The following is a 57,671-nucleotide window of genomic DNA, read 5'->3' as shown; positions in this document are numbered from 1 at the left end:
TTGTTAAAAGGCGATGTCAAATATCGTTTTGTAATTGATATGGAGTCTTTGAAATAGGTTCAAAGTGACAAAGTTACAAAGGTTCAGAGGCTTTTCTTTAAGAAATTTTTGAGCTTTTGTCAAACTAATAAAAAAGAATTTAAAACTAGGTTTAATGTGACAGGGATTTAAACTTGCAGAGGTTTTTACTAAGAAACCTTTGCATCTCTGTCCCTTTGAACCTTTGTACCTAAAAAAGAAAAAAATGCAAACACGTAAACTAGGAAATAGCGGCTTAGAAGTCTCTGCATTGGGACTTGGCTGTATGGGAATGAGTTTTGGTTACGGACCTGCTCATGACAAAAACGAAATGATTAATCTGCTTCGTTCGGCTTATGAAAAAGGAATTACTTTTTTTGATACTGCTGAATGTTACGGACCATTTTTGAACGAAGAACTTTTAGGAGAAGCTTTAGCTCCGTTTCGTGATAAAGTTGTCATTGCGACGAAATTCGGTTTTTTGGAAGGCGATTCTAAAAAAGGATTAGACAGCCGTCCAGAATGGATTCGTAAAAGTATTGAAGGTTCATTAAAAAGACTAAATACAGATGTAATCGATTTGTATTATCAGCATCGTGTGGATCCGAATGTGCCAATGGAAGACGTTGCAGGAACTATCAAAGATTTGATTCAGGAAGGAAAGGTTAAACATTTTGGGCTTTCAGAAGCGGGTGTAGAAAGTATTCGCCGAGCGCATGCGGTACAGCCTGTTACTGCATTGCAAAGCGAATATTCACTTTGGTGGAGAACTCCTGAAGAAGATATTTTTCTTGTTTTAGAAGAACTAGGAATTGGTTTTGTACCTTTTAGTCCGTTGGGGAGAGGTTTTCTAACTGCTAAAATTGATGAAAATACACAGTTTGACAGCACCGATTTTAGAAATAGTTTGCCTCGTTTCACACCAGAAGCCAGAAAAGTAAATCAAGCATTGGTCGATTTACTTTCAAAAATCGCGGCTGAAAAAGGCGCAACAAACGCACAAATAGCTCTTGCATGGATTTTGGCTCAAAAACCTTGGATTGTGCCAATTCCGGGAACAACCAAATTGCACCGTTTAGAAGAAAATCTGGTTGCAATAGATTTAAAACTTTCTGCAGAAGACCTAAGAGAAATTGAAATTGCAGCTTCAAAAATAAAAATTGAAGGATCAAGATATCCAGAGCATCTGCAGAAGATAGCTGGGAAGTAAGGTTTTTCTAAGATTCTAAGCTTCTAAGTTACTCAGCATCTTAGAATCTTTGCGCTTTGAAAAAAAACTTAGTACCTTAGCTAAAAATCAATTTCTTTGAATAAAGATTCGATTCCTGTTTTATCTGTTGGCAATATACTTGGAGAAGAAACTTTAGGTATCACTTTATTTCGTCATAGTGTTAAGGGACGAAATACATTTGAACAGCCTCATAAACATGATTTTTTTCTGGTTTTCTTTGTTGAAAAAGGTTCTGGAATTCATAATATTGATTTTACACAATATGAAGTTCGCGATAATCAAGTTTATTTTGTAAGACCTGGGCAAGTACATAATTGGATGCTTAACGAAGATACAACAGGTTTTCAGCTTATGCTTTCGCCTGAAATTATTCATGTATTTTCAGGTTTAACTGCTTTTTTATATTTTGAACAAAGTGTTCCTTCTTGTTTAACTCTAACCGAAAATAGATTTCAGGAATTCAAAAAGCATCTTCATGAAATTGAACTGATTATATCAGATAAAGAACAGCTTGCCAAAGAAATCACATTACTTCATTTGCATTTGCTATTAAAATTATTGCAGAGAGAGTATTTGATTCAGTTTCCAGAACATGATTCTTCAACTAAATCAGAAAAAATCATTAAAAACTTTAATGCTCTCATAGATCGTCATTTTAATGAAGAAGCTTCAGTACATTTTTATGCAGAGAAATTAAACATTACGCCTAATTATCTCAATATTCTTTCGCAGCGCTATTTAAAAACTCCTGCAAGCGATGTTATAAAAGAAAGAACCATACTCGAAGCAAAACGACTTCTTACCAGTACCGATTTATCTATAAAGGAAATAGCTTATCAGCTGGGCTTTAATGACAATACCTATTTCAATAAAGTGTTTAAAAAGTACGTCGGAAAAACTCCTGGAGATTTTAAGGAAAGTTATAAATTTTACCATCCTTATCCGTAATATTACCATTCTGTTTTCAGATTGTAAACGATTTTTGTATCACAATAACTTCAGGATTAATTTGAAGCAAAATTGAAATGTAAAATTACGATATGGAAGAAAATCTAATAAGCAGAAAGAAATTTTTAGGATTAGGAGTTGCCGCAACAGGCGCTGCATTGTTTTCTGGAATTGGAGCAAATGCAGCTTCGCAAGTTTTGCCTACTGTTGAAGAAGACAAAATTTTAGGCGATTACATTTTAAGTAATGTACGATTGGAAGACGGTTTTGAACACAACGAAAAAAATGAAGTTATCGCAACAAAAACATCTTTGTATAGTTTGCATATTTCTAACGGAAAAATTAAAAATATTATTTCTGGAAAATCAGATTTAAAACTAAAAACAATAGATGCGAAAGGACTTTTGATGCTTCCGGGTTTACGGGATATGCACATTCATATCGATAAAACGTATTATGGTGGTACTTGGAACGCTGCACCAAGAAAAGGATATACAGTAAAAGATATGATTACGCTGGAACAAAAACTCATTCCGCAGTTGTTGCCCAATTCACAACGTAAAGCCGAAGAAGCTATCAAGCTCATGCAGAGTAAAGGAAGTTATTTTGCCAGATGCCAATGTAATATCGATCCAGTTAGCGGATTAAAAAGTTTGGAGCATCTATTGACCGCTTTAGAAAACAATAAAGATAGTTTTGGATGGGAAATCGTTGCTTTTCCACAACACGGAATCTTATATTCTCAATCAGAACCTTTGTTGCGTGAAGCCGCTAAAATGGGAGTTGATTTTATTGGAGGTCTAGATCCTACGAATGTAGATGGTAATTTGGAAAAGTCACTCGATACAATGTTTCAGATTGCACTCGATAATAAAAAAGGTATTGATATTCACTTGCACGAATCGCCTCCATCTGGTAAAGCCGCAATCGAGTATATCATAAAACGAACCGAAGAAAATAAAGAGCTTCAAGGAAAAACCTATATCAGTCATGGTTTTGCTTTGGCAAGAATGGATGCAAAAGACATGGAAAAGATTGCCGAACAAATGGGAAATTTAGGAATTGGCGTAATTTCAACTATTCCGTTTGGGAAAACTATAATGCCCATTCCGGCTTTGAAAAAATACGGCGTAAAACTGATGACTGGAACAGACAGTATTGTTGATCATTGGCAACCTTTTGGAACCTGCGATATGCTTGAAAAAGCAAAAATATGTGCACAGCTTTATGGTTGGACAGATGAATTTAGTTTAAGTCGTGCTTTACATATTGCAACTAAAGATGAGGTTTTGCCGCTAAACGATTCAGGAACCCGCGTGTGGCCTGTATCTGGAGACGATGCCGATTTTATTTTGGTAAAAGCAAGCTGTTCTCCCGAAGCTGTTGCCCGCCTTCCAAAAAGAGAAGGGGTATTCTTTAAAGGAAAAATGATTTACAAAACTTCTGAATTTTTAAATAGTTAGAATTTCTGGTATATTAGTAAAAAACAAAACCCCTTAAGCAATTCAACTCTTAAGGGGTTTCTTAAAATAAATAATAACCAATTAAATTTATTTTACTTTTTGTCAAGATTTTGTTTCAGCAGTTTTGCATGTTCCAAATGTGCAGTTAATCCTGCGATATTGGTTGATGCCCAAAGCTTAACATCGTCGTCAGTTGCATTTTTTGCAGCATCTTCAAGCTTTTTAATTGCTTTTTCGTGACCGTCAATCATCATGTCAGCAAATTTTTTATCAAAATCTAAACCTGTTTTTTCATTTAATTTTTTATACTCTTCCTGACCATCTTCGGTTAAAGAAGTCGGCAATGTAAAGTTTTTCGCTTTCGCTAAGGCACTTACCTCAGAAGCAGATTTTGTATGTTCGTCAACCAGCATTTTTCCGAATTTTTTAACTTCGGGATTGGTACTTTTGCTTTGTGCCAGTTTTCCTATTTCGATTTCAGCTAAGTTGATTTCAGCCTGATCCACCAAAAATTCAGAATCATCTTCTTTATTGTCAATACTGTCAAATTTTGCTTCATTTGCATCTTCAGCGACCTCTTTTGGATCTTCTTGTTTAGTTTCATTTTTACAAGATTGAAGAAATAAAATTATAAGTCCCGCTCCTAAAATGGCTTTTCCGGCTAATAATAACTTTTTCATGATATAATGGTTTAAATGTTATGATGTAAAATTATCTACTTTCTAGAAGGATTGTCTTATAGGATTCTAAAAGATTGTTATATGATTTTGATGCTGTTTTTTAATTGATGTCCTAAATGTGCCAGAAATAATTCTATATTAGCAGTAGGAAATTACATTCTTTACTCAAATCAGATCAAATCATAAAATGACTTCAAACCAATATTTTCTGCGAATTTTTATTCTTTTTTTATTTTCTACGATTGTTTCAAATGCACAAATAGGCGAAGGGCATCGATTTTGCGATGAACTCAAAACAGGAAGCTATTTTCCGCTTTCTTATGAATTCAAGAAAAAAATTCTATGGAGCAAAACCTATTATTGGGAAACCAAAATAGGTACAAAACAAATTGAAGGAAAAGAGTATGCCGAGATAAAACAAGAGTGGGAAGATAAAAATACCAGCATTTTATACATGAGGGAAGAGGATGGAGTTGTTTATCAATATGATCAGTACATTAAAAAAGAAATAATCAGATTCGATCAAAAACAAAAAAAAGGAGATGCCTGGACAACGGCAAACAAGGCTAAATATAAAATTATCAGTTATGAAGGCGAATTGCAGACTCCTTATTGCAAATACACCAATTTATTAGTCATTGAGGCAGAGGTAAGTTACGGAAAATTTAATTTTTATTATCTAAAAGGGCAAGGATATATTGGTGCAACTACTAAAGGAATGCTCATTTCCTGTCTTACTCCTGAGTGGAATTAATTTTGATATTCAAGCCATGAAAGTAATAAAAAAGATTATCGGGATTACCTTAATACTATTTGCTTCTCTATGTTTTATAGGTCATTTAAGGATGATTAATAGCCTATTTTTTGAATATGGAAAAAGCTTTGATTTTAATAGAATTACCAATTGGGGTGAAATTGTAATTAAAGCTGGTTTATTTTATGCCACAATTTACCTTGCTTTTAGATTAGGTATAAGATTGGTTAAACAAAAGAAAATACAAGAAGACGCGATAGAGGATATTGGATTATGAAATTAATTTTGCAAAAAGGACTATAAAAAGGTTAATTGTGATTGGTTTTTGCAATTCATTAAAACAAAATTTAGTTAAATAATAAAGAAGAATGTCATTAAAAAAGGAAAGTCAAATATCATTAATGGTAATTGGAACTATAGGATTATTCTCTGGTTTGTTTTTATATAACAAATTCAATGCATTTGAAACACAGGGAGAAGAATTAGACATATCTCTTCCGTTTTTTTTAACCCTTATTTACGATTTTTTCGGAAAATCGGCAGCTTCTGGAATTATTTCTTTGACAGGTTTAATTATGATTGTCAGCGGTATTTTGAGCATTAACAATCAAAAAAAATGGAAAGCGCTTCAAATTGAAAACAGTAAGCCAAAATTTATTTCACTTTCTGAAGATTTAGAATTTCAGATTACCAGAAAATTGTCGAACGATTTGGTTGATTATTTTGAAAGGTTGAATTTCGAAATCAAAGAAGGTCAGATTTATAAACATTATTGGACAGATAGTTTGGTTTTTGAAAAGGAAAATGACGAAAATTTTTTGAATATGGCGGTCTATTTCTGGAAATCAGATTTGCCTTTTTCGGAGACATTATTACCCGAAACTTTTGAAAATTTTCAAAAGTTAGAGTTCCGGTTTTTGACTTCTTCGGATACTATTAAATCAGAAAAAATAAAGAATGATGTCGATAAATATTATTATGAAGAAGGAAATAAGAAAAAAACAATCAGCAGTTTGGCAGAGGCAAATAGCATAGAATACTGCCAAATCCAGACTTTAGATCATGAAGATAGCGACGATTTAAGACATTACGAAGACGAACTTTACTTCGTACTAACAAATCCAATACTCAAATGCCGTAACAATGAGCTTTATATAGGAGAAAATGCAGTCTCAATTGAAATTGCATATGCAATAGGCGCCATCGATTTAGTGCGGAAAAAAAGAAATACATAGTATTTATCATCTAAATTGATATAAATCCCAATTCCAAAAGAGTTGGGATTTTTTTGTTCCTAAATTTTCATGTTTGCAATCTAGCAATCTCACAACTATGAAATTTCAAACAAAAATTGTATAACAGAAAATTCTTAATTATTGATGAATTTTGACATAACAGATTACGACATATAAATGTCAAAGTGTTGAATTTAAATTTAAAGTCATGCCAAATCCAAGAATTAAGAATGAGGAGCAATATGAGGCATTGGTAAAAAAAGGATACAGCAAAGAAAAATCTGCACGTATCGCAAACACACCAGATGCAGGAATAAAAGGAGGAAAGGCCAAACCATATGAAAAATGGACAAAAGAAGAGCTTTTGAAGCAAGCTAGTAAAGTTGGCATAAAAGGACGCTCTTATATGAACAAAAAAGGTCTTATCGAATCTTTGAGAAATAATTAATATCAGAAAGAAATTAGACAGTAGCCATGAATGCCAGAACCGAAAAATTAATGAGCCAATTGATCAAATCACCGCATTTGGTGCTAGAAAAATTGGATTTAGTTTACGTAAGCAATCAGAATCTTCCGATTGAAAGATGTGAAAGCAAAGACGGTTTTGTCTACAAAAAAAATGGACGCTGTATTAAGCAGAAAACAGAATTAAAGCGTTTCAGCAGTCTGGTTTTACCGCCAGCTTGGGTAAATGTCAAAATTTCTGATTTGACAAACGGGCATTTACAGGCCGTTGGTCTTGATGTTAAAAACAGAAAACAATATCGTTATCATCCAAAATGGAACAGTATTCGGAATCAGACTAAGTTTTACAAAATAGCAGAATTCGGATTAAAACTTCCCGCTATTCGAAAACAAGTCGATAAAGATTTAGAACAGAAAGAATGGTCAAAAGACAAAGTTACGGCGTTGGTTATTCGTTTGATGGAAGAGACCCATATCAGGATTGGAAACGAAAAGTATGCAAAGGATAATAAATCGTACGGTCTTTCGACTTTGAGAAAACGTCATCTCAACATCAATAAAAATACGCTTCGGTTCGAATTTGTCGGTAAAAAAGGAAAACAACATACCATAACAACACGAAACAAGCAATTGATAAAGCTGGTAAGCAGATGCGAAGAAATTCCGGGCTGGGAAGTTTTTAAATATTATGATAAAAATGGCGAAAGAAAGGTTTTAGACAGCCATATGGTAAATGAATACCTGCATTGTATTTCTGGCGAATATTTTAGCGCAAAAGATTTCAGAACATGGGCGGCTTCTATAATATTCTTTGAAAATTTAATGGAATTAGGAGTTACAACCGATGAAAAAGAAAACAAGAAAAACATTGTAACAGCTTACGATGCAACAGCAGGAGCCTTGGGAAATACGAGAAATGTCTGCAAAAATTATTACGTTCATCCTTTGCTGGTTTCGACTTACGAAGACGGTTCTATTCAAAAATATTTTGATAAAGCCAAGAAAAGCCGAAGCACAAAAAAATATTTTACAAAATCTGAAGATGCTTTTTTAGAACTGATAGAGAATTACCAGGTCAGTCTAATTTAAGTATTTATAAAATAAAAGAGTTGGGCGTTGCTCTTTAATAAACGCCACATACAAATCATTATTAACTAAAAAAATCATTATTATGTTACGTTGGACAGTCACATTTATAATTCTAGCCATAGTGGCAGGAATTTTCGGTTTTGGCGGAATTGCCGCTGGAGCAGCCAGTATAGCTAAAGTTTTATTCTTCATATTTTTAGTATTATTTATTATATCGCTAATTACAGGAAGAACGAGAGTTTAGTTTTAAATTCAGTAAATATAAAAACAATATAACGGCGCATTTACTTTGAGTATTTGTGCCGTTTATTTATTGTTTGAATATTTATTATAACGATACAATTATTTTATAATTCGTTGGGTAAAATGGGATAAAATAGCTTCATTCAAGAATTAAAATCTAATTTGATCTGCAGAAATCATTTAATAATCTGTGTGAAATACTTCTATGTATTAATTTTTCACGCAGATTCAGATAGATTTATATCTAAGCTAATGTTATAGAATTGAAAAAAATTCCCAATAGATTATTTCTAATAAAAAAAAATACCGTTGCGTATGATTTGCAACGGTATTTTTTGAATGTTCTGTTTTAGAATTTCCTTGGATCATTGTCCGGATAATCTTCTTCGTCATCGTTTTCCTGAACGTCGTCTTCAATATATTGATTATCTTCGTCATCGTAGTCGTCTTCATCGTCATCTTGATCAATGTCTTCCAAATCATCTTCAGTTTCGTTAAAATCATTTTCGAAGGTGTCAGCAGGATTGTCAAATTCATCATTTTCAACTTCTTCGTCAATATCTTCGTCAATATCTTCGTCAATATCTTCTTCGATATAGTCGTCCTCAGTTTCAAGTTCGACCTCGTAAATATCGTTGTTGTCTTCAAGATCTCGGTCGCTATGAAAATCATCATCCAGGTCATCTAAATCGTCGTCAGACAAATGGTCTTCCTGATTCGGATTTACTCCATTCGGGTTATAACCGTTTCTTACCGTATAGCCGCGTTCTGCAATTTCTCTGTTATCGTTGTCAGATTCTTTTACGTTTGCGATATCTTCAAAATGGTCATTAATACGACCAGAATTTTGATTTTTATTATTTGAAATATTCATGATGCGTAGTTTTAAAATTTGTATGTAACAAAGCTAGAAACGATATGTGGCTTTTGTTTTATAGAATTGTGTGGTGTAATTGTATAATTAACAGATGATTAGAATGAAATGTTGATTCGTAATCATATAACCCAGAAGGTCTTTGGAGGCGTAATTTTACAAAACTATTAATCACAAAAGATAATCCCATGAAAACCACGGATAATAAGAAGGAGTCGACTCCAAAAAAGACAGCAGCAGGAATGACCAAACCAAAATCGGATGCGGCAGCTGCATTAAATGAATTATTTGAAGATAGCTTAAAAGACATTTACTGGGCCGAAAAAGCTTTGATAAAGGCTTTGCCATTGATGGTAAAAAATGCTTCTTCGGTTGAGCTGAAAGATGCACTTGATCATCATTTAACAGAAACTGAAGGTCAGATAGAACGTCTTGAAAAAGTATTCAAAATTATTGGACAAAAAGCTACAGCCAAAAAATGCGACGCGATGGAAGGCCTTATCGAAGAAGCAAAAGGAATTTTGGAAGAAACAGAAGCAGGCGTTGTGCGTGATGCTGGAATTATTGCTGCAAGCCAGAAAATCGAACATTATGAAATTGCAACTTATGGGACCTTGCGCCAGTTTGCCGAAACTTTAGGGCTTCCCGAAGCCGCAACTTTGTTAGAGCTGACATTGGACGAAGAAAAAGGTGCCGATAAAAAACTGACGGATGTCGCTGTGAATGCGGTAAATCTTGAAGCAGCAGAAATCGAATAAAAAATTAATTCTTACCTAAAAAAGTGCAGTTTTACAGACTGCACTTTTTGCTTAAAATAATATATTATGCCTGAAGGTCCGTCTATAGTAATTTTAAAAGAGGAGGTGATGCAGTTTGAAGGACAGAAAATTACAGCTGTATCAGGAACCAGCAGTGAAGCGATTGAACGGCTGAAAGATAAAACAATCCTGAGTTTTAAGACTTGGGGAAAACATTTTCTAATATGTTTTGAAGATTTCAGCATTAAGATTCATCTGTTGATGTTTGGTACGTATCGTATAAACGAACGAAAAGAAGCAAAACCAAGATTGAGTTTGGTTATGCCAAAAGGAGAATTGAATTTCTATACCTGCCAAATCAAAATTTTAGAAGGAAACGTCAATGATTACTACGACTGGAGTATTGATGTAATGAATGAAAACTGGAATCCGTCGAAAGCAAAAATACAATTGGAAAAAACTCCTGAAAAAATGATTTGTGATGTTTTACTCGATCAAAATATATTCTCAGGTGTGGGAAACATTATTAAAAATGAAGTCTTGTACCGTTGTTACATTCATCCGGAATCTATTGTTGGAAAAATTCCGCAAGACGATATCGACCAATTAATCAGTGAATGTTCGGTCTATAGTTTCGAATTTTTATACTGGAAGAAAAAGTTTGAACTCAAAAAACATTGGCTGGCTTATACTAAAAAGACCTGTCTACGTTGTAATGTTCCAATTCATAAAAAACAAACCGGAAACGGAAAAAGACGAAGTTTCTTTTGTACAAATTGCCAGCAACTTTATTTATGAAAACAAATACGCTCATTGGTTGTTCAAGTTTTAATAATCGTTTTTGGAAAGGTGTTTTTTATCCTGAAAATCTGCCTTCAAAAAAATGGTTTGAATTTTATTGTCAGCATTTTGACACATACGAATTCAACGGAAGTTTTTACAAATTCCCAACTGTTAGAATTTTTCAGAATTGGTATGAGAAAGCGCCTGAAAATTTTATTTTTTCTGTAAAAGCGCCAAAAGAAATTACCCACATCAGAAAATTCGAGGATTGTACAGTTCTGCTGAAAGATTTTTATGAAATATCCAGATTGGGTTTTAGAGAAAAATTAGGCTGTATTTTGTTTCAGTTTCCGCCGAGTTACGTTTTCAGTATTGAAAAATTGGAAAATATAGTAAGGAATTTGAACTATGAATTTGAAAATGTAGTAGAATTTCGTCATCAAAGCTGGTGGAATCAAGAAGTTTGGGATGTTTTTAAGCATTACAAAATTACGTTTTGCTGTGTGAGTCATCCGAATCTTCCGGAAACTATTTTAAAGGATTTTCCACTAATTTATATTAGACTTCATGGAGTTCCTAAAATGTTCTATTCGAGTTATGATTCAGATAAACTACTTCATATTAAGAACGAAACAGATTCGCAGACCTCTTTTGTTTATTTTAATAATACTGCTAGCGAAGCAGGGATTCTAAATGCGCTTCAATTAAAAGAATTGTCAATTTGAATCAAAAAAAAGACCGCAATGATCTACGTCGCCTTTGCATTTAAACTCTGCTCATTTCGCGTAAATCCCTGCGGACTCTCAAGTTAAATAAAACTATAATTTTCTATAATTTTAGATTTCCTTCAATGCCATCATCCATTGTGTGGCCAGTAACAAAAGCGGCGGCCATTTTAGCGATAGCAACCATTTTTCCATTTTTGTTGTTCCAGTAATAGCCGTCTTCCGGAATTACTTTTATAACACTTAGATTAGGATCGTCTATACCGCCTGGCATCCAGATTTTTACCACCGGATTCCATAATTTTTCGATTGTTTTTCTGTCATAAGAAATACTGGCACTTCCGTGAAGGGTAAGAAATTTGTCATGTGGTTCCGAAAAAAACAATTCTACCGTCGGATTTAAAGTGATTTCGGCATTTTGGCCGCTGTTTCTGTCAGACAAAAACCAAAGCTGTCCTTCTTCATCGATTTCCTGAACCGACATCGGGCGAGATTGTAGTCTGTTGTCTTCTCTATACGTACAAAACATGCAGGTTTTGATGTTCTCTGCAAGGTCTTTTATTTTTGCTGCTGCAAATTCGTCTGTAAGGTCTTTATGATCTCCCATGATAATTTTATTTTAAGTTTCAACTTTTATTCATTTTTTAGCTCTATAAGCAAAATGTAAAGTTGAGTCTTTTAATTTTCAATTGGTTATATAATTGTTTTATAAAATTATGAGATTTCAATTTTAATTATTTTGTAAGAATTTAACTCGGTAACGAATATTTTGAGAAATTATTTTATCTTTGGTTTAATTAAAATTTCACTCGAAAAATACCATGACGAACTTTACTATTTTTTACACAGATGACGATGAGGATGATTTGAGTATTTTTACTGATGCTGTAGAATCAGTTCCTCAAAAAATCAACCTGCAGACGTACTCGGGAGGACAGAAATTATTAAATGCGATTTTTAATCCTCCGCCCACGCCTTATGTGGTTTTCTTAGATTTGAATATGCCCGGAAAAAATGGTTTTGATGTCTTAGAAGAGATTAGAAGTTCGCAAGATCAGAAGAATATTCCGGTGATTATTTATTCTACTTCAAATGAACCTGGCATTATTGAAAAATGCCGCACTCTTGGGGCGAATTGTTTTGTAACAAAACCAGTCTTAATGAGTGATATTGTAAAATCTATTGAATACGCTTTAGAAGTTGACTGGGACAAGTTTACTCCCAATCATTCCAATTTTGTTTACAAGTACTGATTTAAGATAAATCGGGAAAGTAAAAGTTAAAGACAGAACCTTGGTCTTTCTCGCTGAAAACCATAATGATTCCCTTATGGTTTTCAACGATTTTTTTGACAATCGCCAACCCAATTCCCGTCCCAGAATATTCGCTTTCGGTATTTAATCGCTGAAAAACTTCAAAAATTCGTTCCTTATAAATAGAATCAAAACCAATTCCGTTATCCGAAATTTTTAAATGAAGATAGATTTTCTCAGGAAAATCGATAGTGCTATTTATCTCGCTTCCTTTAATTTTTTCAGTTTCAATCTTAATAACCGGAGAAACTCCTTTTTTAGTAAATTTTAATGCATTTCCGATAATATTATGAAACAACTGCCTGAATTGGAACTGGATTAAAGTTGCTTCGCCTAAATTTTTATATTCAATTCGAGCACCTTTTTCCTCAATACGGTCAGAGAAATCGCTTATGACTTCTTCGGCAATTTCGTCAAGTTTTACTTTGGTAAATATACGTTCGGCCGAATTTGTGCGCGAGTACGTAAGCAAATCCTGAATAAGATTCTGCATTTTTTTTGCCGAAACTTCAATTCTGGCAAGATACGTTTTGGCTATAGCCGAAATATTGCCTTCGTCTAAATCTGCAAGACGGCTGGCGAAAGTCTGAATTTTTCGAAGCGGTTCCTGTAAGTCATGACTCGAGATATAGGCAAACGACTGCAGCTCGATATTCATATTAACCAGATCGCGGTTTTTGATTTCTAGCTGTGTGGTACGCTCCATAATTTGTTCTTCAAGCTGAGTAGAAAAATTTTTCTGATCTTCGATATCGGTACTGGTTCCAACCCACATCTGAATATTTCCAAATTCGTCTTTTTGAGCAATTGCACGGCTTAACTGCCATCTAAAATCGCCATTGTGATATCTAAAGCGATGAATGAGCAGAAAGTCTTTTCCTGTTTTGACAGATTCCATCCAAATGTTTACATTTTCTTCACGGTCTTCGGGATGAACAATCTGAAGCCAGCCGTTTGCATCAATTTCTTCTTTTGATAAACCAGTGTAGGTATAAAATGTATTGTTGAAATAATTTAAATTGCCCAGCGTATCGCTTGTCCAAATCATTTGAGGCATAGAATCGGCGAGGAGCCTGAACTTTCTTTCGCTGGAAAGCAGTACTTGCTGAATTTCTTTTTCTATTGTAAAATCCATTACGGTACCAATCATTTTGGCTGGTTCGTCGAATTCGTCAAAGAATATTTTTCCGTGAACTTTAATCCATGCAATCGAATTATCTGGTTTAATAATTCGGGCTTCGTATTTATAAATACTCGTTTCAAGAGCTTCTTCAAAAGCATTCTGTAGAATTGCTTCGTCTTCTGGATGTATTCTTCCACGTATTTCCTGATGGATGATTTTAGTGTTTTTTTCGAATCCGAAAATGTCTAGAATATTTTCGGTATAAATCAGTTTGCGAGTCTGCAGGTTTAGGTCCCAAGTTGCAATTTCTGCAATTTCTGCCGCAAGCCGAATTCTTTCTTCTGCATTTTCAAGCTTTCTTCTGGCTTTTACTTTTGGAGTCACATCGTTTACCGTAACCATAACGCCCGAAACAGTTCCGTCTTTTTCATAAAGCGGTGTGTATTCGTAATCCAGATAGAATTTTTTCAGTTTTCCTCTAATATCCACATAAGCAATTGATTCGTTTTCACGAATTGTCTTGCCATTTTCAATAACATCATTTAGCAGTTCGGGATATTTTTGATTCATGAGTTCGGGAAAGATTTCCAGAAGCGGTTTTCCGATAGTATCCTTTTCTTCTTTCTGCCAAATGGTTTTCATCATTGTGGTATTGGCCAATTCGATAATATGGTTTTTACCTCTGAAAATGGCCATCGCAATCGGAGATTCGGTTACGATTTTCCGAAACGCATTTTCGCTTTCTGTCAGTAAATGTTTAGCTTTTATTTCATCTGTAACTTCATAAGAAACAATAATTATTCCCGAAACGTTGTTGTTTTCTCCTCTGATAGGGTGAAAAACCAAATTAAAATAGCATTCTTCTTCTTTCCCGTGGCGGTTTAAGATAACTTTCAGTTCATCAGAATGATAGGGTATTCCTTTATTAAAAACTTCATTAAGGAGCGGATAAAGAGTTTCTCTTGTTTCTGGGACTACATCAAACACAGGTTTTCCTAAAATATCTTTTTCCTGTTTGTCGATAATCTGAAGATAGGTCGGATTCGCCATTTCAATAATCAAATCCGGACCTTTTAGTATGCCAATTCCAAGAGGCAGCTGTTTAATAGTTTCCCTGAACCTCTTTTCGCTTTCTTCAACTGCTTTACGCATTAAAACCTGTAGCGTAACATCGGCAGCAATAGCGGTTATGCCGTAAATTTCGCCATTTGATTCCCGAAGTGCCTCATAGGTGACATTTATAAAAGTATTTTCTATCTGTCCTTTACGGCTGAGTTTTACAGGAAGTTCATAAGCAGTAAATTTTTCACCTGAAGAATAAACATGATAGAGAATATCTTCCAATCCTTGCCCGCGGGATTCAGGAAGCGCTTCAAAAATAGGTCTGTTAATAACCTGTTGTTCTGTTCTTTCCCAAATTTCTAACATTAAGGTATTAACGATTTCGACTACATAATTTGGGCCTCTAAATACGCACATTGCATTTGGAGCCTGCAAAATACTGTTGCGATAACGCTCTGTTGTGTCTTGTAGCTTTCTGTGAAGATTTACTTTTTCGGTAGTTTCATTACAGATAACCAGAACTCCAACTGTATTTCCTTCCTCATCATTTATAGGGCTGTTGCTGAATGTCCAATAGACTTCTTCGACTTTTCCGTTTCTAAAAATCGGAAGCAATTTATCTTCATGCCAAGTTGATTCGTTTTTATATAATACTTGGTCGAGTTGTGGTTTAACGAAATCCCATATTTCTGGCCAGGCTGTTTCGCCTTTTTCTCCTAGAATATACGAATGTTTACCGTCCTTTCCTAAGCTTGGGCGGTAAGCATCATTATAAAAGCAAATATGTTGCGGTCCCCAAAATAAAAACATGGGGAATTTTGAATTTAAAAGAATCCCCAGACTGGTTCGTAAACTTTGAGGCCAGGTTTCAATTTCGCCCAAAGAAGTTTTACTCCAGTCCTTGGCACGTATCAACGAACCCATTTCGCCTCCTTTGACAAGGAAATCGTGATGTTTGCTGCTCATTAAATTTTGTTTTTGTTCTTTTTAAAACAATAAAAAATTATGTAATAAATATACTATTTTCTCTACATATATAGAGTTCAGCATTAAAATTAATATAAAAAAAACACACTATTTGGTTGATTTTTAAATGAGATAAGAATTAAATCTATTGAGTTAATTTTATTTGCATTCAATCATGAAATTTGAAAAAGCAAAGTTTTAGTAACAATGTTAATTCATCCAAATCATGAAAAAAGAGCAGAAACACGAAACCGACTATATAGAAAAATATCAGAGCGAAGGATATACCTCTAATTTCTTATTTGAAAATGGTACCCTTATAGATGCTGAAACCAAATATGCTTATCAACCAGATGAAATATTTATTGTAGCCCATCATCGTTATGAAGGAATGAGCGACCCCGATGATATGTCAATCTTATATGTACTTGAAACTAAGAATCAAATTAAGGGAACACATTTAATAGGCTACGGACCGACAGCAGATTTGGAAGAAGCAGAATTTTTTAAAGATATTCCGAAAGCGAATTATGCTAAAAATGCAGACATTAATGAACTCACATAGATAAAATAGATTAGTATTTTATTTTGCTGATGAGCAGTTGTTTCAGTTTTATTCTGAGGCAGCTGCTTTTTTTATTCATTAAAAATGAAAGAAACGGACTGCAACTATAAATTATGAAATATTGGTCTGAAATTGTATAAGGGTTTGATTAACAAGTTGAAATAAATTTGGTATATACAAATTAGGGCAAGAAACAAGATTGATTTTTGTACGTAATAAGTACCAACCATTTTATTAAACCGAAACAAATGAAAAAACTTTACATAAATACAGGAAGCTTTGATGCCGTTTTTGATAATCTTACAGATAGTTTTGAAGGCACGTTAGTAAGTACTGAAAACGAATACAAAGTAAACATAAAATCGAAATGGGCAAAAGGAACTATAACTGGTGTTCGTTTTGATGAAATGATTTATTTGAATTTTGATTTAATGCTTCAATCAGATTTGAATTTGAGTATAGAATCTAACCGATGTGCTCCAGTGTTTTTTGCTTATTGTGAAAAAGGTGTTTTAAGACACAGTTTCGGTGCAGGAGGTGAGATTAAAAATCTTAAGAAACAACAATCGGGAATTGTTAGCAATACAACTGCAATAAATAGTGTTTTGTATTTTGAAAGCCACAAACAGATTCAGTTTTCTATAATAGGAATTCCGACCGCTTCAAAACAAGACGGCGAACTGGTGGCAAAAATTAGAAAACACTTTATCAGTGATTCTGGAAATTACATCTATACAGGAAACAGAAATGTAATGATAGAAGAGAAGATTACAGAGCTTAAATCGATTCCGAAAAGAGGAACTGTTCGATATCTGGTAATGAAAAACATCTTGAACGAAATAATGGAGCTTGAGATAGCCCAGCACAGTTACAACTATTTAAGCACATTTAAACCAGTTGTGAATATGGCAATGAAACAGCTTGGAGAAATCAAGAAGCTGTCTCATAATATCCCAGAACTGATTCAGAATGCAGGAATGGCGGGTCTGAATTATCTTCCTCGAATATTCAAAGAAAAACATTTGGCAGTTAAAACTTACGACCAAAAATTAGCTAGCTAGTAAGCACATATATATTCTTCATTTTTTCCACAAAAAACAGCTTTCAAAGCTGTTTTTTTTATCTCAAGTTCATTCTTTTTCATAATAAATAATAAAATAAACCATAATCAGGTTTAAGCAGAGCGAAATACTGTTGGTAACGATAATCGGCAGGTCATTTTTTAGGATTCCGTATACAACCCAAATCGCAATTCCGAAGGTCAGAATGCTGAACATTTTCAATGAAATCTCCTTGACTTTTTTGGTTTTCCAGACTTTTAAAATCTGTGGAATCGTAGAAATTGTCACGCAAGTTCCGGCAAATAATCCTATAACGTCTAAGTAATTCATGGGTTTTTATATTTATTGTTTTTTGTTTCAAGTTTCAGGTTTTACATTATCGTTTATTGACCATTTTAGCTTCCAACCAGTTCGCCTCCGTTAATGTGAATGAATTGTCCTGTTATGTAACTGCTGTCTTCGCAGGCCAGAAAAACGTATGCTGGTGCTACTTCAGAGGGTTGTCCGGCTCTTTCCATCGGATTGTCTTTTCCAAAATCGGATAACTTATCAAAAGTTGCCACAATCAGAGGTGTCCAGATTGGGCCTGGCGCGACGCCGTTTACGCGTATCTGTTTTTTTGCCAGCATTGAAGACAATGATCGGGTAAAGGTTACAATTGCACCTTTAGTACTTGAATAATCCAACAAATGTTCACTGCCTCTATAAGCGGTAACCGAGCTGGTATTGATAATTGCATCGCCTGATTTTAAAAACGGAAGCGCCGCTTTTGTGATATAAAAATAAGGATAGATATTGGTTTCAAAGGTTTTATGCAACTGTTCTGTAGTGACTTTTTCCAATTCTTTTTTCGGAAACTGAACCGCGGCATTATTGACCACAATGTTTAATTTCTTAAAATGGGTATGACATTTTTTTATTGCTTCTTTGCAAAATTTCTCATCCTTTAGATCGCCACTGATCAACAGACATTCTTGTCCCTCTTTTTCAATCATTTCTTTGGTTTTGAGGGCGTCTTTGTCTTCTTTTAAATAAACGATTGCAATATTGGCTCCTTCGCGGGCAAAATGTACGGCAACACTTCTGCCGATGCCACTGTCACCTCCCGTTATAAAGGCCGTTTTTCCTTGCAGTTTTCCGCTTCCAGTATAATTTTCTCTAATGATTTCGGGTTGTGGTTTCATTAAATGCTCATTTCCAGGGAGGTTCTGTTTTTGTTCGGGGAAAGTCTTTGTCTTTTTCATTATAATACTATTTATGCTTATATGCTTAAAATTAAGCACATTATAAAGCTGAAATTAACCGGAAAGAATAATTGTTTAGCTCAATTAAGAGGCAAGTCTAAGAACAGAAAAAACACTTAGGAGAGGAAAAAGATAAATGTTTCATAATTACCATCTAAAAGATGGGAATTTTGTAAAGATTTCTAATTTAAATAAAAAAGCTGCACGGTATTTTTTTTATATTTTTGAGAATTTAGATGAAGTTTTGCTAGGGAACTTTTGATTTTTATAAAAAAAACATGACAATTTTTAAATAATTTTAAAGAGTAAAGTTTTGATTCACAACCGATTTAGTCCCCCATTCTCATGGTATTAATTGTAGACGATATTAGGGCAAATATCATTGCCTTAAAGAAAACTTTAGAGCTGCATAATATCGATGTAGATACTGCCGAATCGGGAGAAGAGGCGTTAAAGAAAATTCTAAAGACAGATTATTGCCTGATTATAATGGATGTTCAGATGCCCGGACTTGACGGTTTTGAAGTAGTTAAGATATTATCCGGAAACAAACGAACCAAAGACATTCCTGTAATTTTTCTTTCGGCTCTCAATACCGAGAAAAAATATATTTTTAAAGGATATGAATCCGGCGCAGTAGAATACATCACTAAGCCTGTAGATTCTGATTTGCTGATTCTCAAGGTTAAAACTTTTCTTAAGATTTATGAACAGCAGAACGAACTTAAAGCTATAAAAGATCTTCTTTCGAAAGAAATTAAAATCAGGAAAGAAGCACAGGACAATCTCGAAATCAAAATTGCCGAGAGAACCAAAGAACTGGTTCAGAAAAACGAAGAACTCGAGCTTAGAAATCATGAATTACAGCAATTTGCCTGGGTTGTTTCTCACGATTTGAATGAACCTATTCGAAAAATTCAAATTTTCATTAAAATTATAAAAGATCTTTATCTAAAATCAGATGAAAAAGCGGTCGATTATGTAAACAGAACGATAAAATCGGCAGAACGAATGCAGACGCTTATTACCGATCTTCTTGCGTATTCGAGACTTTCGGCTCAGGTAAAACCCGAAACGACAGATTTAAATGTTGTGCTTCAAGAAGTACTTTCTGATTTCGATTACCTTATTGAACGTAAAAATGCTGTCATAAAAACCAATGAATTGCCGACCATTGACAGTATTCCGAGTCAGATGCGTCAGGTTTTTCAGAATCTTATCGGGAATGCATTGAAATTTTCGGGTGGCGACGAACCGCCTTTCATCGAAATCATTTCAGAACTAATTGCCGATAAATCGTTTGACAGTCCAACAGCACCCGAAGGGAAATATTGCAGAATCACAGTAAAAGACAACGGAATTGGTTTTGATGAAAAATACCTAGACAGGATATTTATCATTTTCCAAAGTCTAAATGACCGACAAACCTATGAAGGAACCGGAATTGGTTTAGCGATTGCCAAAAAAATCATCGAGAAACACAACGGATTAATAACCGCAAAAAGCGAAGTAGGCAATGGCGCAAGCTTTATAATTGTCCTTCCTTTAAAATACGAATAAATACAATTGAAAAACATGAATGGTAACTTTAAAAGAAATCTGCTTATAAGTTCGTTGGTTTCATTATTGGTTTTGACAATCAGTTCTGTCGCTTCTTTTATCAGCATACAAAGTTTATTAAGCAGTAATTTCTGGGTCAACCATACCCAAGAGGTAATCTATAATTTAAACGAAGGCTCATCTATAATAGTAGAAGCACAGACCAGTATGCGCGGTTATCTGCTCACCGGAGACGAACAGTTTGTTGACCGTTTTAACGATTCTGAAGCCAGATCAAACAGCTACTTTGATAAACTAGACGAGCTCACGGTAGATAATCCTTCACAACAAAACCTTCTAAGCGATTTAAGAAATAAACGTCTTGGGTTTTTTAAGTATCTGAACAATCAAATTGTAAAAAAACGTCTAAATAAAGAAGCCTTAATTTTCGATTTGAATGAAGGAAGATTAATGATGAACGAAATGCGTGTCATCATTAAAAAAGTTGAAAGCACCGAACAACATCTTTTAGAAGAACGTATTGCCAATTCTGAGCGTTATGGAACTTATAGTTTGATTCTGATTGTCGTTGCGTTTTTTATTGCTTTTCTTATTTCGATTGTATTTTTAATCAGAATATTGAAAGATTATAACGAACGCTCTTTGTTACAAGGTGAATTGGAGAAGAAAGACAAAGAAACGGCTCAGAGAATTGAAGCAATCAGTACGATTGCAACCAATATTTCAAAAGGAAATTATGATATTAGGGTCGATGATACAAAGGCTGATGCGTTAGGAAGCGTTGGGGAGTCACTTAATACAATGGGAGTTTCGCTAAAAAGTTCCTTTGATCTTTTATCTCAAAAAGAATGGTTGCAAACTGGTGTTGCAGAATTGAATAATGTAATGCTTGGCGAAAAAACGCTTCAAAAACTGTCAAAAGATATTATTGAGTTTTTATGCCATTATACGAGCAGCAGTGCGGGAGTTTTGTATGTTGTTGAAGAAAATGAACTGGTATCTGCCGGAGGATACAGCTATATACCAAACAAGAACCGTGAACGAATTCAGAACGGAGATGGTCTTATTGGACAGGCAATTTCTTCAGGAAAAATACTAGAGCTAAAATCTTTATCTCCAGATGATATTCAGATAAATTATGCTTTGGGACAGGTAAAACCTTCTCATGTTGTGGCAGTTCCTTTAATCGATAATAAAATTGAAGGCGCTGTTGAACTTGCTAGTATTTATGGTTTTTCTGAATTGCATTTAGAATTTCTGAAAACGGTTTCTAACAATATCGGAATTGCGATAAAAGCAACTCAGAACAGAAAACGTGTCTTAGAATTGCTGGAAGAAACCAAATCTCAGGCTGAAGAATTGCAAGTGCAACATAGTGAATTGGAAGCAATTAATGCCGAATTGGAAGCACAGACCGAAAAACTGCAAGCTTCTGAGGAAGAACTTCGTGTACAACAAGAAGAATTGGAACAAACCAATGAAGAATTGTCGGAAAGAAGTGTTTTATTAGAAGAAAAAAATACCGAAATTCAGAAAAAATCTGAAGCTTTAGAGCTTACGACGCGCTACAAATCGGAATTTTTGGCTAATATGTCACATGAATTGAGAACGCCTCTAAATTCAATTTTATTGTTAAGCCGTTTGTTGTCCGAAAATAACAATCAAACAATGAATAATGAAGAAATTGAGTTCGCAAAAGTAATTCAGAGTTCAGGAAACAGTTTATTGGGATTGATTGACGAGATTTTGGATTTATCTAAGATTGAAGCCGGAAAAATGGATCTTGAGTTTATAGATGTTTCAACAAGAGAAATTACTGATAACCTTTGGAATCTTTTCAATATTGTTGCTAAAGAAAAAAATATCAAATTTGAAATAATTGCCAAAGACGCACCAATTGTTATTAAAACAGATAAAATGCGTTTAGAGCAGATTCTTAAAAACTTGATTTCTAATGCCATTAAATTTACGGACAAAGGTTCTGTAAGCCTAGAAATCAAAGTTGATTCTGATGACGATAAAATTATCTGCTTTATTGTAAAAGATACGGGAATCGGAATTCCGGTAGAAAAACAGCCTTTGATTTTCGAAGCTTTCCAGCAAGCAGATGGATCTACAAAACGTAAATATGGAGGAACAGGTCTAGGATTGTCAATTAGCCGTGAATTAGCCAAATTGTTAAGAGGTGAAATAATTTTGCATAGTAAAGTCAACGAAGGAAGTACTTTTACGTTATGTCTTCCGGTTTTAGGATTTGCAATTAATAAAATTTCGACAAATAAAATTCCGCATGCAGAACCGATAGAAGATGAGGAAATAGAATCTGAAGAAGAAAGAATAAGATACATCAGCCCGGTCATTCCTAATGAAATTGAAGATGACAGAAACTCGATTCAGGAAGGCGATAAAGTAATTCTGATTGTAGAAGACGACATTAGTTTTGCGAAATCGCTGCTTGTCTTTACACAGAAAAAAGGCTATAAAGGAGTCGTAGCGGTACGAGGAGATTATGCGCTTAATTTTGCCTTGATTTATAAACCAGTCGGAATTTTACTGGATATTGAACTTCCGATAAAAAGCGGTTGGGAAGTTCTAGAAGAATTAAAAAATAATTCGCATACCAAACATATTTCGGTTCATATCATGTCTTCGCACAAACTTAAGCAAGAAAGTTTGCTCAAAGGAGCTGTAGATTTCTTAGATAAACCAGTGGCTTTTGATAAAATTCCAGAAGTTTTTATGCGTATTGAACACATTATCAACAAGGAATCACAGAAGGTTTTAATTATCGAAGACAATCCGAAACATGCCAAAGCACTTGCTTATTTCTTAGAAACGTACAATATTAATTCTGAAATCAAAAGCGAAGTTTCGGAGGGATTAACGGCTTTAAACAGGGAAGAAGTAGATTGTGTGATCTTGGATATGGGAATTCCAGACAAACAAGCGTATGAAATTTTGGACGGCGTAAAGAAAAATCCGGGATTAGAAAATCTTCCTGTAATTGTTTTTACAGGGAAAAGTTTGTCTATTAAAGAAGAATTAAAAATTAGAAAATATGCCGATTCGATTATCGTAAAAACAGCTCATTCGTATCAAAGAATGCTCGATGAGGTTTCGCTTTTCCTTCACTTGGTGGAAGAAAAGAAAGAAGGAAAGAAAAAAGAAAGTCCGAAAAAGCTTAATTCGCTAAATAATATTTTGTTTGAGAAAAAAGTTTTGATTGTAGATGATGACGTTCGTAATATTTATTCGCTTTCTAAAGCTTTAGAGGCATTTAAAATGAATGTTATTACTGCTTTTGACGGAAAAGAAGCGATTAAGATATTAGATGAAAATCCAGATACGGATGTAGTTTTGCTCGATATGATGATGCCAAACATGGATGGTTATGAAACTGCCGAAAAGATAAGAAGTAATCCTAAATTCCTTAACTTAGCCGTAATTGCCGTAACAGCAAAAGCCATGACAGGAGACAGGGAAAAATGTATCAAAGCGGGAGCTTCAGACTACATTACCAAACCGGTCGATGTTGACCAGTTGTTATCGCTGTTGCGAGTTTGGTTATATGATAAAATCTAATTTTTTAAAGTACAGATGAAGAAAAAACGACTGTTGATTGTTGATGATGATTCAAGGAATATTTTTGCCTTGGTTAATACTTTAAAAGCAAGATCTTACGACTGTTTATCGTGCTTAAGTGCAGAAGAAGCATTAAGAATTTTGGCTGAAGATGCAACTATAGATGCCGTTTTGATTGATATGATGATGCCAGAAATGGATGGTTATGAGGCAATTCCGCTTATTAAAGAAATTCCGTTGCAGGAAAATGTGTTTATAATTGCGGTAACGGCTCAGGCTATGAATGGCGACAAAGAAAAATGTTTAGAGGCTGGGGCAGATGCTTACATCTCAAAGCCTGTAGATGTAGACAAACTCCTGCAGCTTTTGAGTGAAATTTGATGAATTATGATTGAGGATATTGAATTAGAAACGCTCATCAATGATGTTTATGAATATTATGGATTTGATTTTGGAAGTTATTCCAGAGCTTCGCTAAAGCGTCGTGTTTACAGAGTTTATCAGCTCGACGGTTTTAAGCATTTTCATGATTTTCTTTCCCGTGTCCGAACAGATGCGGAATATTGCAGAAGAATGATTGACGAAATTACGGTAAACGTAACAGAAATGTTTCGCGACCCGTCATTTTATATGACTTTAAGAAAAGAAATTTTGCCCTTATTAGGAACCAAGCCTTTTATACGCATCTGGCATGCCGGATGCTCAACAGGCGAAGAAGTCTATTCTATGGCAATACTGCTTCATGAAGCAGGTTTGTTGCACAAATCGCTGTTGTATGCTACAGATGTAAATGCATCTGTTTTAGAAACTGCAAAAAGCGGGATTTTTCCACTTCGTATGATAAAAGATTATGCTGATAATTACAGGGATTCAGGCGGACAAGAAGACTTTTCAAACTATTATATTGCCAATTACGGTTACGCAAAATTTAACCAAAATTTGGCAGAGAAAATGGTGTATTCACAACATAATCTTGTTTCTGACACTTCTTTTAATGAGTTTGATTTGATTTTGTGTCGCAATGTCTTAATTTATTTCGATAATAATCTACAGAAAAGAGTGGTTAAGTTATTTGATGACAGTCTTTCTGTACTTGGTTTTTTAGCATTAGGAACAAAAGAAACTATAAAATATTCTATATCTCAAAGCAAATACAAACAATTTGATAAAGAGAAAATATGGAGGAAGATAAAATAAAATTAAATTATAAAGTGGTCATTATAGGAGGCTCGGCAGGAAGTCTTCAGGCTTTACTTCAGATACTACCTTTTATGCGGCGGCCTATTTCGTATGCAGTCGTAATTGTGGTACATCGCAAAAGTTCAGACGAGCAGACCTTAGAAGATCTAATTACATTAAAATCAAAAGTTGAGGTAAAAGAGGTTGAGGACAAAGTGCGTCTTTTGCCTGGCTTTATTTATATAGCGCCGTCAAATTATCATTTATTATTTGAAAAAGATGAAACACTTTCGCTGGATACTTCCGAAAAAATCAATTACAGCAGGCCTAGTATAGATGTTTCCTTCGAATCGGCTGCTGAAATTTATGGCAGCAATCTTGTCGGAATCCTATTATCGGGTTCTAATTCTGATGGCACTGCGGGATTGCAGGCAATTCAGAAAGCGGGAGGCACAATTATTGTTCAGAATCCGCTTTCTGCAGATATGTCTTTTATGCCTAATAATGCCATTCAGCATACAAATCCCGATTATATTTTGACTACAGAGGAAATTCTGGAATTTATTACTTCAATAAATAAAGAAACTGCTTAATTTGTTTTTAAACATATAGAAACATAGTTTTTTTAATCTACAAAAAGAGTGGAAAACAAATCTAGATTTGAACACATAGTTATTGTGTTTAAAATTAAGCCACAGATTAAAAGGATTAAAATAATTTTTTTAAGTGTCTATAATTTTTGCCACAAATTGCACAAATTTTATCGAATTAAAATTTGTGGAAATTGGTGAAATTCGTGGCTTGTTTTTTCTCCCGCAGATTTAGCAGATTTTTTTTAAATCCTTTTAATCTGTGTGTAAACTTTTTAAACACATAGAAACATAGATTTTTTAATATGCAAAAGAGCAGAGAACAAATCTAGATTTGAACACATAGAGACTATATGTCTAATCTGTGGCTAAACTTTTTAAACAAATAGCTATGTGTTTTATCGCAAGTGAAACGCCTTTTTTAGACAAAGAAAAACTATGTTTCTATGTGTTGTTTAAAAATATACCCAAAGTATATAACTTATTATTTCTCATCTTCGGGTAATATAACCTTATTCATTTCGGCTTCTTTTTCAGCTCTTTTCTGTGCTGCTTTTCCTTTCCCAATCGGAATACCGGCGGTTAGATACAAAGATCTGTTATATTGAATAGGAGTTGCATCGCCTTTCAATAAAGGAACTAGTCCGTAATAATATTGAAGAGTAATATTTAAGCCATTTCCGATATTTAAATGATAGCCAATTCCAGCTGCTAAACCCGCATCGATTACATGAAGTTGGTTGCGGATAGTTTTTTTATACGTAACATCATCCTTATCGATTTCTTTGGTAAACCTATCAAATGCAGTAGCAAGAAGTCCCAATTGTGGCCCGGCTTTAACGTAAATTCTATTTTTAAATTGGTATTTGATTAAAATAGGAACGTTAAAATAACGAATTTCGCGATCAACTTTTCCTCCCGCAAAAGTTTCATCAAGTCCTTCATCATTTAATGAGTACACGGGAATATCGTTGGCTCCCATAGGAGATTTTACAATGACTCCAGTATTGATCATCCATGAAGGATTTTTTCTAGAACGAATATCAAAATAAAAGCCGAGATTAAAACCGACATTGGCTCCCGAAGATTCCTGATTGGATATAGAAGAGAAGTTCGCTCCACCTTCAAGTCCAAATTCTAAAAAGGGCGAGTTTAGTTTGTCTCCAAAAATAAGAGATATTAGGACTTGTGATCGAGCTTGATTAAGACCAAAAAGAAAAATCAATATTAGGAAAGATTTTTTCATCATTTACAACTTATAATCCAAATCGATATTGTATACCTCCCAAAGCCTGGGTGCGTGTTCCAAGAAAGCCAATTTCAACCCTAAACATAATATGTTTGTCAAGCTGATATTGTGAGCCAACGATAAAATTCCACATATCTTTCGGACGTTTCTGAAGTGAATACTGAACAGATGATGAATTAGCAGTACTCAAAGCGCCATCCAAAGTAGAAAGAAAATTACCAGCCGTTTCCAAAGCACGGTTTGCGGTATTATGTTTGGCCATATTACCTGGATTTTTTTGTTCCGCTGGCGTTAATCCGTTCCACCAAGTATCTACTTTTTCTTGATTTTCAGAGACTTTTGCAAGACCATTATCCACTTTTGCTTGAGCAGTAGATAAGTCAATAACTTCAGATAAATTTATAGTTCCGTTTGTATTTCCTGCAATATGCACTCTGAAACCGCCAACCCATAAAGCAATATTTTGATCAGGTTTGTGGAGTTTGAACGTTTTTCCTAATCTGGGGCCAAAAACATATGAAAAAGCTGGTTTGTCTAATGCATCAACATCAGTCCAAGCCATATTCATATCAAGAGCCAGCCAGCCACCGCCAATTCCAATCGTAGGAGTCATTCCAAAACCAAAAGTAGTAGCGCTGAAATTGGCTTTGGAGCTGAAATTGGCTACTTCAGACCAATTGTTATCAGCATCTGGAATATAAATGCCAGCATTGATTTTTGTTGAAGGATTTGATTTTCCAAAAATGCCGTAAATATTCAAAAAAGGAAGCAGCCAAATATCCGGACGGATAGTTAATGCTCCAGCTTCTACAGAAGATTTATCGAAACGGACAATTTCATCTAAATTGTGCATTGGACCGTTGTTGAAACCCACTTGCAGATTGCTGATTATGATTTCAGAATCTTGCCAGAAATAATTTAAAGAAAGACCTGCAGAATAGGGAAGCTTATACCCTTTTTTGGCTACTTTTTCTCCCCAAATAGGAAGAGCATAAGGATAATCGGTAACTTTAAGACTGTCTTTGAGTTCCTGATTTTTTTGTCCTACAATTTTTTCGGTGTAAACCTGTGCGGATATTTGAAAACTGCATAAGAATAGAAAGGCTGATATTAGCGATTTACATTTCATTTGTCTGAGTGTTTTTAAAATTAATTAATCGGACTGCGTAAATAAATGTGTACTAATGAATTTCGGCTTATTTTATTGCTTTACAGGTGTATAGGTATTATAACTTGAAAATTGGTTGTGAAGAAATAATGAGTTTATTAGTGTTAAAGTTAATTAAAAAATCGTAACACCTCAGATTTTTTTTGAGAAATTGATTTTGTAATAGAAAGAAAATCAGATAGTTTTGATGAAAATGTTCTTTTAGATGGACAATCGTTTTAAACAATTCCTCTTTTTGTAAAAGAATAAGTATTATTTTTGTTTTCGTGAAATGGATAACAATCATATTATCAATTTACCTGATGGCACTTTCAAATATGCCCTGTGCAGATATGGAAGTGAACAGCGCTATGCATAAAACAGCTCAGTTTGCGTCAGAAGACAATCATTCGCATGATAAAGACAATGATTTATGTTCTCCGTTTTGTGCTTGTAACTGTTGCGGTGCTCAGATTTTAAGTTACCATTCTGCTGTAAGTTTCGAATTTCCTAAGACTTACAGTCAAATTTCAATTCCTTTGCCGAGTTACAATTCTGTTTTTATTTCCGATTTCTACGGAAGTATTTGGCAACCTCCTCAGATAGTATAATGATTATGCCTGTTCGATAAAAATCGGAAACGGGCGAGAGAGTTGTGGACTTTCCACACGTTTACAGACAATTTACTTGTCTAATTTCTCACGTCATTATATATTCAAATGTTAGATAAAATCATTCAGTTTAGTATACGGAACAAATTCGTCATACTATTATTTACCCTTATGCTCATTGCTTGGGGAAGTTATTCGCTTAAAAAATTACCATTAGACGCTCTTCCTGATGTCACCAACAATCAGGTTCAGATTATTACTACTGCGCCAACATTGGCAAGTCAGGAAGTCGAACAATTGATTACTTATCCATTAGAAAGAGCTGTAAAAACAGTTCCAGATATTATAGAACTCCGCAGTATTTCGCGTTTCGGATTATCAGTTGTTACCGTTGTTTTTGAAGATGATGTAGATATTTACTGGGCGCGCGAGCAAATATTTCAGCGTTTAAAACAAGCCGAAGAAAATATTCCAGATTACGTAAATTCTCCCGAATTAGCTCCCATTTCTACAGGATTGGGAGAAATTTACCAATATGACGTCTATGCCAAAAAAGGCTACGAAAACAAATATTCAGCAATAGAGTTGCGAACAATTCAAGATTGGATTATCATTCCGCAGTTACAAGGAATTAAAGGTGTTGCAGATGTAAGTACTTGGGGTGGCAAACTAAAACAATTCGAAATTGCCGTAAACCCAAATATGCTAAACAGTTTAGGCGTTACAATTACCGAAATTTTTGAGGCGCTAGAAAAAAACAATCAAAACACGGGAGGCGCTTATATTGAAAAAGACCAATACACCTATTTCATTCGTGGTGTGGGTATGGCAAAAGGCGTAAAAGACCTTGAAAATGTAGTAGTTAAAAACCGAAACGGTTCGCCTGTTTTGGTTCGCAATGTAGCGCAAGTGCGCGAAGGCGTTGCGTTGCGTTACGGAGCTTCAACAAAAGACGGAAAAGGAGAAATTGTTTCCGGAATGGTTTTGATGCTGAAAGGAGAAAACTCTAGTGCCGTTGTGGATCGTGTTCACGAAAAAATGGTTCAGATTAATAAAAGTCTTCCCGACGGAGTTGTTGCTGAGGCCTTTATTGACAGAGGAAAACTTGTAGATAATTCTATCAAAACCGTCGCTAAAAATTTATTAGAAGGAGCTTTAATCGTGATTTTCGTTCTGATTTTATTCTTAGGAAACCTTCGTGCGGGACTGATTGTCGCTTCGGTTATTCCGCTAGCAATGCTATTTGCTGTTATTTTAATGAATGCTTTTGGCGTAAGCGGGAACTTAATGAGTCTTGGCGCGATAGATTTTGGAATTATTGTCGATGGAGCGGTAATTATCGTCGAAGCTACGATGCATCATCTACAGCAATTCAAAAATAAAAAAGAATTAACACAAGAAGAAATGGATGTTGAAGTTTATAATTCGGCTTCAAAAATCAGGAATAGTGCGGCTTTTGGTGAAATTATCATTCTGATAGTCTATCTACCGATTTTGGCCTTAATTGGAACTGAAGGAAAAATGTTCAAACCAATGGCAATGACGGTTGGTTTTGCGATTATCGGAGCATTCATTCTTTCACTGACTTATATTCCGATGATGAGTGCTTTGTTTCTTTCGAAAAAAACAGAACACAAAGAAAATTTCAGCGACCGCATGATTGCTTGGTTAGAAAGCCATTACACGCCATTATTAAAAAAAGCTTTAGAATTTAAAAAAGTGGTGCTTTCTATTGCAGTCGGATTATTTGCTTTTGCTTTCATCATTTTCCAAAATATGGGAGGCGAATTTATTCCAACAATCGAAGAAGGTGATTTGGCCATCAATGCCACAATTATGACAGGAAGTTCGCTTACGCAGATGGTTGAAACAACAACAAAATACGAACAGATTCTGAAAGCCAAATTCCCCGAAATCAAAACTATCGTGACCAAAATAGGAAGTGGTGAAATTCCGACCGATCCAATGCCAATTGAAAGCGGGGATTTGATTATTGTTCTAAAAGATAAAAAACAATGGAAAGGCAAATACCATAATTGGGAAGAGCTCGCTAATGCAATGAAAAAGGAAATGGAAATTATTCCGGGAGCGAATATCGAGATTTCACAGCCGATTCAGATGCGCTTTAATGAATTAATGACAGGAAGCCGGTCTGATATTGCAATCAAGATTTTTGGTGACGATTTGGAGATTTTGGATGCCAAAGCGACGGAATTGATTTCGAAAATAAAAGGAATTGAAGGCATCGGGGATTTAAAAGCAGACAAAGTAACGGGATTACCGCAAATAACAATCAAATACGACTATGATAAAATTGCCCTTTACGGACTGAATATTTCCGACATCAATCAAATTATTCGTTCGTCTTTTGCGGGAGAAGTTGCCGGAAAGATTTACGACGAAAGCAAAAGATTTGATGTAGTGGTGAGAATGGACGAAAACAATCGCGCAGATATTACAGACGTTAGCAATTTGTTTGTTCCGCTTCCGAACGGTCAGCAAGTACCGCTTTCTCAGGTGGCTTCTGTTGAATACGAGCAAGGTCCGGTACAGGTCATTCGCGAAGACGGAAAAAGACGAATCACAGTCGGATTAAATGTCCGAGGAAGAGATATAAAAAGTGTGGTTGAAGAAATTCAGATAAAATTGGATAATAGTTTTAAACTTCCTGCGGGTTATTATGTGACATATGGCGGGCAGTTTGAGAATTTAATCGAAGCTTCAAAAAGACTTTCGGTTGCCTTGCCAATTGCTTTGGGACTTATTTTGGTTTTATTGTACTTTACTTTCAAAAGTGTAAAACAAGCTTTGCTGATTTTTACTGCAATTCCGTTATCGGCAATAGGTGGAGTTTTTGCGCTTTCGCTGAGAGGAATGCCGTTTAGTATTTCTGCCGGAATTGGTTTTATCGCTCTGTTTGGAATTGCAGTTCTTAACGGAATTGTACTGATTTCGTATTTCAATCAATTAAAATCAGAAGGCATTTTAGATCCGTTTCAGAGAATCCTTATCGGAACCAAAACTCGATTGCGTCCGGTTTTAATGACGGCTGCCGTTGCTTCATTAGGATTTCTACCAATGGCATTATCGACAAGCGGCGGTGCAGAAGTGCAGAAACCTTTAGCTACGGTAGTTATCGGCGGATTAATATCTGCAACATTATTGACCTTAATTGTTTTGCCCATTCTGTATTTAATGCTGGAGAAGTTTAAACGTGGTAGAATTGGTGAATGAGAGAATTAGGTAATTAGATAATTTATTACTGTGTATAAAATAATTTCTCTCGCAGATTCAGCAGATTTCGCAGATTAATTTGAAAAGAAAAAATCTGCTAGATCTGCAAAATCTGCGAGAGACAAAAAAAGATTTTCACGCAGATTTAAACAGATTAAAGGAGATTTAATTTTGATTTTAATGAATAAAAATCTGCGTTTATCAGCTTAAATCTTTTTAGAATCTGCGTGAAACAAAAAAATATAAAAATGAAAGAGTTACTATATAATAATTTAAGAAAAATAAACTTTGCGGACTTCGCGCTTCCTTTGCGAACTTTGCGGTTAAGTGCATTTCTATTATCAAGTATTGTTATTTCAGCACAACAATCTATTAGTCTTGAAAAAGCAATAGAACTTGCTAAATCAAACAACATTGACTTAAAAATTGCCGATAAAGAAATCGAGAAACAAACCGTTTTAAAGAAAGCTGCTTTTCAGCCCGATCCACTTCAAGTTCAGTATCAAGGCGGACAGTTCAATAGTATCGATTATGATCATAATGTGTCTGTACAGCAGTTTTTCCCATTAGGAAACATAACCAAAGCCAATCGACAATTACAGGAAGAACTGGTAAAATTAGCCGAAAAACGAAAAGCATTATCATCATATGAAATAGAAAAAGCAGTGACTTTGGCGTATTGCCAATATTTGTATGGCGTTTCAATTCAGAATCTTAATTCAGAATTGAATGCTATTTACACTAAATTTCTAAAGAATGCCGAACTCCGCTTTAAAACTGGAGAAAGCGGCAATATTGAAGTTATAAGCGCCAAAGCCAAAGTAAAAGAAATAGAAACCCAGAAAGTACAATTGGAATACGATTTGGCAATTTATCAGAAACAATTGCAATTTTTCATTCAAACAGACGAAAACATTGTTCCGGACCAAAACACTGTTTTGCAGTATGCTTTTGTCGAAAATCAGGAGAACACAAAAGCCGAGATTTTGATGACCGATTTTTACCAACAGCAAATTTCGGTTTATCAAAAAGAAGCAGGGACTTTTAAAGCATTGCGTACACCAAAAGTAGGTTTAGGGTATTTTGCCCAAACGATTAATACTCAATCGCTCTTTCAAGGGTTTACGGCAGGTTTGCAGATTCCACTCTTTGGAGGTGTTAATACAACCAAAGCAAAAGCAGCTGAAATTGGTATTTCGCAGTCTCAATTGGCTTTAGACAGAAACAAAATAATACTGAACTTGCAGAAAGAAGAATTGAGGAACAACTTTCAAAAGCAACAAAAAAACTTAGATTATTATCAAAATGAAGGATTGCAATATGCGAATCAAATCATTGAAACGGCGCAGAAAAGTTATGCCAATGGCGATATGAGTTACTGGTCTTATATCAGTTTCTTAAATCAGGCAATTGATATTAAAAAACAATATGCAGAAGCCACACATAGCTACAATCAAAGCGCGATCGAACTTCAATTCCCAACCATCAAAAACAATTAATCATGAAAAACATATTCAGTTATTTAACAGCAAAGGACGCAAAGAGATTTTCGCAAAGAGCGCAAAATTTAATTTCCTTGCGTGCCATGCGCTTTATCCTTGCGTGCCTTGCGGTTACCCTAATCGCATGCAACGAAAAGAAAACAGAAGAATCTCATGAAGAAGAAAAATCCAGTACAGAAGTTGCTCTAACTGCTTCTCAATACAAAACTGTAGGAATTGAAACAGGATTTGTTGAAGATCGAAATCTGAATAAAATCATTAAAGCAAATGGTTACACTACAGTTCCACCTCAAAATTCGGCAGAAGTTTCGACATTGATTGGCGGAACGATAAAAGACATTTATGTTTTAGAAGGAACATTTGTAAACAAAGGAAAAGTTTTGGCAACAATCCAGAATCTGGAAGTAATCGAAATGCAGGAAGAATATCAGTCGGCAACCGCGAATGTTGAATATCTGCAATTGGAATACAACCGCCAAAAAACCTTGAGTGAAGAAAATGTAAATCCGAGAAAGACTTTTCAGGAAGTAAAAGCCAAATTAGCAGCCGAAAAAGCCCGCGCGCAAGCCGCAAAAAACAAGTTAGATGCTTTGCACGTCAGCACAAAAGGAACAATATCAGTTGTACCGATTGTTTCGCCAATAAATGGTTATGTTGGAAAAATAAATATTGCTAAAGGTGCTTTTGCCAATACAGGAGTTTCGCTTTTTGAAGTGGTAGACAACAGTCAGATGCATTTGGATTTGAATGTTTATGAGAAAGATTTGGGTTCTATTTCGATTGGTCAGGTAATTGATTTTGTGTTAACGAATCAGTCGAATAAATCGATTAAAGGAAAGATTTTCGGAATCAATAAATCTTTTTCGAATGAAAGCAAAACCGTTGCCGTTCATGCTAAAATTGAGCCTGCTGATGCAAAAGGTCTGATTCCGGGAATGTATGTTTCGGCAAATATTAATATAACCAATACAACAGTTCCCGCTCTTCCAAAAGATGCCGTAGTTCGAAATGCTGATAAATATTTTGTTTTCATTCAGGAAGAAAGACATGCAGAAGAAAAACACGAGCACAAAAAAGGGGAAAAAGAAGAAACTCATGAAGAGGAAATTCATTTTAAAGCAGTAGAAGTAATTCCGGGAACAACAGATTTAGGTTTTACAGAAATCAAATTTGTAGATAAAACAAATTCTGATGCCAAAATCGTTACAAAAGGCGCTTTCTATTTATTGTCTGCGATGAAGGGCGGGGGAGAGCATACTCATTAGGAGGTGGTTTTGCCACGAAGGCGCTAAGGCACTAAGATTTCTAAGTTTTATTAAAATAATCTCGCAAAGACGCGAAGTCGCAAAGTTTTTCAAATAAAGAATAAACGAATTATTTGTCAGAGATGACATAAAATGAGAAAACTTCGCGATTCTGCGACTTTGCGACTTTGCGAGATTGATTCGATGCAGTTAAAAAAAACTTCGTGCCTTAGCGCCTTAGTGGCAATAAACTTTACCACAAAATGCGTAAATTTAGAGCATTATTTAAACAAAACTTCAGGCATCAAAAACTTGAAACCTGAAACCTGAAACTAAAAGAATGATACATCAAGATAAAGAAGTAAAACATATAAAAAATAAAACAAAACCTTCCTGTTGCTGTTCGCATGATGAGCCCGTACATTCAGAAAATGATGGACACAATCACGATGGACATGACCACGAACATAATGTAGAAGGAAGTCTTTTTAAACTATTTCTGCCGTCAATCCTATCTTTTGTTTTATTGATTATCGGGATTGGTTTTGATAATTATTTTCCGCAAAATTGGTTTACGGGTTATGTTAGGATTGTGTGGTATGCGATTGCGTATCTTCCGGTTGGATTTCCAGTTCTACGAGAAGCTTATGAAAGCATTGTAAAAGGAGATGTTTTCTCGGAGTTTTTCCTCATGTGCATTGCGACAATTGGTGCGTTTGCCATTGGCGAATATCCCGAAGGTGTTGCTGTAATGTTGTTTTATACCATTGGAGAAACTTTTCAGGGAATGGCAGTTAACAAAGCAAAATCGAGTATTAAAAGTCTATTGGATCAGCGTCCAGATGAGGTGCATGTTTTAGAAAACAATGTAGCTGTAAAAGTTAAAGCTAAGGACGTTCAGATTGGAGCAGTTATTCAGCTAAAAGCAGGAGAAAAATTAGGCTTGGATGGAGAATTATTATCCGATTCGGCTTCGTTTAATACAGCGGCTTTAACCGGGGAAAGCAAACCTGACACCAAAAAGAAAGGCGAAACTGTCTTGGCCGGAATGATAAACGGAAATACGATTGCCGAAGTAAAAGTAACAACAGCTTACAACGACAGTAAACTGTCTAAAATTTTGGAGTTGGTGCAAAACGCTACAACCAAAAAAGCCCCAGCAGAATTGTTCATCAGAAAATTTGCCAAAATCTACACACCTATTGTAGTGTATCTAGCAATTGCAATTTGTTTGATTCCGATGCTTTTTGTAGCCAATTATGTTTTTAGCGAATGGCTGTATAGAGCTTTAGTTTTCTTGGTTATTTCCTGTCCTTGTGCTTTGGTTATCAGTATTCCGCTTGGTTATTTTGGTGGAATTGGTGCTGCAAGTAAAAACGGAATATTATTTAAAGGAAGTAATTTTTTGGATAGCATTTCGACAATTCAGAATGTGGTGGTAGACAAAACAGGAACCATGACCGAAGGTGTTTTTAAGGTTCAAGAAGTTGTTATAAAATCTGAATTTGATAAAGACGAAATTTTAAATCTGGTTAATGCTTTAGAAAGCAGAAGCACGCATCCTGTGGCAACGGCAATTCATAATTATGTTGGAAAAATCGATTCTTCGATAGAATTAAAAGAAATTGAAGAAATTTCGGGTCATGGTTTAAAAGCTATTTTTAATGGAAAAAAACTGTATGTGGGGAATTTTAAATTGCTCGATAAGTTCAATATTCCTTATGATATCAATCCGTCTTCAATAGTTTATACCACAATTGCAATTGCTTACGAGGGTAAATTTGCAGGTTATTTAACGATTGCCGACGAAATTAAAGAAGATGCCCAAGAAACAGTTGCTAAACTAAATTCGTTAGGTGTAAAACTGACCATGTTAAGTGGCGATAAAACCAATGTGGTTCAGTTTGTGGCTGATAAACTCGGAATTAAAAAAGCTTTTGGAGATTTGCTTCCAGAAGATAAAGTCAATAAAGTCAACGAAATTAAAGCTAAAAATGAAACTATTGCTTTTGTGGGAGATGGCGTAAACGATGCGCCAGTAATTGCTCTTAGTACTGTCGGAATTGCAATGGGAGGCCTTGGGAGCGACGCTGCAATTGAAACTGCCGATGTGGTTATTCAGGATGATAAACCAAGTAAAATTGCAATGGCAATCAATATCGGAAAACAAACCAAAAAGATTGTTTGGCAGAATATCATTTTGGCTTTCGTTGTAAAAGCTTTTGTTCTGATTCTAGGCGCCGGCGGACTTGCGACAATGTGGGAAGCTGTTTTTGCTGATGTAGGTGTTGCATTGTTGGCAATTTTGAATGCAGTTCGAATTCAGAGAATGAAGTTTTAAAACCAATGTAGGTCAAAAATCCCCTAAATCTGCCCAATCTGCGAGAGATAAAAAAAATTTCACGCAGATTGGGCAGATTAAAGCAGATTTAATGTTGATTTTAATAAATAATAATCTGCGTTTATCAGCTAAAATCTTTTTAAAATCTGCGTGAAATAAAATTACAAGTCAGTAAAATGTTTTATCGCTGATTCCACATATTTTTGAATGCTGTGAGAATTCAGAAGATGAAGTTTTAGAAAACATTGTAAGGTAAAAATCCCCTAAATCTGCCCAATCTGCGAGAGATAAAAAAAATTTCCCGCAGATTGGGCAGATTAAAGCAGATTTAATGTTGATTTTAATAAATAATAATCTGCGTTTATCAGCTAAAATCTTTTTGAAATCTGCGTGAAATAAAATTACAAGTCAGTAAAATGTTTTATCGCTGATTCCACATATTTTTGAATGCTGTGAGAATTCAGAAGATGAAGTTTTAGAAAACATTGTAAGGTAAAAATCTCCTAAATCTGCCCAATCTGCGGGAAACAAAAAATAATTTTCTCGCAGATTTAGCAGATTTGGCAGATTTAATATTGATTTTAATAAATAATAATCTGCGTTTATCAGCTTACATCTTTTTTAAATCTGCGTGAAATAAAATTACAAAGCAAACAAAATAATTTTCTCACAGATTCCGCATGCTGTGATAATTCAGAAAATTAATTTTTAAAAAACCAATCTAAGACAAAAATCTCCTAAAATCTGATAAATCTGCGAGAGATAAAAAAAAGTTTTTTCACGCAGATCTAATATAGATTAAAGCAGATCTTAATTTAAATTATAATCTGTGATTATCAGCTTAAATCTTTTTGAAATCTGCGTGAAATAAAATTACAAAGCCAGTAAAATAGTTTGCTCGCAGATTCCGCAGATTGAGGGGATTTTAGTGGATTAAAATTTCAAATCAATTGTATTTTCATCATTTTCCAAAGTAATTTTTACAGGATTACTTTCTGATTGAATTTGTGTTGGATACCAATTTCGCTTCGGTTGTACTAGAATCAATAAACCATCATGATTGCCAATTGCAGAAAATTTTTCAGTATTTGTGTTTTGAGAAAAGAAATGAAGTCCGTGTTCTTTAACTAGTTGATTTCCTAATTCTAATGGACTTTCGGTTACAATTCCGATTTCACTGATGTTTAGTATTGAAGCTGTATTGAATTCGCCGATTTTGGTATTATTGAGATCATGTCGTGCAATGAATTCCAATAAATTTCCATTATGATCGAAGAAATAAACGGAGTGTGCATTCCAGTTCTCAAAATGAGTAACTACGCTTTTATCTTCTAAAATAATCAATTCTATTGTGTCTTTGCACCACTCAATAGCCTTTTCTAGTTGATTTGCTGGAATATTAAAAGCAAAATGATATATCGAATTAAAGTTTTGATCTTCAACAAATTTTAAAATAGAAGCTCCTGCTTGAAATGTAATTGATTTTTGGTCATTTTCCAGAATAGTTAGTCCGAATACATTTTGATAGAATGCTTTCGTTTTTTGAATATCGTTTGTTTTGATTTGAATCTGATCTATTTTCATAATTGTATTTTTTAATAAAGCAAATTTCCTTTTTTGCTTTAAACAAATTTAAAAAATCGATGCTTGATAATGATTATAACGCCATTTTATACTTCGATGAAAGTATAGTAAATTACTATTTTAAATAGTTCTGACGATAAAAAAAGTCCGTTTCATATGCTTGAAACGGACTTTGTATTTTAAGTAAAAAGGTTTATGCCATATCAATCAGTCCTCTTTTTAGGACATAGTGATCATCATTTTTTACCAGAAAAAATTGAGCTGCAAATCCAGAAGGTTCCCCTAGATAAGTTAAACTCACATCAAAATATCTTGAATTTCCATTTTCATCAGCCCACATAAAATCATCCAAAATATCTAAGTTTCCTAACCATTCCAAATTAGTAAGCCATTCTTTTCCTTCAAAAGATTCGTCTTCGGCAATTTCGTGTATAAGATAATGATCTCGCCAAATTACATGAATAGATTCTTCCCAGTCGTTATACAAATGATCTACACTATTTTTGGCATTTTCTAGTTCTCCTTTTTTTAAATAAGCAAAAAAAACTTCAACTGCCCTTTGAGCTTCCACTTCTGTTGGTTTTTCTTTCCAGGTTTTAAATGTTGTCATAAAATCTTAGTTTATATTGTTGATATTGGGGTATTCAAATTCTTTCAGTGGCATAAAAATATGTAATTTTCTATTGATATACATTGCATTGCAAATTATAGTGTAAATATTTTTCTACTTAAAGTAAAAAGAGTGTTTAGCCTTTGGTTTAAACAAAAAAGCCCGTTTCAATTAAGAAACGAGCTTTAGAGATTTGTATATTTTTGGGGCAATTTACAAATCATTTATTTTGCTGAGGTGAATCATGATTATGTCCTTTTTTTCTCAGTTCGACTAATTCGGGATTATATTTAAAACCATATCTAAGAAGTTCTTGCGTAGGCATCGTTTTTAACTCTTCTTTTTTTAATTCTAAAAACAACTTATCTCTAAGATTTTGAATTTCAGATTTTACTTTTGGATCATTATTGAGAAACAATTCTTGAAGACGATAAGGCATTTTTATATTCAGTTTTTTGGCTAAAGCTAAAATCTCGTTTTCACTCATCCATGTATGGTAACCGACTCTTTTCCAAGTATAGTTGATTCTAAGTCCGGCAATTCTGGCAGCATCATTATCTTTAAATTCAGCTATTAGAACAACACCTAGAGAGTCCCTATAGTTTTTTATTCTGCCAGGAATAAATTTATAATCTGTAAACGTTTTTTCATAAATATCCTTCGGTATGTTTATTTTAAAATTTTCATCTAAATATTTGTATTTATAACCTAAGAAGTCAATCTTTACCAAAGAATCATTTTTCTTGTTTTTTTCTTGCAAAATCTGCTGTATTTGTTCTTGTGAAAATACTGAGCCACTACATAACAAAATGGTAATTAGAATGTATAATGATTTCATAAAAAAAAGTTTTTAAATTTATTTATTTCGGCATTTCTGGTACCATCATTCTTCGTGTCGGCGTGCTTAAGGTTTCGATGAAAGCTAATAAGTCGCTGATTTCTTCTTTGCTTAAATCTAATTTTCGAAGCATAGGATCCGATTTTGGAATTAGAGAATCTCTTGCAGTTCCTAAATATTTTTTCTGAACAGGAGACGGATTTCCTAAATTGTACAATTCTACAACATCCAATAAAGTAGGGAAGTGTCCGTGATGCATCCAAGGTTTTGTGTTTACCACTTCACGAAGTGTCGGCGTTCTGAATTTACCAATGTCTTTTACATCTTTCGTCACGTTATAACGTCCGAAATCTTCATTTTTTGTGCCGAATAAAGTCTGCCCGTCATTATGAAACTGATTATCGCTGAAATATGGCGTATTATGACAATTGATGCATTGCGCTTTGGTTCTGAATAAATGAAGACCTTTTACTTGTTGATCCGTATAAATATCTGATTTTCCACTCACAAACTGATCAAATTTGCTTTTCGGACTATTGATGGATCTTTCGAAAGTTGCAATGGCATATTGAATCCTCTCCAAAGTCACTTTTTTGTCTCCAAAAGCAGCTGCAAACAAAGAATTGTAGCCTTTTATTTTAGCGATTTTGTCAACGGCAATTGTCAGTTTTTCATTCATTTCCAAAGGATCCTGAACAGGAAATTGCGCTTGATCTTCTAAACTTGAAGCACGTCCGTCCCAAAATAGGGAAGTTGCATATGCCGAATTTAGAATCGTCATCGAATTGCGTTTTCCTGTCTGACGGTCATGTCCAAAAGAGCGTGTCAAGTTATCTGTCCATCCTAATTCCGGATTATGACAAGAAGCACAAGCAATTTGCCCGCTTTTAGACAACCTCGGGTCAAAAAACAATATTTTCCCCAAACTTTCTTTTTCCTTCGAATACGGATTGTAAGCAGGATAAGGCACCGCAGGAAGCACTCCAATATCCTGAAATTTAGTTTTATCAATGCTCTCATGTAATTCGGCAGTAGGCCATTTTGAAGCATCGCCGTTGGAATACAATTTTCGGAGTTCCTGAATATCGATATAATCAGGATTTTCCACGCTTTTATAAGCCGTTAAGCTGAGCAGGAAAAGAATAGGAAAGATTAGCTTTTTCAATTTTTTGCTTTTTGTTTTTTTGATTTGTTTTTTTTTGATTTGTTGGAAGTTTCAGGTTTCAAGTTTCACTTTCTGTTGCAACCTGAAACTTGAAACCTTTTTTACACTCCAAAAGCTTTGTCAAAGTTTTAAACTTTGACAAAGCTCGATAGGATTTTTTTGTTTTAGGTTTCAAGTTGTCAGAAAACGTAAAACCTGAAACTTTAAACCTGAAACCTGAAACAACTTTATAGCGTAACTTCTTTAGGACAATCGATGCTTAAAGCTGCTGGTTTTGGATAGGTTCTGTTATTGTACATTCTATATTGTGCTGTAACAGTTCCTCCAAACAATGCTTCATTAGTCAATTTTAGTTCAAAAGTAATTTCGAATAGACCAGTACTAATTTCTTTATAAGTTCCTGCTCCTGAAATAGCAATAATATGGCTGTTTCTATTACTTCCGGTGATGGTAATGTATTGTGGAATGACCAGTACATTTCCATTCGTTTTACTGTTTCCGTTTTCAGGGAAAAACTCTAAAGCTGATGTAATATTGAATCCAGGAGAATTTGCTGCAGTTGTGCTTTCGTTAGAAAACCATCTTTTTAGGTTGAATGAATTTGTTGTATTGGTTCCAGATGCTACGTTAAAACCAATTCTGAAGGCATCGTGATATACATCATCATTTGGATCTGCGGTTCCTTTATCGCTGTAAAGAATAGCATTTTCATGATCTTTTGTAACCACAACTGGGTAAGTAAAGGCGTTATAAGCCTGCCATGCGCAAACTCCACTTCTGTCAAACCATGTTTCACCATACGTAAGGTAAAATTGATTTGTTAAATCATAAAACTTAGATGCCGGATTTGCATTAATATCTCTTGAACTCTTAATTGGTTTTACAATTTGCATTATGGTGTTTCCAGTTGCAGTATAATCTCCTGCATTGACTAATGAGATAGATGTTTCATAATATACATCATCGTTTTGAATGTCTTCTAAAAGCGTAAAATGATAGGTAACAGAATTGCTGTTTTCTTTAAATTCATCATGAGTTATAGAATAACTAAAGCCGTCCAAAGATTTAAATATTTCAAGATTTTCCATTTCAGAAGGGAAGTATCCATTAGGAAAATTAACATTAAAATCAAACTTTTCTCCAGCTTCTCCTTTTAGAACAAATCGGTTTACCGGAAAAGTATAGTTAGTAGCAATAGCTCCCAGATCAATTTTGAAAACATCATTTTTATTTTCATTCAAATTTCCAATATGAACATCTGGATTTGATACCGTTTCAAGTTTAAAAGTGATGTTTTGATTTTCCTTCCATCTTTTGTCAAAAGAAACAAAAATAGTATCTGTTAATTTATTTCCTTTAAAAACCAGCTCATTTATTGGATCTATTCTAAAACCCTCTTTGTCACCAGATATTGTAGTACTGAAATTAGCTGTAACCGTTTCATTTAGAGAATAAGCTGTTAGTGCAACAGGAACTTTTAATGTTTTTATAGATTTATTTACATAATTTGACTGAGCAACCAGACCGCCATTTGATGCAGGATATTCTAACGGTGCATTGTCGCTCTTTACCAAAAAGTTAAATCTCAGGTGCGGTTCTACTTGTGAACCCAGTTTATAATCGTCTTTAGAACACGAAATTATAAATAACGTGGTCAGGACTAGTATGCTGAATAACTTAATACGATTCATTTTGCTGTAAGTTTTCATTAAGATTAGTATTAAAAAGTGGAATTGGTAAAACAAATTTTAAAGACGGATAGCTAATGCTACAATTGTTTGAAACACAACCATCATTTCTAGTAATTCCCATTTGATTACGAGTCAAATCAAAAAAGAACTGACCTTCAAAACATAATTCTTTTCTTCTTTCCAAAAGAATATCTTCTTTTAAATTAGCAGTACTGGTAAGTAATGTAGCATTGGCGCGAGCACGAATGATGTTTATATCTGCCAGTGCAAGATCTGGTCGGTTATTTTGGAATGCGGCTTCTGCACGTATAAGATACATTTCGCTTAGTCTAAAAACTACATAACCGGCATTGCCCTGATATTTTCTGGTAAAACTATAGTTCATATCTCTACGTACGCCATTTACTAAAGTAGACAAAGGAGCTGTTACAAATAATTGTTTTCTAATGTCATTATTTTCATATAAATTTATTAGGTCATTTGAAGCCACATATCTTGCATAAATTGATCCATCATATCCAAAATACGAAGACATTGATGACGAGACAGTACCTTCAGCATCTTTCGAAACAGAAAATTCCATTAATGTTTCAGAGAGAGGCAAATCTGGTTCAGACCATTGTGCTACCAAATTAGAAGAACTTACTAAAGTGAAACCGGAATTCGTGATTACATCATTTGCTGTTTCATAAGCATTAGTCCAATCTCTTTTGTTAAGATACACTCTTGCAAGCAATGCTTTGGTATTGTTTTTATTGAAAAATGAATAAGAAGGACCAGCCAGAGAAGAAGTGTCAGAATAATTCTCTAAAGCACTTTTTAAATCATTTATAATCAAATCATACGTTTCAGCAGCCGTTTTTCTTGCCGGATATGTAACTCCAGATTTGATAGATTCTGTATTGTAAACAATTCCTGGATGTGAGGCGTTTGGAGTATACCCATAATTTTGGCTGTATACTAATGCCAATAGAAAATGTGTATAGGCTCTTATAGTCAAAGCCTCTGCCTTAATTTTGTTTTTTTCAGTCTCAGTTGCATCAGGCAATGAAGGGGTATGTTCTAAAATTAAATTAGCCTGATTAATAATATCATAACTTTCGTCATAGAATAGCTTAAAATTACTCGTCTCTGCTAAATCTTCAAATGAATACAGTTCTCTTACATTTAAAGGAGCTGTAATTTGTCCAGTGGAGGAAACAGGACTGAATTTGATGTTTCCTCCTTGTAAATCAGAATACACCGCAAAACGCTCTCCTCTTACATTTTCTTCTAGATTTCTGTAAAGTCCGTTTAATGCTCTTAGAGCACCTTGTTTATTCTGGAAAAGTTCGTCGATAGAAGTTCTTAATCCCGGTTCTTGCTCTAAAAAGTCGCTGCAACTTTGTACTGAAAAAATCAGTAGAGCAATTGTTATATATTTTAAATATTTCATTTTCTTAAAATTTAGCATTAACACCAAGTGAAATTGTTCTAGCCTGAGGATAAGTGTAGCTGAACTCTCTTATTCCATTCATGCCTTTTGGGCTTTTTTCTTTGTACCAATATGCTACGTTAGTAGCGTCTACAAATACTTTAAGGGCATCCAGAAATGAATTTTTCAGTGGTACATTATAACTTAAGTTTACATTGCTCAGTCTTACATAAGTAGCATCATATACAAATTTGCTTAGATTTGCTACAACAGGATTATTTGTAACTGCTGGCTGCGAAACTATGTCTCCAGGATTTCTCCAGTGATCGTAAGCATTCACAGATAGGTTTCTGTCACTTGTATTTGAATATTTATCAATAAGAACATCCTGAGCAAGGAAATCACCTCCAATTTGGAAATCACCTCTAAAAGATAAAACCAGATTGTTATAAAAAGAAAAACTATTGTAAAAACCACCATAGGCATCCGGTTGTCTATCTCCAATAGGTTCCCAGTCAGCTATAGTATATAAGGATCTGTAGGTCATGATATCGTATACTTTACCATCTTTTTCTACAAGGTTTCTTCCTGTTGCAGGGTCAATTCCGACCCAGTTTATCCCCCAGATTGTAGTAGTGCTGTGACCAATTTTTTGGGCAAGTGCCACTTCGGCTGTAGAATAATCACTTCCTAGACCTTTTAAGGCTGTTACTTTGTTTTGTATAGTAGAAATATTAAAAGACGTAGTCCATTTAAATGCGTTGCTAGTTATCCATTTAATGCGGGTTGAAAACTCAAAACCTCTATTATACATGTCGGCAGCATTTAACTGAAGTGAACTGTAACCCGTTTCAGTAGGAATATCTCTTGTTGTAATCAAGTCGCTTAGAGCGTTGTAATAATATTCTACCGATAATTCTACACGTTTGAAAACATTAAAATCGATTCCGCCATTAAATTTAGTGTTCTTTTCCCAACTCAAACTGCCATTTGGAGCCAAATCAGCTGTTGCGCCATCTAAGCCATTATAACCGTTTTGTTGCAGGTTGTATAAACCTTTAGAACGGTAAGAACCAATTCTTGAATTTCCTGTTGATCCGTAACTGGTCTTTAGTTTTAAGAAATCAATCCAGGTATTCTTGTCAAGAAATTTCTCGTTGCTTATAATCCAGCTCGCTCCGGCACCACCATTTAGTGCAACGTTTGAATCGACACCAAAAACAGAACTTTCATCACGACGGAAATTAGCAAGGAAATAATAACGTTTTTTATAATTGTAGTTTGCCTGAGCAAATGCTGAAACTCTGGAATTATAGCTAATGTCATTACCAAAAGTCTGATTACTTTTTGATTCATCTTGTGGTGTATTCGGATTGTCGTCCCTAATAGCATCAGAGATGGCATTGATTTTATACGGATTTACAAACCCTAAGGCAGACTGATAATTGAAATTGGTTTTGTCTTCTGCAAGTTCAAAACCAACAACACCATCAATACCGTGGTTTTCATTCAGTTGTTTTTCAAACAAGAGCTGTCCCTGCCAGTTCCATTTAGTTGAATTTCTTTGATTTATAAGTCGGCGTCCCCATCTTGGATAAATAATACCGTCTAAAGTAAAATTAGTAAGGAATCTTCCGCTTTCATTTTCTGCAGAAAAATAACGATCCTGCTCTTTGTCTGTATAATCAATACCAAAAAGAGTTGAGAATTTTAAGGCTTTACTAAACTGATAATTCAAATTTAAGCTTCCTAAAATTCCGTAAGTATTGCTTTCATTTTTATTCTGTTCAATCGCTGCAAGAGGATTTCCTCTAGTGATGCCGCTTGATCCTAAGAAAGAATAAGAACCATCTTGATTATAAGGAGATAAAGTAGGAAGGTAAGCAAAAGTATAGAAAATATTAGGAGCATGCTTTTGTACATAACTCGGATTAAGCATTAAATTAATGTCCAGTTTCTTATGATTGAACCCAAGATTAATTCCTGCATTTAACTGTTTAGTGTCATTACCAAACTGGGGTTCATCAATTTTTGTATAACTGATATTGGTTCGATATGAAAACTTTGAAGTAGCTCCCGACACATTAAAATTGTATTTATTGTAAACTCCAGTTCTGTTTAATAAACTGAACCAGTCTGTGTTAACACCATTATATGGAGTTAAGGCAGTTCCTGGAGAAGTGTTTTTTATGAATTCATTACGCAATTCATTATACTGTTCGCCATTTAAATATTTAATTTGGTTAATCGCAGAAGAAATACCCAACTGATTAGAGAAGCCAAATTGAGTTTTTCCTTTTTTACCTTTTTTGGTAGTGATTATAATTACACCATTAGCTCCATCTGCACCATAGATACCAACAGCTGCCGCATCTTTTAAAACCGAAAGACTTTCGATATTTTCTGGTGCAATTTTCATTAACGGATTTGAAAAATCTTCAGAAGCATCTCCGTTTCCGCTAAAAAAGTTGCTGTCAATTCCAAATTCTTCACTCATTACAACACCATCAATAATAAAAAGAGGTTGTGTTGAAGTTCCAGTTTTTGCATTTGTAAAGGAAGGAAGTGTTCCCTGACCACGAATATTAATTTTTACCGGACCTCCAACTCCAGAAGTGTTTTCTACCAAAACTCCTGCAACTTGTCCAGTAATCATTTTGTCAAAACTTTCAGATGCTTGTTCTACAGCAATATCTTTTGCTTGTAGAGTTGAAATACTTCCTACAATTTCTTCTTTTAATTTGGTAGTTCCGTAAGACGAAGTTACAATTACAGGATTTAATTCGTCTACAGCTTCTTCAAGGAAAAAAGAAAATAGTTTTTTGTCTCCTGCTTTTTGTGATTGCGTATGCATTCCTAAAAATCCAACTTCAAGTATAAGATTTGGAATATCATTTCCGGTTAACTGGTAAACAAATTTTCCGTTAAAGTCTGTGATAGCGCCCATACCGCCATTTCCCATTCCTTTTATGCGAACGGTTGCGCCTGGAAGTGGCAATTTACTTTTAGCGTCGTAAACAATGCCGCTTATAAATCTTTCTTTTTCCTGAGGGTCTGCCTCAGATAAATCAAGTGTTTTGCTAGTTAATAAAACCTGCTTCTTCTGAATGTAATACGAGATGTTGGTGTCTTTCAGCAACTGCTTTAAAACAGTTTCTAAAGTCGCATTATTAATGTCTAAATCGACCAGCTGTTCGGCATCGATTTTTCTGGCATTATAAATTATTCTAAAATCGCTTTGTTCCTCAATTGATTTGATAATTAAGCTTATAGGCTGATTTTTGGCGTGTATGGTAATTAATTTATTCTGCGAAAATCCTTTAAATCCGGATATAAAGAGTGCTAAGAAAAACAGAATTTTTCTTAAAACGGGTGATATCGAAAATGTCATGTTTATTTATTTATCGTGGATTGGTAATGGTAATTGTTTTTTGTTCAATTGAATAATGAAATGGCGTGTCTCGTTTTAGAAGATCTAAAATATTCTCTACGCTAGATTCGCTGATTTTTATCGTTCCAGTAAAATTCTGTCTGGCCAAGTCAGAATTTTGATTGATAATCTCAACGTCGTAGGTACGCTGAATAATCTTGGCGATGGTAGAAAATGGGGTGTCTTTAAATGCTAATTCCCCTTTTGTCCAAGCATTGTAAAAGGCTGTATCAACATTTTTTAAAGTAATTTTTTTCGAATTGCTCATCCATGTTGCCATTTGGTTTGGCTCAAGAATGATAGAATTCGAAGGATTTGAGGTTTCGTACATCGCAATGCTTCCTTCAATTAATGTACTGTTAACGGTAGGATTTTCAGGATAGGCGCTGATATTAAATTTTGTTCCCAAAACCTTAATGTCAACCTGATCAGCATTTACAATAAATGGATGGTTCTTGTCTTTTGCTACTTCAAAAAAAGCTTCTCCGCTTAGATATACGTTTCGATTTCCGTTAACCCCAAACTGTTCGGGATAACGAAAAGTAGTGCCGGAATTTAAACTCACAATTGTTCCGTCTGAAAGTGTAATTTTAAAGCGTTTGCCGTATGGAATTGTCAGCGTATTGTATTTCACATTAGCGTCAGCAACTTTTCCAAAATAGACAATTTGATTAGGGAATTTTTTAGCCACTAAAACTCCTTTGTCATTTAAAAGTACGGTCTGATTTTTTTGGGAATAATTTTCTGAATGGCCGTCACCAAATTCCAGAACAATTTCTTTTGCATCTTTTGTTTTTTCAGTAAACAACAAAATCGTCGATCCTAATCCGACAAAAATTAAAAATACGGCAACATAGCGCATAAACTGTCGCATTTTATTTTTTGGTTTCATAGAGATTACCGGAACAGCATCTAGTTTTATATCGTCTGTCAAAGCATTGAGTACCCATGCTTTTTTTGCCGTTATAAACTGTTGCTTATTTTCTTCCGATGCTTCAATCCATTCAAAAAGTGCCTGTACTTCTTGTTCTGAAGCTTCGTTTGAAAGGTATTTGTTAAGTATTTCTGATGTCATAAATGCGTTTTAAATCTTCTCGCCATAGTAAGTACACTTCAGAATTAAAATACCCTACCTTTTATTCTTAATTATTATAAATAAGAATAAAAATCAAGAACATATAATCCGAAAGTTTGGTCTTTAAAATCTTCAAAGCCTTTGTCATATGGGCTTCGACAGCTTTTAAGGTCACTTGCATTTCTTCTGCGATTTCTGCGTTTTTTTTATTTTCGAAACGTTTTTTTATAAAAACTTCTCTAGTTTTTGGAGGTAAATCGTTTACAGATTCTTGAATGATACGTTCTAATTCGGTTAATTCTAAGGTGTCAAAATGAATCGAGTTGAGGACTTCAATATCTAGTTCTCTTTCTTTTTGGTTTAGGTGATCGTTTTTAAATTTATCCTTTACCTTATTATGACGGATTAAATTTAAACATCTCGATTTGGCATACGTAAACACGAAAGCTTTGATTCCGTTAATAGAATCAATATTTTCTCTGCTTTGCCACAAGTGAAGTAAAGCCTCTTGAGCCAGATTTTCGGCTTCATCGGCATCGTAAATAAACTGAATGCTGAACGATTGGATTCTTCTAAAATACTTATCATAGAAAAATTTAAAGGCAGTTTCGTCTCCTTCCTTAAAGGATTTGAAAAGATTTAATTCGAAACTGTCATTGTTGTTCATCAAACAAAATTTACTTAGAGAAAGCAATATTAAGTAAATTTTAAAAAGTACTTCGATTTGCTCAGAAAGCGGCAAATATAAAAGTTTATTTATATTAATTCTAAATAAAATATAATTATCGAATGTTTTGAGAAATTTTATTCAGAAAAGGTTTGATTTAAACCACAAAGACGCATTTTTTTGATTTATTTGGTTCTACAAAATGCAAAGTTCGCAAAGCTTTTTCTAAAAACTTTGCGAACTTTGCGCTGTCTTCGCAGTAAAAAAACTGTAAAAAAGAAATTATGTAGTTTTCATGAAATTCCGCCATCCAAAACCAATCAATAAAAGATTGAAAAGCAACAATGGTAAAAATGCTTTTAGAAAACTAATTTCTGTTCTATCATTAAATGTTTCTACTTTGAAATTTTCCCACTTTTGTTGGTCTACAGGCGAATTGTCAAAGATTTTAGGATAGAAATGCAATCTTAGTTTTTCGTGAAATTTTGTAGTTTCTTTCAAAAACAAAAGCTGGTTTCGCAAATCTGATTTCGCAATTTCATTTAATTGAATTTGGGTGTGAAGCGTTGGAATAAACTGTGCAATCAATTCACTGGCACGGTTTCGCTGTTGCAGTTTACTTTCTAGTTCCTTAGACTGAACCGCAGATTCGTCGTCGCCCATTTGCTGCATTGCATAATACCAAAGCCAACTGAATTCTTTTTCAGGCAAAGTGTATTTTTTAAACTGCGGATAATGCTTATAGAACTTTTCCATTGTTTCATTTTTATCTATGTCCCATTTTTCGTGATAGGCATTTCGCTGTGTAAGGGTTAATTCTAAAGCCTCAGGAACTTTGTATTTGTTGATGATATATGTATTAATTCCAGCAGGAAGAATTATAATCAGAAATAGCCAAATCGTTAATAAGATAACAGCATTGAAGTTCGAATTTTTCTGAAGCGAAACAATGAAAAAACAAATCGCAAACCAAAACAAAAGGTATAAAACAGCAATTCCGTAAAAAATAGCAAATGATTTGTCAATCGGAATCTTAAGCAATACAACTGCGGCTAAAAGTACCAAAGTTAGAAGAGCAATCAGACTCAGGATTCGAACATAAAACTGTTTGATGATGTAAAAAAAGGTGTTTGGACTTTGTACGGCGACTATTTTCCAAGTTCCTGATTCTTTTTCTTCGGAAATAAGATTGTATGAAAAGGCAATAATCAAAAGAGGGAAGAGGTACAAAAGCACAAAGCTAAAATCGATATTTCCAGCTAGAAGATTGCTCGGATTATTGAGTTCCGAATCGTATTTTTGCCCTTCCAGTCCGCGAATTGTCACACTTTGAATCGACGGATTAACATCGCGCTGTCCTATAGCTAAGCTATTTATAGGGAGCGTTTTATTGACTAATGAAAACTTGATATAATATAATAAAAGCCCGATTTCATCTTTATGAAATGCGGCATTTCTGGCAATATGTTCTTTTTGATAAACCGCAGCTTCTGCAATATTTTTTTCTTGTTTTTGCTGAAACTGTTGTCCAATTAAAAGGCTTACAAAGCTAATAATCAGCAAAAATAATAAGCCGGCTTTGGTTCCTTTCGAACGTATAAAATTTTTAAATAAGAGTTGTAACATAATTATACTACTTTAAGTTTTTTTGAAGCAAAAAGGATCAGAACAAAAAAGAATGTAATCCAAAGCACGATTGAAATAATCGAAATAATTTCGGTTTTTAAAACAGCAGCAATTCCTTTTGGTTCGTAATGAAAATCTTCTACATCTGCCCAATGTTCTTTGCCAATTGTTAGCGGTTTGTCATTTGGTCCAGGCTTTTTATTACTGATGTATTTTACTTGAAGCGCATTCATTTTCTGCGCCATATTGTAACGGTAAACTTCTGCCTGTTTCTGAAAATCGATGTACGAATCATAATCTGTGTTGGATAATCCCATTGACAAATTCTTCATTGCGATATAAGGATTCAGGAATGAAACGGCTTTTGAGAAACTGTTTTGCTTCGCATAAATGTGCAGCAATTCTTCCAAATGCTGGTTGTAGATGTTAGAGCTGATTCTTTCGCCTTCGGTCATAATAAATCCAGAATAATTAAAAGGCAATTTCTGTACAGAGTCGACTTTGTAAACTCGTAGTAAAGAGTCTTTTATTGCTTTGTAATGAATATCATTCGGATTATGGCTGTCACCTTGTTTTAAGATATCTTTTTCAATATCGCTTCCAAACTGTATTTTAGACGGTGCTTCATACAAGTAAGCGCCAATCGCCTGTGTTGTTCTTGGAAGAATAATGGTAAAAATCAACCAAATTCCGATTAATGAAACCAGTGCTTTTTTGGATGTTTTGCTTGATGCCGAAACCAAAACGGCTGTGACGCAGAAAAACAGTAGATAAACGAAATGGAAAAAGATAAAAAGAATCATTTTGATGATTTCGTCTGTTGTGATACTGAAATTCTGAAGCAACAGCCAAATGAAAACCAATACAATTATGGTCGGAATAAAAATGATCATAACGACACTTGCAATTCCGAGTGTTTTCCCGGTCAAAAGCTGTTTCCAGCTTACACCTTGGCTTAAAAAGATTTTTAAGGTACCATTTTCTCTTTCGTGTGCAACCGAATTAAATCCGATGAAGAAAATCAATAATGGCAATAAGATTTGCAAAACCATTGCAATGCTGATTTCACCAAAACGAAGCATGCTGTTAGAAAAACCAGCTTCAGAAAAATTGGCAGTATTTTGTTTATGAGCTTCAAGAAAAATGGCATTTCCGAAGAAAGGTTCCATTCCAAATTCAAAAACACTTAAAGAAGAACTTTTTCTAAAGGCAAAATTCCCGTAATGTGCCATACGATGCGGATTTTTGTCTGGGTTTTTTAGCCAGTCTTCTCTAGATTCGTGTTGGTATTTTTCACTGGTTTCATTCTGGTTGCGGTAATTGTCCCAACCCGAAAAAGCGGCATACAACAACAACAGCCCGATAAAAATGGTTATGATGTAAATAGCAGCATTTTTAAAAACGGAGTTTCGAAAATGTCTGGCTATTAGGAATTCTGTTTGTAATAATTTCATATAAATTAAAATTTATAAGTTACGGTAAGGCTCACATTTCTTGGACTTCCTGGAAATAGTCTTAGATAATTCTGAGCACCGAGCCAATACGTTTTGTTTAATAAATTGCCCGCATTAACGGCGATTTGTACATTGCTTTTACTTGGTTTGTAGAAAATCGCGGCATCAAAAATGGTAAAATCGGGAAGGGTAAAATCGCGGGTAAACCAAGGCACTTTACTACTTTGATACTGCATTCCGATACCAATTCCGAGATCTTTCAAAGCCGAATCTGAAGCAAAATTGTAACGTGTCCATAAATTGGCGCTGTTTTTTGGCGTATTTTGCTTTCTCGCACCAATTAAGGCTGGATTGCTGTCTTTTGTGATTTCGGCATCGATATAACTGTAGGATGCGTTAATCTGCCAATCAGGCGTAATGTAACCCGCCAAATCACATTCGAAACCGCGACTTCTTTCAGAACCTCTCGTTACGAGTAAATCCGGATTTGCAGGATCATTGGCGTTCATTAAAATGTTTTTCTGATTGATTTCGTAAATCGCTGCATTAAAGCTCATGGAATTGTTCAAAAATGTTGTTTTGATACCGATTTCTTTCAAATCGCTTTCGAGAGGATCAAACAAACTTCCGCCAGGTAAAGAACCTGTTTGAGGCATCAATGTAACCGTATTAGATTGTGGCTGATAACCTTCTAGATAAGTGGTATAAACATTTATGGCATTGTTAACCGCATATGTAATTCCGATTCTTGGCAGTAATGCTGATTTTTTGACCTTCAGTTCATTGTTGGTTTCATAATTCGTAATATCCTCAAACCATTCGTTTCGCAATCCCAGCAAAAAAGTAAAATTTTCCCATTGGATTTGATCCTGAATATAAATCGCATTTGTTGTCGTTAAAGCCGAAGGAAGTGCAGTTCGTACATTCAATGTATAATCTTCTGGACTTGTAAGCGTATATTTCGGATTATTCAAATTGAAATAATCAACGTTTGGTTTTGGCATCGTAACACCGTCAATAGTCACTGTCTGATAGTTAGAAGCATTTGCCACAACAAAAGAGCTTGCAACAGTTCCGTCGTTCAATAAATAACCCCTTGCAGCATTTTGCCCGCCACCTTTGTTTTTATTCCAGCTGTTTAAATCATAACCTACCAATAGTTTATGATTGAGTTTTCCTGTTTTTAAATCAAAATTGAGATAAGCGCTCAAGTTGTCTACATCCCAGTTTTGTTGACGCTGTACAAACTGCATCATGGCGAGATTTGAGACCTGCTGGTTGTTCATATCAACAGCAAAAGCATTTGTAGTTCTGTGTTCCTGAAGATTTTCTGTCCAAGTCTGTTTCATGTACGAAGCATTAAAACCGATTTTAGAAGTAAATTTATGAGCAAAATTGGTCATCAAAATCATTTCTTTTGATTTGAAGAAATCACTTGGAGCAGCCAGATTCAGGCTTATTGGTGTTTTGTTTAAGCTTGTCTGTCCAGCAACAGCGCCAAAAATAGGCTGTCCGCGATCTATAATTCCGCTCATATCGCTCAGAATTAATTCAGTATTAATTGCGGTTTTTTCATTCGGAATATAACTAAATGAAGGAGAGATCAAAAACGATTTATTATTGACTAAATCACGAAACGATTTTGCCTGCTGATAGGCTCCGTTTACACGATACAAAAGTGTTTTTGATTCATTCAAAGGACCCGTAAAATCTAGTGTCGTACGAAGAGTATTAAAACTGCCCACACTCATGCTGATTTCTTTTCGGTCAATAGCCAAAGGCTTTTTGGTCACCATATTGATGCTTCCGCCTGGGTCAACTGATGAAAAAGACGCGCTCGACGGGCCTTTGATTACTTCAACACGTTCAATATTACTGGTCAAAGGTTGTAGAAAGTAATATTGACGCGTTCGCATTCCGTTAATAATCTGTCCTTCTTCGTTCTGGCTGATACCTCTAATCGTATATTGATTGTAATAACTTGCCGGAATTACGCCACTGGTCATTTTTACCGCATCGGCCAAATAAAAAGCGGCTTTATCTGCGATTAATTCTTTAGTAACGGTAGAAATTGACTGTGGAATATCTTTGTTTAAAGATGCTGTTTTAGTAGCTGAAAACGAATAATCACTATTGTATTTTTTAGCCGAACGACCAATAATTTCAACAGTTTGTAGTTCGTTTTTCTTTGCTTCGAGTGCGGTCGAATCCTGCGCTGTGCTATCCTGTACTTTTGCGTTTCGCGTTTGTGCCTGAATTGCTGCGAGATTAATTATAAAAAAAGCTGGGATGAATAAATGTTTCATTAGGAAAATGGGTCGTTTAAACGGTTTGCAAATACAAATTCTCAAGCTCATTAGCCGAAATTTTTTCTGCTTCTATAACGGTAACCAGATTTCCCTGTTTCATAATACCGATATGTGAAGCGACTTCTCGCGCTCTGAAAATATCATGAGTAGCCATTAAAATAGCAGTTCCGTCTGCGGAAAGCTCTTTTAAGATTTGCGAAAATTCATTTGAAGCTTTCGGATCTAAACCACTTGTAGGTTCGTCAAGCAACAACACTTTTGCTTGTTTTGCGATTGCAATGGCAATTCCCACTTTTTGGCGCATTCCTTTAGAATAACCTCCAAGGTTTTTATCGTGAGCCGAAACCTGCAGTCCCGCTTTGTTTAAAAAATAAGTCAATTCGCCTTTAGAATACTTAAAACCTGCCAGCGAAGAGAAAAATTTAAGATTTTCTAAACCTGTTAAATTAGGATATAACATTACGGTTTCGGGTATATAAGCGACATGTTTTTTGGTTTCCTGAGCATTTTCTGTAACCGATATATTATTGATTTCCAATTCGCCTGATGTCGGCTCGATAAAACCTAGAAAAAGATTGATTGTAGTGGTTTTTCCTGCTCCATTCTGACCTAAGAGCGCAAATATTTCTCCCTCTTTAATCGTTAAGTTCAGCGAATTCAAAGCAGTGTAATCACCATATTTTTTGGTCAGATTTTTTACTGTAAGCATAATTGTATGGATTTATTATTAAAATGTATAAATGAGTAGCTCAGTTTCGGAACTTTAAAACGTCCGAAACCATGATTTTTTTTAGTTTTTGTTGAAGTTTACAAGGGAATTCGGTGGTTTCAGAAAAATAGAATAGAGATTTTCTTTTATTTCGAAAAGAAACAAAAGAGTACTATTTCCATTTTTAAAAAACGAAAAAGAATTGAATAGCCGAAATTGTAAACTAAAGTAAAGTAGGAGGTGCCCTTAAGGCAAAAAGACTTCCTTTGAAGAAAGTTGAAACAGTCTTGCAATAAGAAAAAACAGCCCTAACATTCGTAACGGTTTTCTGAAAAACAACCGCTTTGAATGTATTAGGAATGTAAGTGCTAAAAGTGAAATGACAGATATGACACTGCGAATCGGTGTCGTGGCTGTGTGTTATTTCCTGTTTGTTTTCGCTTGTGTGATGATGGCAGGACTGTTCTGTTAACTGCTTTAAAATATGCTCGTAGGAATGAATGGTCTGAAATAGCATTGCAGACAATACCATAACAGACATCAGGAAATTGATGATGATAATTTTCTTTTTCATTCCAGAACTGAATTGCGAACTTTCGTTAATTGAAAATACGCAACAAGGTTGCAAATATAAACATCCAGCTTTAAAATACAGTGAAATTTAGATAAATAAAATTCTAAAAAAGCTTTTAAAGATTATTATACAACAGCTGAAGTGTATGAAAATCAGACGATCCGTCGAAATATTTATGAAGCACTTCTTGAAAAACAGGCTCTGAATTTTGAATGCTTGCAAATAAAGTCATACAAGATTTCAGTTTTTCAAGATCAGGAGTGCCAAATATTTCATCGGCATTTTTTTCTTCATTTTTAATCAGTTCTCCAGTGATTTCTATAAGATGTTTTCCTAAAATCGGGTGCTCTAAAAAAGCTATTGCTTCATCCGCATTCTTAATTTCATAAAACTTTGAAGTGTCGCTTGAGCCCATTCCTTTTATTTGAGGAAAAATAAACCACATCCATGGAGATTCTTTTTTACCTTTTTTAATTTCATTAAGAGCCGTTAAATACAATTTGTTCTGAGCATCTAAAAAGCGGAGCAATTCATTATTATTGTAAGCCATTATTTACTGATTTTAATTTGGGGGGAATCAGGCGATAAATCTACAGAAAATATGTTAAGAAGGGCAATGCTGTATATTTTTTTATTGCTATTTTTTTTAGTATAGGCAACAGATTGCGCAGCTCAAAACAGGTGTAAAAATTTAGCTGCAAACAGAATTAATTTTGCCTAAAATAGATTCCAAAATTAGGAGAATCCGTTGGGTGAAATAGAATAAATAGCTTCTTTCAAGAATTAAAATCTAATTTGATCTGCTAAAATCCTTTTGAAATCTGCGTGAAATCCTTTTGCTTATAGATTTTTCACGCAGATTCATACAGATTAAAGCAGATTTAGACAGATTTATAGCTAAGCTGATTTAATAGAATTGAAAAAAAAATTTCACCCAACGGGTTAGGAGAACAAAACAATCATTAGTACAAAAAATCTTGTTAAGAAGGTTATTAAATGTTATTATTAGCTGTTTTGATTAGCAGAATTGTTATAAAATTTCTATATTTATAAAATTAGGATATTTTTGAAGGAACAGTAAAATCAGATTTTTATAAGCTGTAATCTTCAAAAAATGTCAATTTCTTCTAACGAGTTTCATACTCAATTAAAAAATAATATATGAAAATAGGACTAATCGGATTTGGAAAGACTGGAAAATCAGTAGCATCAATACTACTGGAAAACGAAAAATTCTCACTAGAATGGGTTTTAAGACAAAGTAAGGTTTTAGAAAACAGATCGGTTTCTGAATTTTTTGGTGTTGAGTCAGACAAACCCGGTTTGATCTATTCTAGCTCAAAAACTTCCATCGAAGAATTACTAGACAAACATCCAGTTGACGTAATTATTGATTTTTCGTCAGACAACGGAATTTATACGTATGGTGAAATTGCGGCACAGAAAAATGTCAAAATCATTTCGGCGATATCGCATTATAAAGAAAAAGAATTAAAATTCTTAGAAAAATTATCTAAGAAAACTACTGTTTTTTGGTCACCAAATATCACTTTAGGAGTAAATTATTTGCTGTTTGCTGCAAAGTTTTTAAAGAAAATAGCTCCGTGGGTAGATATTGAAGTAAATGAAGAGCATTTTAAAACAAAACAAGGTACGTCTGGTACAGCGGTTAAGATTGCCGAGGCT

50 protein-coding genes (2 of these 50 cut by a window edge) are annotated in these 57,671 nt (G+C 34.5%); 27 read left to right on the top strand and 23 right to left on the bottom strand.

Features of this window, described 5'->3' with window-relative positions; all coding sequences use genetic code 11:
* The 4 genes from ACFFLS_RS22125 to ACFFLS_RS22110 all read left to right on the top strand — a co-directional run.
* Positions 1-57, top strand: partial view of an NAD(P)-dependent alcohol dehydrogenase gene (locus tag ACFFLS_RS22125; protein ID WP_379687533.1) — the 3' portion only. Its footprint begins 996 nt before the window's first position; 57 of the gene's 1,053 nt are visible here — the last part of the coding sequence; the start codon falls outside the window, past its left edge; it ends in the stop codon at positions 55-57.
* A gap of 187 nt (positions 58-244) precedes the next feature.
* Positions 245-1,228, top strand: a complete 984-nt coding sequence (locus tag ACFFLS_RS22120) for an aldo/keto reductase (protein WP_379687531.1) — start codon at positions 245-247, stop codon at positions 1,226-1,228.
* Positions 1,229-1,324: 96 nt separating this feature from the next.
* Entirely contained in the window at positions 1,325-2,197 is an 873-nt protein-coding gene (locus tag ACFFLS_RS22115) for a helix-turn-helix domain-containing protein (RefSeq protein WP_379687529.1), read from the top strand.
* Positions 2,198-2,289: 92 nt separating this feature from the next.
* The gene (locus ACFFLS_RS22110; protein WP_379687527.1) at positions 2,290-3,660 is read left to right on the top strand and encodes an amidohydrolase; all 1,371 of its coding nucleotides are present in this window, start codon (positions 2,290-2,292) and stop codon (positions 3,658-3,660) included.
* Positions 3,661-3,752: 92 nt separating this feature from the next.
* On the opposite strand, the gene ACFFLS_RS22105 is transcribed toward ACFFLS_RS22110, so the two are convergent.
* Positions 3,753-4,340: a DUF4142 domain-containing protein gene (locus ACFFLS_RS22105; protein WP_379687525.1), complete on the bottom strand. Its 588-nt coding sequence runs from the start codon at positions 4,338-4,340 to the stop codon at positions 3,753-3,755.
* A 187-nt stretch (positions 4,341-4,527) separates the two neighbouring features.
* On the opposite strand from ACFFLS_RS22105, the gene ACFFLS_RS22100 reads away from it, so the two are divergent.
* From ACFFLS_RS22100 to ACFFLS_RS22075, 6 genes are all read left to right on the top strand, one after another.
* Positions 4,528-5,094, top strand: a complete 567-nt coding sequence (locus ACFFLS_RS22100) for a hypothetical protein (protein ID WP_379687523.1) — start codon at positions 4,528-4,530, stop codon at positions 5,092-5,094.
* Positions 5,095-5,110: 16 nt separating this feature from the next.
* Positions 5,111-5,371, top strand: a complete 261-nt coding sequence (locus tag ACFFLS_RS22095) for a hypothetical protein (RefSeq protein WP_379687521.1) — start codon at positions 5,111-5,113, stop codon at positions 5,369-5,371.
* A 91-nt stretch (positions 5,372-5,462) separates the two neighbouring features.
* A complete protein-coding gene (locus ACFFLS_RS22090; protein WP_379687519.1) occupies positions 5,463-6,329 on the top strand; it encodes a hypothetical protein in 867 nt (288 codons plus the stop codon).
* A 208-nt stretch (positions 6,330-6,537) separates the two neighbouring features.
* Positions 6,538-6,777, top strand: a complete 240-nt coding sequence (locus ACFFLS_RS22085; RefSeq protein ID WP_379687518.1) for a DUF7218 family protein — start codon at positions 6,538-6,540, stop codon at positions 6,775-6,777.
* Between the two features lie 26 nt (positions 6,778-6,803).
* On the top strand, positions 6,804-7,883 hold the full coding sequence (locus tag ACFFLS_RS22080) for a DNA topoisomerase IB (RefSeq protein ID WP_379687516.1): 1,080 nt from the start codon (positions 6,804-6,806) through the stop codon (positions 7,881-7,883).
* 82 nt (positions 7,884-7,965) lie between these two features.
* Positions 7,966-8,127, top strand: a complete 162-nt coding sequence (locus tag ACFFLS_RS22075; RefSeq protein ID WP_379687515.1) for a DUF1328 domain-containing protein — start codon at positions 7,966-7,968, stop codon at positions 8,125-8,127.
* A gap of 348 nt (positions 8,128-8,475) precedes the next feature.
* Here ACFFLS_RS22075 and ACFFLS_RS22070 read toward each other — a convergent pair whose 3' ends face one another.
* Positions 8,476-9,000: a hypothetical protein gene (locus ACFFLS_RS22070; RefSeq protein ID WP_379687514.1), complete on the bottom strand. Its 525-nt coding sequence runs from the start codon at positions 8,998-9,000 to the stop codon at positions 8,476-8,478.
* Between the two features lie 188 nt (positions 9,001-9,188).
* Between ACFFLS_RS22070 and ACFFLS_RS22065 the strand changes: the two genes are divergently transcribed.
* The 3 genes from ACFFLS_RS22065 to ACFFLS_RS22055 all read left to right on the top strand — a co-directional run bounded on the left by ACFFLS_RS22065 (position 9,189) and on the right by ACFFLS_RS22055 (position 11,266).
* Positions 9,189-9,758: a YciE/YciF ferroxidase family protein gene (locus ACFFLS_RS22065; protein WP_379687512.1), complete on the top strand. Its 570-nt coding sequence runs from the start codon at positions 9,189-9,191 to the stop codon at positions 9,756-9,758.
* A 66-nt stretch (positions 9,759-9,824) separates the two neighbouring features.
* On the top strand, positions 9,825-10,556 hold the full coding sequence (locus ACFFLS_RS22060; protein ID WP_379687511.1) for a DNA-formamidopyrimidine glycosylase family protein: 732 nt from the start codon (positions 9,825-9,827) through the stop codon (positions 10,554-10,556).
* Positions 10,553-11,266, top strand: coding sequence for a DUF72 domain-containing protein (locus ACFFLS_RS22055; RefSeq protein ID WP_379687510.1), 714 nt, complete (start codon positions 10,553-10,555; stop codon positions 11,264-11,266). The genes ACFFLS_RS22060 and ACFFLS_RS22055 overlap by 4 nt, the downstream gene beginning before the upstream one ends.
* A gap of 103 nt (positions 11,267-11,369) precedes the next feature.
* Here ACFFLS_RS22055 and ACFFLS_RS22050 read toward each other — a convergent pair whose 3' ends face one another.
* On the bottom strand, positions 11,370-11,873 hold the full coding sequence (locus ACFFLS_RS22050) for a pyridoxamine 5'-phosphate oxidase family protein (RefSeq protein ID WP_379687508.1): 504 nt from the start codon (positions 11,871-11,873) through the stop codon (positions 11,370-11,372).
* Between the two features lie 214 nt (positions 11,874-12,087).
* Here ACFFLS_RS22050 and ACFFLS_RS22045 point away from each other — a divergent pair, with 214 nt between their 5' ends.
* Complete coding sequence (locus ACFFLS_RS22045; protein ID WP_379687506.1) at positions 12,088-12,519, top strand: response regulator; 432 nt, start codon at positions 12,088-12,090, stop codon at positions 12,517-12,519.
* Between the two features lies 1 nt (position 12,520).
* On the opposite strand, the gene ACFFLS_RS22040 is transcribed toward ACFFLS_RS22045, so the two are convergent.
* On the bottom strand, positions 12,521-15,730 hold the full coding sequence (locus ACFFLS_RS22040; protein WP_379687505.1) for a PAS domain-containing sensor histidine kinase: 3,210 nt from the start codon (positions 15,728-15,730) through the stop codon (positions 12,521-12,523).
* A gap of 226 nt (positions 15,731-15,956) precedes the next feature.
* Between ACFFLS_RS22040 and ACFFLS_RS22035 the strand changes: the two genes are divergently transcribed.
* Together ACFFLS_RS22035 and ACFFLS_RS22030 are read left to right on the top strand one after the other, a co-directional pair.
* Positions 15,957-16,295, top strand: a complete 339-nt coding sequence (locus tag ACFFLS_RS22035; protein ID WP_379687504.1) for a hypothetical protein — start codon at positions 15,957-15,959, stop codon at positions 16,293-16,295.
* 248 nt (positions 16,296-16,543) lie between these two features.
* The gene (locus tag ACFFLS_RS22030) at positions 16,544-17,356 is read left to right on the top strand and encodes a hypothetical protein (RefSeq protein WP_379687502.1); all 813 of its coding nucleotides are present in this window, start codon (positions 16,544-16,546) and stop codon (positions 17,354-17,356) included.
* A 69-nt stretch (positions 17,357-17,425) separates the two neighbouring features.
* On the opposite strand, the gene ACFFLS_RS22025 is transcribed toward ACFFLS_RS22030, so the two are convergent.
* Both ACFFLS_RS22025 and ACFFLS_RS22020 read right to left on the bottom strand, forming a co-directional pair.
* Positions 17,426-17,686, bottom strand: a complete 261-nt coding sequence (locus ACFFLS_RS22025) for an SWEET family sugar transporter (RefSeq protein WP_379687501.1) — start codon at positions 17,684-17,686, stop codon at positions 17,426-17,428.
* Between the two features lie 65 nt (positions 17,687-17,751).
* Complete coding sequence (locus ACFFLS_RS22020; RefSeq protein WP_379687499.1) at positions 17,752-18,600, bottom strand: SDR family oxidoreductase; 849 nt, start codon at positions 18,598-18,600, stop codon at positions 17,752-17,754.
* A gap of 345 nt (positions 18,601-18,945) precedes the next feature.
* On the opposite strand from ACFFLS_RS22020, the gene ACFFLS_RS22015 reads away from it, so the two are divergent.
* Genes ACFFLS_RS22015 through ACFFLS_RS21995 form a run of 5 tightly spaced genes read left to right on the top strand, consistent with a single transcriptional unit; the run spans position 18,946 to position 25,514 of the window.
* Positions 18,946-20,160 (top strand): hybrid sensor histidine kinase/response regulator, encoded by a 1,215-nt coding sequence (locus ACFFLS_RS22015; protein WP_379687497.1) that lies wholly within the window; start codon positions 18,946-18,948, stop codon positions 20,158-20,160.
* A 15-nt stretch (positions 20,161-20,175) separates the two neighbouring features.
* The gene (locus ACFFLS_RS22010; protein WP_379687496.1) at positions 20,176-23,742 is read left to right on the top strand and encodes a response regulator; all 3,567 of its coding nucleotides are present in this window, start codon (positions 20,176-20,178) and stop codon (positions 23,740-23,742) included.
* Positions 23,743-23,757: 15 nt separating this feature from the next.
* Positions 23,758-24,123 carry a response regulator gene (locus ACFFLS_RS22005; protein WP_379687494.1) on the top strand — a complete coding sequence of 122 codons (366 nt, stop codon included), beginning with the start codon at positions 23,758-23,760 and terminating at the stop codon, positions 24,121-24,123.
* Positions 24,124-24,129: 6 nt separating this feature from the next.
* Positions 24,130-24,939 carry a CheR family methyltransferase gene (locus ACFFLS_RS22000; protein WP_379687492.1) on the top strand — a complete coding sequence of 270 codons (810 nt, stop codon included), beginning with the start codon at positions 24,130-24,132 and terminating at the stop codon, positions 24,937-24,939.
* On the top strand, positions 24,921-25,514 hold the full coding sequence (locus tag ACFFLS_RS21995; protein ID WP_379687491.1) for a chemotaxis protein CheB: 594 nt from the start codon (positions 24,921-24,923) through the stop codon (positions 25,512-25,514). Before ACFFLS_RS22000 ends, ACFFLS_RS21995 begins: the two co-directional genes overlap by 19 nt.
* A gap of 481 nt (positions 25,515-25,995) precedes the next feature.
* On the opposite strand, the gene ACFFLS_RS21990 is transcribed toward ACFFLS_RS21995, so the two are convergent.
* Positions 25,996-26,760: a porin family protein gene (locus ACFFLS_RS21990; RefSeq protein ID WP_379687489.1), complete on the bottom strand. Its 765-nt coding sequence runs from the start codon at positions 26,758-26,760 to the stop codon at positions 25,996-25,998.
* A 7-nt stretch (positions 26,761-26,767) separates the two neighbouring features.
* Positions 26,768-27,889, bottom strand: a complete 1,122-nt coding sequence (locus ACFFLS_RS21985) for a hypothetical protein (RefSeq protein ID WP_379687487.1) — start codon at positions 27,887-27,889, stop codon at positions 26,768-26,770.
* Between the two features lie 305 nt (positions 27,890-28,194).
* Here ACFFLS_RS21985 and ACFFLS_RS21980 point away from each other — a divergent pair, with 305 nt between their 5' ends.
* The 5 genes from ACFFLS_RS21980 to ACFFLS_RS21960 all read left to right on the top strand — a co-directional run bounded on the left by ACFFLS_RS21980 (position 28,195) and on the right by ACFFLS_RS21960 (position 36,839).
* Positions 28,195-28,518: a DUF6660 family protein gene (locus tag ACFFLS_RS21980; RefSeq protein ID WP_379687485.1), complete on the top strand. Its 324-nt coding sequence runs from the start codon at positions 28,195-28,197 to the stop codon at positions 28,516-28,518.
* Positions 28,519-28,626: 108 nt separating this feature from the next.
* A complete protein-coding gene (locus ACFFLS_RS21975) occupies positions 28,627-31,752 on the top strand; it encodes an efflux RND transporter permease subunit (protein ID WP_379687484.1) in 3,126 nt (1,041 codons plus the stop codon).
* 248 nt (positions 31,753-32,000) lie between these two features.
* The gene (locus ACFFLS_RS21970) at positions 32,001-33,251 is read left to right on the top strand and encodes a TolC family protein (protein ID WP_379687482.1); all 1,251 of its coding nucleotides are present in this window, start codon (positions 32,001-32,003) and stop codon (positions 33,249-33,251) included.
* Positions 33,252-33,253: 2 nt separating this feature from the next.
* Positions 33,254-34,519 carry an efflux RND transporter periplasmic adaptor subunit gene (locus tag ACFFLS_RS21965; protein ID WP_379687481.1) on the top strand — a complete coding sequence of 422 codons (1,266 nt, stop codon included), beginning with the start codon at positions 33,254-33,256 and terminating at the stop codon, positions 34,517-34,519.
* A 319-nt stretch (positions 34,520-34,838) separates the two neighbouring features.
* A complete protein-coding gene (locus ACFFLS_RS21960; RefSeq protein WP_379687479.1) occupies positions 34,839-36,839 on the top strand; it encodes a heavy metal translocating P-type ATPase in 2,001 nt (666 codons plus the stop codon).
* A gap of 933 nt (positions 36,840-37,772) precedes the next feature.
* Here the strand turns inward: ACFFLS_RS21960 and ACFFLS_RS21955 are convergent.
* The 15 genes from ACFFLS_RS21955 to ACFFLS_RS21885 all read right to left on the bottom strand — a co-directional run bounded on the left by ACFFLS_RS21955 (position 37,773) and on the right by ACFFLS_RS21885 (position 56,535).
* On the bottom strand, positions 37,773-38,423 hold the full coding sequence (locus ACFFLS_RS21955) for a VOC family protein (RefSeq protein WP_379687477.1): 651 nt from the start codon (positions 38,421-38,423) through the stop codon (positions 37,773-37,775).
* Between the two features lie 193 nt (positions 38,424-38,616).
* Positions 38,617-39,033: a hypothetical protein gene (locus ACFFLS_RS21950; protein WP_379687476.1), complete on the bottom strand. Its 417-nt coding sequence runs from the start codon at positions 39,031-39,033 to the stop codon at positions 38,617-38,619.
* 220 nt (positions 39,034-39,253) lie between these two features.
* Positions 39,254-39,871: a hypothetical protein gene (locus ACFFLS_RS21945; RefSeq protein WP_379687474.1), complete on the bottom strand. Its 618-nt coding sequence runs from the start codon at positions 39,869-39,871 to the stop codon at positions 39,254-39,256.
* Between the two features lie 22 nt (positions 39,872-39,893).
* Positions 39,894-41,036 (bottom strand): cytochrome-c peroxidase, encoded by a 1,143-nt coding sequence (locus ACFFLS_RS21940; protein ID WP_379687473.1) that lies wholly within the window; start codon positions 41,034-41,036, stop codon positions 39,894-39,896.
* Positions 41,037-41,263: 227 nt separating this feature from the next.
* A complete protein-coding gene (locus ACFFLS_RS21935; protein ID WP_379689651.1) occupies positions 41,264-42,727 on the bottom strand; it encodes a hypothetical protein in 1,464 nt (487 codons plus the stop codon).
* The gene (locus tag ACFFLS_RS21930) at positions 42,714-44,162 is read right to left on the bottom strand and encodes a RagB/SusD family nutrient uptake outer membrane protein (protein ID WP_379687470.1); all 1,449 of its coding nucleotides are present in this window, start codon (positions 44,160-44,162) and stop codon (positions 42,714-42,716) included. Before ACFFLS_RS21930 ends, ACFFLS_RS21935 begins: the two co-directional genes overlap by 14 nt.
* 4 nt (positions 44,163-44,166) lie before the next feature.
* On the bottom strand, positions 44,167-47,532 hold the full coding sequence (locus ACFFLS_RS21925) for a SusC/RagA family TonB-linked outer membrane protein (RefSeq protein WP_379687469.1): 3,366 nt from the start codon (positions 47,530-47,532) through the stop codon (positions 44,167-44,169).
* A 10-nt stretch (positions 47,533-47,542) separates the two neighbouring features.
* Positions 47,543-48,646: a FecR family protein gene (locus tag ACFFLS_RS21920; protein ID WP_379687468.1), complete on the bottom strand. Its 1,104-nt coding sequence runs from the start codon at positions 48,644-48,646 to the stop codon at positions 47,543-47,545.
* A 67-nt stretch (positions 48,647-48,713) separates the two neighbouring features.
* A complete protein-coding gene (locus ACFFLS_RS21915; protein ID WP_379687700.1) occupies positions 48,714-49,313 on the bottom strand; it encodes an RNA polymerase sigma-70 factor in 600 nt (199 codons plus the stop codon).
* 282 nt (positions 49,314-49,595) lie between these two features.
* Positions 49,596-50,939, bottom strand: a complete 1,344-nt coding sequence (locus tag ACFFLS_RS21910) for a DUF3526 domain-containing protein (protein ID WP_379687466.1) — start codon at positions 50,937-50,939, stop codon at positions 49,596-49,598.
* A gap of 2 nt (positions 50,940-50,941) precedes the next feature.
* Positions 50,942-52,393 (bottom strand): ABC transporter permease, encoded by a 1,452-nt coding sequence (locus ACFFLS_RS21905; protein ID WP_379687465.1) that lies wholly within the window; start codon positions 52,391-52,393, stop codon positions 50,942-50,944.
* 5 nt (positions 52,394-52,398) lie between these two features.
* Positions 52,399-54,699 carry a TonB-dependent siderophore receptor gene (locus ACFFLS_RS21900; protein ID WP_379687463.1) on the bottom strand — a complete coding sequence of 767 codons (2,301 nt, stop codon included), beginning with the start codon at positions 54,697-54,699 and terminating at the stop codon, positions 52,399-52,401.
* Positions 54,700-54,715: 16 nt separating this feature from the next.
* On the bottom strand, positions 54,716-55,411 hold the full coding sequence (locus ACFFLS_RS21895; protein WP_379687461.1) for an ABC transporter ATP-binding protein: 696 nt from the start codon (positions 55,409-55,411) through the stop codon (positions 54,716-54,718).
* A 223-nt stretch (positions 55,412-55,634) separates the two neighbouring features.
* Positions 55,635-55,985 carry a hypothetical protein gene (locus ACFFLS_RS21890; protein WP_379687460.1) on the bottom strand — a complete coding sequence of 117 codons (351 nt, stop codon included), beginning with the start codon at positions 55,983-55,985 and terminating at the stop codon, positions 55,635-55,637.
* Positions 55,986-56,100: 115 nt separating this feature from the next.
* Positions 56,101-56,535, bottom strand: a complete 435-nt coding sequence (locus ACFFLS_RS21885) for a DUF1810 domain-containing protein (protein ID WP_379687458.1) — start codon at positions 56,533-56,535, stop codon at positions 56,101-56,103.
* Between the two features lie 611 nt (positions 56,536-57,146).
* Between ACFFLS_RS21885 and ACFFLS_RS21880 the strand changes: the two genes are divergently transcribed.
* A protein-coding gene (locus ACFFLS_RS21880; RefSeq protein ID WP_379687457.1) for a 4-hydroxy-tetrahydrodipicolinate reductase crosses the window boundary here: on the top strand, positions 57,147-57,671 show its 5' portion. The gene runs 225 nt beyond the window's last position; 525 of the gene's 750 nt are visible here — the first part of the coding sequence; its start codon is at positions 57,147-57,149; its stop codon lies beyond the right edge, outside the window.

Origin of the sequence: Flavobacterium procerum (assembly GCF_042431625.1) — a bacterium.
GTDB classification, from domain to species: Bacteria; Bacteroidota; Bacteroidia; order Flavobacteriales; family Flavobacteriaceae; genus Flavobacterium; species Flavobacterium procerum.
Note: the sequence above shows the minus strand (reverse complement) of the source record. Positions and strands in the feature narration are given on the sequence as shown.

What these genes read in the sequence shown, in the direction of transcription:
- ACFFLS_RS22120 (WP_379687531.1), top strand. Translation starts at nt 245, where the DNA reads ATGCAAACACGTAAACTAGGAAATAGCGGCTTAGAAGTCTCTGCATTG.
- ACFFLS_RS22110 (WP_379687527.1), top strand. Translation starts at nt 2,290, where the DNA reads ATGGAAGAAAATCTAATAAGCAGAAAGAAATTTTTAGGATTAGGAGTT.
- ACFFLS_RS22105 (WP_379687525.1), bottom strand. Translation starts at nt 4,340, where the DNA reads ATGAAAAAGTTATTATTAGCCGGAAAAGCCATTTTAGGAGCGGGACTT.
- ACFFLS_RS22100 (WP_379687523.1), top strand. Translation starts at nt 4,528, where the DNA reads ATGACTTCAAACCAATATTTTCTGCGAATTTTTATTCTTTTTTTATTT.
- ACFFLS_RS22095 (WP_379687521.1), top strand. Translation starts at nt 5,111, where the DNA reads ATGAAAGTAATAAAAAAGATTATCGGGATTACCTTAATACTATTTGCT.
- ACFFLS_RS22090 (WP_379687519.1), top strand. Translation starts at nt 5,463, where the DNA reads ATGTCATTAAAAAAGGAAAGTCAAATATCATTAATGGTAATTGGAACT.
- ACFFLS_RS22085 (WP_379687518.1), top strand. Translation starts at nt 6,538, where the DNA reads ATGCCAAATCCAAGAATTAAGAATGAGGAGCAATATGAGGCATTGGTA.
- ACFFLS_RS22080 (WP_379687516.1), top strand. Translation starts at nt 6,804, where the DNA reads ATGAATGCCAGAACCGAAAAATTAATGAGCCAATTGATCAAATCACCG.
- ACFFLS_RS22075 (WP_379687515.1), top strand. Translation starts at nt 7,966, where the DNA reads ATGTTACGTTGGACAGTCACATTTATAATTCTAGCCATAGTGGCAGGA.
- ACFFLS_RS22070 (WP_379687514.1), bottom strand. Translation starts at nt 9,000, where the DNA reads ATGAATATTTCAAATAATAAAAATCAAAATTCTGGTCGTATTAATGAC.
- ACFFLS_RS22065 (WP_379687512.1), top strand. Translation starts at nt 9,189, where the DNA reads ATGAAAACCACGGATAATAAGAAGGAGTCGACTCCAAAAAAGACAGCA.
- ACFFLS_RS22060 (WP_379687511.1), top strand. Translation starts at nt 9,825, where the DNA reads ATGCCTGAAGGTCCGTCTATAGTAATTTTAAAAGAGGAGGTGATGCAG.
- ACFFLS_RS22055 (WP_379687510.1), top strand. Translation starts at nt 10,553, where the DNA reads ATGAAAACAAATACGCTCATTGGTTGTTCAAGTTTTAATAATCGTTTT.
- ACFFLS_RS22050 (WP_379687508.1), bottom strand. Translation starts at nt 11,873, where the DNA reads ATGGGAGATCATAAAGACCTTACAGACGAATTTGCAGCAGCAAAAATA.
- ACFFLS_RS22045 (WP_379687506.1), top strand. Translation starts at nt 12,088, where the DNA reads ATGACGAACTTTACTATTTTTTACACAGATGACGATGAGGATGATTTG.
- ACFFLS_RS22040 (WP_379687505.1), bottom strand. Translation starts at nt 15,730, where the DNA reads ATGAGCAGCAAACATCACGATTTCCTTGTCAAAGGAGGCGAAATGGGT.
- ACFFLS_RS22035 (WP_379687504.1), top strand. Translation starts at nt 15,957, where the DNA reads ATGAAAAAAGAGCAGAAACACGAAACCGACTATATAGAAAAATATCAG.
- ACFFLS_RS22030 (WP_379687502.1), top strand. Translation starts at nt 16,544, where the DNA reads ATGAAAAAACTTTACATAAATACAGGAAGCTTTGATGCCGTTTTTGAT.
- ACFFLS_RS22025 (WP_379687501.1), bottom strand. Translation starts at nt 17,686, where the DNA reads ATGAATTACTTAGACGTTATAGGATTATTTGCCGGAACTTGCGTGACA.
- ACFFLS_RS22020 (WP_379687499.1), bottom strand. Translation starts at nt 18,600, where the DNA reads ATGAAAAAGACAAAGACTTTCCCCGAACAAAAACAGAACCTCCCTGGA.
- ACFFLS_RS22015 (WP_379687497.1), top strand. Translation starts at nt 18,946, where the DNA reads ATGGTATTAATTGTAGACGATATTAGGGCAAATATCATTGCCTTAAAG.
- ACFFLS_RS22010 (WP_379687496.1), top strand. Translation starts at nt 20,176, where the DNA reads ATGAATGGTAACTTTAAAAGAAATCTGCTTATAAGTTCGTTGGTTTCA.
- ACFFLS_RS22005 (WP_379687494.1), top strand. Translation starts at nt 23,758, where the DNA reads ATGAAGAAAAAACGACTGTTGATTGTTGATGATGATTCAAGGAATATT.
- ACFFLS_RS22000 (WP_379687492.1), top strand. Translation starts at nt 24,130, where the DNA reads ATGATTGAGGATATTGAATTAGAAACGCTCATCAATGATGTTTATGAA.
- ACFFLS_RS21995 (WP_379687491.1), top strand. Translation starts at nt 24,921, where the DNA reads ATGGAGGAAGATAAAATAAAATTAAATTATAAAGTGGTCATTATAGGA.
- ACFFLS_RS21990 (WP_379687489.1), bottom strand. Translation starts at nt 26,760, where the DNA reads ATGATGAAAAAATCTTTCCTAATATTGATTTTTCTTTTTGGTCTTAAT.
- ACFFLS_RS21985 (WP_379687487.1), bottom strand. Translation starts at nt 27,889, where the DNA reads ATGAAATGTAAATCGCTAATATCAGCCTTTCTATTCTTATGCAGTTTT.
- ACFFLS_RS21975 (WP_379687484.1), top strand. Translation starts at nt 28,627, where the DNA reads ATGTTAGATAAAATCATTCAGTTTAGTATACGGAACAAATTCGTCATA.
- ACFFLS_RS21970 (WP_379687482.1), top strand. Translation starts at nt 32,001, where the DNA reads ATGAAAGAGTTACTATATAATAATTTAAGAAAAATAAACTTTGCGGAC.
- ACFFLS_RS21965 (WP_379687481.1), top strand. Translation starts at nt 33,254, where the DNA reads ATGAAAAACATATTCAGTTATTTAACAGCAAAGGACGCAAAGAGATTT.
- ACFFLS_RS21960 (WP_379687479.1), top strand. Translation starts at nt 34,839, where the DNA reads ATGATACATCAAGATAAAGAAGTAAAACATATAAAAAATAAAACAAAA.
- ACFFLS_RS21955 (WP_379687477.1), bottom strand. Translation starts at nt 38,423, where the DNA reads ATGAAAATAGATCAGATTCAAATCAAAACAAACGATATTCAAAAAACG.
- ACFFLS_RS21950 (WP_379687476.1), bottom strand. Translation starts at nt 39,033, where the DNA reads ATGACAACATTTAAAACCTGGAAAGAAAAACCAACAGAAGTGGAAGCT.
- ACFFLS_RS21945 (WP_379687474.1), bottom strand. Translation starts at nt 39,871, where the DNA reads ATGAAATCATTATACATTCTAATTACCATTTTGTTATGTAGTGGCTCA.
- ACFFLS_RS21935 (WP_379689651.1), bottom strand. Translation starts at nt 42,727, where the DNA reads ATGAATCGTATTAAGTTATTCAGCATACTAGTCCTGACCACGTTATTT.
- ACFFLS_RS21930 (WP_379687470.1), bottom strand. Translation starts at nt 44,162, where the DNA reads ATGAAATATTTAAAATATATAACAATTGCTCTACTGATTTTTTCAGTA.
- ACFFLS_RS21925 (WP_379687469.1), bottom strand. Translation starts at nt 47,532, where the DNA reads ATGACATTTTCGATATCACCCGTTTTAAGAAAAATTCTGTTTTTCTTA.
- ACFFLS_RS21920 (WP_379687468.1), bottom strand. Translation starts at nt 48,646, where the DNA reads ATGACATCAGAAATACTTAACAAATACCTTTCAAACGAAGCTTCAGAA.
- ACFFLS_RS21915 (WP_379687700.1), bottom strand. Translation starts at nt 49,313, where the DNA reads ATGAACAACAATGACAGTTTCGAATTAAATCTTTTCAAATCCTTTAAG.
- ACFFLS_RS21910 (WP_379687466.1), bottom strand. Translation starts at nt 50,939, where the DNA reads ATGTTACAACTCTTATTTAAAAATTTTATACGTTCGAAAGGAACCAAA.
- ACFFLS_RS21905 (WP_379687465.1), bottom strand. Translation starts at nt 52,393, where the DNA reads ATGAAATTATTACAAACAGAATTCCTAATAGCCAGACATTTTCGAAAC.
- ACFFLS_RS21900 (WP_379687463.1), bottom strand. Translation starts at nt 54,699, where the DNA reads ATGAAACATTTATTCATCCCAGCTTTTTTTATAATTAATCTCGCAGCA.
- ACFFLS_RS21895 (WP_379687461.1), bottom strand. Translation starts at nt 55,411, where the DNA reads ATGCTTACAGTAAAAAATCTGACCAAAAAATATGGTGATTACACTGCT.
- ACFFLS_RS21890 (WP_379687460.1), bottom strand. Translation starts at nt 55,985, where the DNA reads ATGAAAAAGAAAATTATCATCATCAATTTCCTGATGTCTGTTATGGTA.
- ACFFLS_RS21885 (WP_379687458.1), bottom strand. Translation starts at nt 56,535, where the DNA reads ATGGCTTACAATAATAATGAATTGCTCCGCTTTTTAGATGCTCAGAAC.